The organism is Hyphomicrobium sp. LHD-15 (assembly GCF_031157355.1).
Taxonomy (GTDB): domain Bacteria; phylum Pseudomonadota; class Alphaproteobacteria; order Rhizobiales; family Hyphomicrobiaceae; genus Hyphomicrobium_C.
This window is the reverse complement of sequence record NZ_JAVIFT010000007.1, coordinates 113,345-171,015: the sequence shown is the minus strand read 5'-3', so window position 1 is coordinate 171,015 and position 57,671 is coordinate 113,345. Positions and strand designations below refer to the sequence as shown.

Here is a 57,671-nt window from a genome sequence, read left to right as displayed (position 1 = left end):
GGGTCGGGCGGTTGGCCAACAACACGTCGCCGTTGGCATTCCGCCACTTGGCGCGCGACATGCTGCATGTTTTCCCAGATCTCGCCGACGTACAGATCTCCCACGCCTGGGATGGTATGATCGGATACACCTACGACGAAGTTCCGCATCTCGGCCGAACGGCGGCCGGCCTCTACTATGCGCTCGGTTACTGCGGGACGGGCGTCTCGCGGGCAACCTATTTCGGCAACAGAATCGCGCTGCAGCTCCTCGGCCGGAGCGAAGGGCGCACGTCGTTCGACGACCTCGTCTTTCCGAGCTTTCCGGTTCATCCCATCGCAAAACGCGCTGTGCCAGTCGTCGAGACTTGGTACCGCTTCCGCGATGCGACGAAGCTTTAGATCCAACAACAAACTTGAGGGAGACCGCCGCATGGCGAAAACATCCAAAACTGCCCGCACGAACATTTCCTCGGGCGGCGCTTACGAATCCGTTTTTGGCTATTCGCGGGCTGTACGCGCCGGGGAAGATATCCATGTATCTGGAACCTGCGCCCCAGCCTCGCACGATAAAAGCGATGCCTTCACGCAAGCTCGCGCGGCACTCGACATAATCGAAAAGGCTCTTGGCGAAGCGGGAGGGGGGCTCGATCACGTTGTCCGGACCGTCGTCTATCTGCGAGATATCAATGATGCCGAGGACGTCGCTCGTGCGCACCTCGAGCGTTTCGACAAGGTCCGCCCAGCGAGCACCCTGGTTCAGGTCACGTCCATGCTGCGTCCGTGGCAAAAGGTCGAGATCGAAGCCTATGCCAAGCTGGATCCGCCTTCGTGATTAGCGACCGGCTGCCAAGCGCTTTTCTTTATCCACATTGCGGAGAGAGCCTGGGACACTGCAGCAATCCGCCCAAGTCCACAATTATCGCAGTAGCAGACGCAGCTCCAGTATAGGACTGACCACGATCCTACGGCTAAGCAATGACCGCTTTCTCGGCCAAGCCGAAGACGATTCTTCCCCTATGAATCGAGACTTCGCGTCGATCGAGGCTCACCGGGTCCACCACCCGATAGCCTGCTCGGTTGAGCGGACTCTCGCGGAGCAGTAGGCTTATCGCCGTGCTCAGACACCCGCAGATTTTTTTTCGATACCAATTCGCGCGGCGGGACTGCAGCCGATTACTTGCTCAATCGCCCTCCGCTCGCGCATCGGCGCGCAGGTTACCGGTGCGGCGATAGAACAGCACGGCCTTCGTGCGCCGTAGCGAGTGGGTACCGAACTTGGCCGGGTCGAGGCCGATGCTGGCGATCCACTCAAAAACCAGGCGAGCATACTGCCGCGTTGTCAGCCCACCTTTGTCGCCACGACCACTGAATAGGAATTGGTCCGGTTTGCGTCCAGTCAAGCGGAGATACTCGTCGATGGCCTGGCGTGTCTGATCGGTCAGCTCAAACCGTACAGGTCCGCCAGTCTTCTTCTGTCGGATTGTTGCGCGATCCATCGAGTATCCGCTCGGCGCAACATCATCTACGCGGACGGCAACTACGTCACAGCCACGAAGCTTGCTGTCGATCGCCAGGTTGAAGAGAGCAAGGTCTCTTTTCTTGCCCTCGATTTGGAGCTTGGTCCGGATCGACCAGACGTGGCTCGGGCGCAAGGGCGGCTTCGCGCCCACCAGCTTGCCCTTGTTCCAGGGGACGCGAGCGGTCTTGACAGACGGTTCGGTAGCATTAGGTGCACTAAGATGGTCTTCCATGGTCTGTCTCCTTTGCTGAGAGACAAACAGCTGCTCCGAGCTTCATTAGATCATGAGATTGACCGTTCCAGCCATCGCGACGAGCTCCGCTTGGCGAGAGCAGCCCGTTTTTTCGAATACGCGGCCCAGATGGGTTTTGACCGTAGCGACGGACACCCCGAGGGACTCGGAAATTTCGGCGGGCGCCTTGCCCTCTACGACCATCTCGAAGACGCGAGTTTCCGCCGGCGTTAGCCCGTGGAGAAGCGCCAATACGTTTGCCAACCTGGGCGGATCTGCAGCGCTTGCTACAAATATCGCTGCGACGGTGCTTTGCTCCATCCCGCCTCGAATGGCTCGTCGACGTAGCGGCAGGACTTGCAGGACCGTAGGCGCGCCATTTGTGAAGCGTGCCGGGATATCGATGCTTCGTTGTTCGAGAGCAATTTCCTGTCTTGCGGCCTGGCCAACTGCATCTTTAAGGACGGCGCTCGTCAGCGCATGAGCTGTTGTTACTCGACCATCCAGAATGTGAATTGGATCACCCTTAGCGAGCATAGAGTGTCCCGCGGCGTTCGCGTGAACGATGCGACAGTCCTCATCCACGAGTACGATGCCAGCCTGCACGTTCTCGAGAATGTCCGAGAACTTGGATGCTGCTGTGGCCTCCTGCTCGAGCAGTCCACCTATGATGACCGCACGTCGAAGGTGAGGCGCCAATAAACGTAGAACATCCAGTTCGTCGTCGCGAATATCACCTCTTTCGGTGAGCCGACCAAAGGCGACGACGCCTATCGTGCGGCTATCGCGCACCAACGTTATCATTACGACGTCGTGAAACCCGCGGGGCGCACCGATGTCTCGGTAATATGCATTCTGAGGCCACTGTGAACGGGACGTGACCTGAGACTGAACGATCGGCTCTTCAAGAGGGAAGTCCGGTATTCTTTGAGGTCCGCCCCAGAGCTGCATGGCCTCGGCACCATAAGACGGCATCGCGTCCAACCACGCTTGGTCTATTCCGAAGTGGGCATGAAGTGTCATAGCCGCGGTCGCTGCACTGTGAACCGAAATCAAGCTCGTGGCATAGCCCAACTCTCCTCCGATCGCAGACAAGGTTGCCGGCCATTTTTCGACGGCCAGTACACAGTCGTAGATCGATCCGATAAGCTCGGAGAGACGATCGTGGGTCAGATGTACCATTGCGCCTTACATTTCAGACATTGCCACGGCCACGATCAGTACTTGTAGCTGATGGTCCCATACACCATGCGAGGCTCAGCCGGAGCAACCCGGCCTCGGAAATAGTCGTACGGCACGAAATACTCTTCGTCTGTGAGGTTCTTGATCGAAAGCCCCGCCGAAATCGTCTCGTTGTCGTAGCCGAGCCTTGCATCGATTTTGAAGTATCCGTCGGCAAAATACGAGTTGCCGTATTCGATGGCTTGATCGGAGACAGCATAGACCCCGGCTCCCATGCTCCACCCTCTAAGAGCCGGAGGCTCGAATGCGTGATGCACCCACAGGCGCCCTGAATGCTCAGGCACAGCGGCGAGGCGGTTTCCCGCGGCAGCGCCGGTTGTTGGCTCGAGCAGTACGGCGTCCGTGAAGGAGTAGCTAGCAAGCACCCGCCAATTGCGGCTTGGCTGCCAGATGAGGTCTGTCTCGAAGCCCCGCGATCGCTCCTCGCTGGTGTCCACAGTCACGAATCCGTCGAGAACAGGAACGTTCGAACGCACGATTTCAAAAATGGCAGCTGTCCCGGAGAAATCGCCCCAAGCGAATTTCAACCCAACCTCCTTTTGCTCCGAATGCTCCGGCGCGGGCGCACCCGAATGGCTTATCAGAGGCTGGCCCTTTAGGCCCTGGCTGTAGCTGGCATAGACGGAGACGTGCCGATCCAAATCGAACAAGGCGCCGACCCTCGGCAAAAGCCGTGTCTCGCTGACCGCATCCAACACGCCGGTCACCCGATCGTTCGCGGAGATATCAACGTGAGCGAGCCGCAATCCCCCAAGCAGATGCACCCGGTCGGCAACCGAGATTTGCGCCTGCAGATAGAGCCCTTCATTGACGAACGTCTTCTCGGAGCTTCCGAACGTCGTCGCGGGTGTATCGCCAGGATTTACGTATGGGGTCGGAAACGAAGGGGATTGCAGATCGACAATCCCAGCCCCGCCGAAGGGGGCATCCCACGCGATAAATCCTTCATCGGTAATATGGCTGTAGTCGGCACCAAGCAGGAAGGTCGACTTGGTCAACTCCGTCGCAGTTTTCACTTGGACGTTGGCGGTCGCTACAAATTCCGTTTCATTCTGATCGAGGATCGTGTTCGTCAGAAGCCAACTGGACGGCGGCAAGAGCGGCTCGTTGGCTCGGAAGCCGTCGCTTCCAACGAGCAATTGCCCCAGCTGGCGGAATCCAGCTTCGCTCCAACGGGCCTTAGCATGAACCGAAATGGCGTCATTCGCCTTGTGATCGAAAGACGTCGTGATGCCGCGAATGTCGGTGGAGCTGGCCGGAGCATCCTGTGGACCAACGAACAGCGTCCGCCTGATGTCGAAGTCCCCTGCGACCGTACCGACTGCGGGAAGCCCCTGATATTCCTGCTGCTGCCAATGCGTCGCCCGCCCCTGGATCGTGAGGGTCGTATCGACCTTGTTGGTGAGTGTCAGCGTCGGATTGATCGAATAGCGCTCGGACTCGATCACCTCGATAAAACTGTCTTTTGCTGCGTAGTCTCCCGTCAGGCGAAAGAGCACGGAGCCATCGGCGGAAATCGGTTGGTCGATATCGAAATAAGGCCGCGCGTAGGACTCGCTGCCAACAGTCACGCCGAATTCGCCGCCGGCCCGATTAGTCGGCATTTTGGAGATGACGTTGACCGCGCCGCCGATTGGGGCCCCGTTGCCGCCTCCATAAAGAATAGCATTTGGTCCCTTGAGGATTTCAATTCGCTCAATGTTGGCGAGAGCGTCGCGGTGACCCAGGTTGTAAAACACACCCAGCCCATCGACCCACTGCTCGGCTTCAAATCCTCGAACAGTAATAAAGTCATATCCAGGCGTTCTCACGTCATTTGTCGCGATGACGCCGCTGACGTTCTGTATAACCTCGCCGACACCCAAGCTTCCCTGGTCCTTGATCACAGACTTCGGAATGACCTGGATCGATTGCGGAATATCGCTGAGGGGCGTGGCGGTCTTGGTTGCCGAAACGGCCGAAAGCGCGCGATATCCGTCAACGGGGCCGGCGGTCGTGAGGGTGGTGCCAGGCGGGAGCTCGAGATTTTTTAGATCGAGCGCAGGATTGTAAGCGCCAAAAACAGCCTCTGGCGCTGGTTCCTTAGGAATGGCCGCGACCTTGGCCCCCTTGGGCCGGAACTTTTTAGCGGCGGATACCTTTTTTGCTGTTGTCTGAACTTCGATGGCCGGTAATTGCGTTGCCGAAGGCGCAGTTTGGGCTATCGCGCTAAAACCAACGGCTTGCAAAGCCGTTGCCGCAGTCAGGCTGGACGACAAAACCCTGATACCCGTCGTCCTGACAAACCCGTTTCGAACAATCATTGCGCCGTCTCACGCCGCCGCTACAAACATACATAAACAACTGCACTAAGTTTTGAAGGATTAGACAAAATTTGTTAGTTTGCAAACATTCGCTGAACGCCATATTGCAACGCCGAGTATAAGTCGCCGCACCACACGTTGTCCGATGTTTAAACCGTTTGCTTCGTAGAGATCGATGGTATCCCTAAGCCCCGAACGCCCCTCCGACATCATCGGATCAATATATGATTGCGTCGTTGCACCGGAGAAATGGCCAAGCACTTTAGCCGCCATCATGAACGAATTTGGCTACGCCATGACAGCCATTTCGGTGCATGACGCCAACAATGGCGATGTGAAGCTCCATATTACCGTAGGCGCAGACCAAGATTGGCTCGATGCGGTTCCCCACTACGGCGCCGATGTGCTCCAGCTCTGGGGCGGACCACAGAAAATTCCGGACTTTCCCCTCGAAGAGCCCATCATTCAATCTCAAGTCACACCGCGATCGCAGTGGCATAACAATGCATATTTTCGCGATATTCTCGAGCCGCGCCAACTCCACGATTGCGTGATGATCGGCCTCGTGCGTGATGCGAACACGGCAGGTGCCGTTGCCTTCGGCCGGCACGCCGACCAAGGAGAAGTTGGCGAGGACGACTTAAACGTCTTGCGACTTCTGGCGCCGCATATCAGGCGGGCCGTAACCATCGGGCGCTTGCTCGAACAGCAAGCGGCCGCGACGGCAACGTTCTCGGAAATTCTGGAAAAGGTTTCGGCAGGCATCCTCCTTGTCGATGAAGATTGTACCATCGTGCACGCCAATGCTGCCGGGAGACGGATGCTCGACACGGGCGACGCGGTCCAGTTGCGGAACGGCCGGCTATCCACGACCAGTCCACTCACCAGCGCAGTGCTGATCGATGCCGTGAGACAAGCCGCCAACCTCGAAATCGATATCGAGCGGAGAAGTATCGATATTCCGGCGCGTCTCGCTGATGGGTCGCCGACCGTTATGCAGGTATTGCCCCTGAGTCGACGGACCGTCCGCAATGGCATCGAGCAGAGGACAGCGGCCGCGATATTCATCGCGAACTCGGCCGCCCCCCCGCGCTTGGCCGATGTGATGGGATTGCTTTACCGTCTCACACCTGCGGAAACCCGCATCTTCGAACTCATCGTGGAAGGAAAGGCGCCCGCCGAGATTTCAAAGGTTCTTGGGGTCTCAGTGTCGACCGTCAAGACGCATCTCGGTCGCGTCTTCGACAAGACCGGCTGTTCGAGGCAAGCAGACCTTGTAGCGATGGCCGCGAAAGTGACCCTCGTGATCTAACTACAGGTGCAAAATGACCGCCGACCGTGAGCGACTGTCGGACATCATCGGTTCCATCTACGATTGCGTGATCTTGCCGGATAAATGGCCAGAAACGCTACAGCTCGTGATTTCGGAGTTCCGGCTCGCCAACGCTGCACTGACCGTCCATGACACCACATCCCTGTCATTGAAATCTCATATTATCATCGGCTTCGATTCCGAGATGTTCGCGGCTCAGGCGCGCTACGCTCAGGAGATGGTTTATCTATGGGGCGGCCCGCGGATTCTCCACGAAGCCGTTCTGGAAGAGCCACTTGTGCAATCGAATGCAACGCCACGCGAAGGTTGGCACTCGAATGGCTGGTGTCGCGACATTTGCGAACCGCGCGGGCTTCACGATGCCGTTTGCATTCCTCTTGTCCGCAACTCCCAAACACTCGGCGTGATCACGTTCGGCCGATACCTGCATGACGGTGAGTTCGAAGATGACGAAATAAGGGGGCTACGGCTGATCGCTCCCCACTTGAGGAGAGCCGTCACCATTAGCCAACTGCTCAAACAAGATGCGATTACGTCTTTAACGTTCTCGGACGTGCTGGATAAAATTGCGTCCGGCGCGGTTCTTGTCGATGAGGCGATGTCGATCGTTCACGCAAATGCGGCGGCACAAGTCATGTTGAAAGCCGGTGAACCCATCTCTGCGCGCGATGGGAAGCTGGATTTGCGCAACGCAGTCACGAACACCGTCTTGAGAGACGCAGTTGCCCAGGCCGCCCGTCGCGACCCCGACCTCGAAAGGCGCAGCATCGATATTCCTGCAAGATTTCCCGACGGCCTGTCCGCAGTTATCCAGGTTCTGCCGCTGCGTCACCGCAGCAGCGCATACGGCATAGAGCGGCGCGCTGCAGCGGCCATATTCATCGCCAGCGCCGCCGATCCGCCGAGATTGCCGGCGGACGCCGTGGCCTTGCTCTACGATTTGACGCCGGCCGAACTGAGGGTCTTCGAATTGATCGTCGCGGGAAAGACCCTCGACGAAATTTCCAAACAGCTCACCATCGCGTTGCCGACGGCGAAGTCACACCTGGGTCGCGTGTTCGACAAGACGGGCTGCTCGAGGCAGAGCGAGCTCATTGCGCTAGCCGCGAGAGTACGGCCTCTCGTGTGAGAGCGCATCACCTCACCGTTCGTGACGCATTATTGGCCCTTGAGCGCAAGTCGCACATAAGCGTTCCGGTGCGAAGGAAGATATCGGCGAGCGGCATCCAGCATTTCGTCGCGCGTTACCGTTTCAACGGCCAAGTCGTCGACGGACGCACCGTAGAGCGTCCTGTCCATAAGTCGTGCGAGTAAAGCCTGGTTGTCGCGGCTCTCCGTGCGTCGCTTGAGCTCGACCCGATCCCGGATGCGCGCTAGCTCTCGATCATCTATGTCGCTCTTGAGCCTGTCGACCACCTCAAAAACCCGCTTTTCTAGTTTTTTTGGATCTTTGCTGCTCGCGATACCAATGCGGAAGATGCCGCTGCACGAATCCGGATCGAAGCTGACCTCCGGCGTGTAGCTGTCGCCATCCTTCTCGCGCAAATCGTCGAACAGCGCTGTGTAGAGATACTCGCTCAGGGCCAGCAAAACGCGGGCCTCGTTGCTCGCGACGCAAGCGCCGGTGTTCCACGCGATTTTGACGTCCGTCATCGGGCCAGCCAGTTCGAAGGATTTTTCCGTCAAACCTTTATAGGATTTGGTGACCGCCACTTGCGGAAGTTGAAGCAACGGTCCTTGCGCGAACGCGTACTTGCCGAAATGCGTCTGAACGAGGCGTTCGACGTCTCCAAGCTCGACTGAGCCAACGAGAAACAGATCCATGTTGGCTGGGAGGCGGAGAGCGGCGGCGAACGTCCGTAGTTCTTCGACAAGCTTTGGAATGGGCGTTTTGCTTTTCGCGATTTCGGCATCGACGGTATCTCTCGCGTAGGGATGCGATTTGCCGAAAAGTTCGCGATCAAATTTTCCCTGCGCGACGGTTACCGGATCGTACTTCTCCAGATACAGCTCCTGAAGCACGACGCGGGATTGCGCTGTGACAGTTTCGGTGTCGAACGTTTGGCCGAGCGAGACGGCCGCAAGAAGTTCGATCACTTGCGGGAGATACTTCGGAAGGAACGAGGCGTGCCACTTGAGGGCACCTTGCTCCGTCGACGCGTTGCTGACCTGGACGTAGTCTTTGAACATTCTCACAACGTCCGCGGACGACATCCCCCCGGCCGCGCCCGAGCATGATGTGTGCTCGCACAGGTGAGCCAGCCCATCATGAACAATCGATTCACTGCGAAGAACCAACGTCGCGAGCACGTAACCGGTATCATTGGAGAGGCAGTGAACGCGGAAGCCGTTGGAAAGGCGAATGGCTCCCGGGCTGGGAAGTGTGCCGTGGGCCAAACAGTACCTTGGTGCAACGGCGCTCATGCCCAGGCTCGCCACAGCCCCTCGCAGGGCAGTTCTGCGGGTGATTTCCATGGGATTCCCTCATTCAACTCGCGAACAGCAAGGCAACCACCGAGTGACTCCCTCATCCATGCTGGATGCGATGGCGATCGACTGAGAAAGTCGGGCCCTTGTTACTTGGCTCGCTTCTGTTGCTCGTCTGCGCGAGCGTAGAGCCGTTGCAGTTGTTCGACGGTGAGCCCGCCAGTTGCCTGCGCGCCGATCGAATCCTGAAATTTCATGATCGCGATCTTCGTATTGAGATCGAGTACACCGGTCGTTGTCGGCACATCGTAGCCGAGATAGCGCAGGTGCTCCTGGGCGGACGTGACCTCCTCCTTCGTCGAGATCAAATTGGGCGCCGGGCCAGCAACCGTTGGTACGGCGCCCGTCACGGTGGGGGCCGCAACGGCTGCAGCAGCGGCGGCCGCGCTCGCGGCGGCAGGCGGACTTGGCTGCTTTTCCGCAGCTGCCTCGACTTGCGTCTGTTCCGAAGCGTCCTTGTCTTTGGATGTGATTTTCTCTTCGCCGCCGTTATCGCGCGGCTGCTTGGCTTTCTTAGTCGTCTTCTTGCTTGTTCCGGTGGCGGTCCGTTTTTTTGCCGTGCCCTTACTCGCCGTCGTGCCCTTGGAAAGTTGATTCAGGATTTGCAGACCCGCGCCGACGCCGATCCCGACACCGACACCTCGGCTTCCTGCTTTCGCGGGTCCGATCGGCGGGACCAACATACAGAACACGGCGACCGCAACGCAGATCGCATGAAACCTTGACTTTCCGGTCAATGAGTGAGGGGCCATGAGCAGGCCTCTCCATTCATCGCACGCCTTGGCTGTTGTAGTAACATTTTCCATCGCCGCCTCTTATCTCGTAGGATTTGCACGCTGGAGCCGCACCGCCGTAGTGTTGGCGCGTGTTGGAATTGCCCTTCGGGGGTGGACGGCACGCGCCGTTCGAGTAGCTCGTGCCGGAAGGGCAGCAATTGGGGGGACGTCCGATCGGACGGCTCGCCGGGCATGGACCAACTCCGCGCCTGCCCCCAGCCGTTCCCGTTGGTACTCCGACAGTTCTCCGACACGCGCCCATTGTGTAGCGAGTGTTGACAGGACAGCAGTAGGGTGGACGCCCAACCGGCCGCGATGCGGGGCACGGCGTCACGCTCGTGGAGCGGCCGCTCCCCTCCGATTGGGCGCCCGATGGTGGGAGCTTGGTATCGACGACAATGCGCCGGCAAACTCCGCTTCTATAGACCGTGCCTGCAGGACAGCATGCGTTACCGACGCACGGCGTTTTCTGCCCAAACTGAGTTGCGGAGGGGCCGACGTCCTTTCCATTGGCGACATTGCCGTAGCGGCACATACCATTCGAATAATACGTCCGCGGCGGACAGCAATTGGGCCAGACCCCATTAGGCCGGCGCCCCCCGCACTTTCGAATGATCTCCGTGCCGGTGTTGGTCGAGGAGCCTCCGGGGTTGAAAACGAATTTGTCCTTTGCGCTCCCTGGTACCGAAACGGACGCCGGCCGGCATTGGCCGCCCGAAAAATACGTTGCGGGTGGGCACTCACACTGACCAGCAGCGTTCATCCTCATACCGCCGGAACACGGAGGTATCCCTGGAAGTTTGGGCCCACCTCCCGTCGCAAACGGCGTGTTGACGAGTTTGCATTTCGTGCCGTCCCAAAGCTGCTTGTCGGGGCACTTGCATTTACCCGTCTCCAGATCCTGCTTCATTCCCCCCGAACACGCACCGCCTACGATCAACGTGGTCTGGTTGACACACTGCTTTGCTCTCTCATCCCACAGGAATCCATCCCGGCAGACACAGCCTCTACCGACCCTGAAGTCGCGACCCCCGTCACAATCGGGAATGGCGATGGAATCCCGGCATCTTCTTTGTTTCTCCCTGCCCACGAAAAGAACCGCCTGATCGCACACCGGTTCGTACAATCCGTAAGCCTTGCCAAATAGGGATGGCGTGGTGTTTGGCTGGCTTTCGCTACAGTTTGTCCCCACCCCATCGATCAGGCCGGTTACCGGGAACGTTTTATTGAGATGCTGTCTGCAGGCACTTGCGAGGCGTTGCTGCTCAAGCTCGTCGAACTTGCAGTCTCGTAGCCCGCTGGAGGACCACACAGCTCGTTCGGCCTCGGATTCGATCGAATTTGTGAGGATCGCGGTATCGACGATGTATTGTTCTGTTAAGGACCGGCACGTCCTCTCAAGCACTTTGTCATTCGCGAAGCTGCAATTGAGATAGTGCGCCCGGCATTTGAAATAGAGATCGTTCGGAAACGATTGGCTGTTCGGTGCGGCCGCGAGATTCAGATATGCCTGCTTCGAATAGCATTTTGCATAGATATCGCGGTACGCCTCCTTGATCGGCAAGCACTTGCCCGACTTCTCGCCGGTAAGGATCATCACGCCGAGGCGGGAATCGTGCAGAATGCTCTCGATCTCACGCACGATCCCATCGAAGTTGATGAGGTCGGCAATCTTTGTGACCAGGCTGCCCGCCACGTCGGAAGCCAACATAATGATCCCGCCGAGCGTTTCGCAGACACCCTCCACGATGATGGTGCCGGTAATCGGCACGTCGCTGCGCATGACAGCGCACGTGACAAAGACGGCATAGCCCAAGTTCGACGCCACCAGCACCTCGGCGACGGCGCCGGGGTCACGGGCTTTTGCGGCATTGATGATGCCGCTGACCATACCGATCCTGTTGTCCACTGCCGCATCCACGGCCGGTCCAAACAGGATGTCGCCCACCCCTCCCAGAAAGACTTTCAGCACAATTCGCCCTGCGATCTTGGTCGCGGTTGCGCCGGCCGCAGTGACAACCTTCGCCCAATCATTCTCTCGGATGCCGATGGCCACATCGACGAAGTTCTTGATCGGTCCCTCAACGTCCGCACCGATGGTACCGACGTCGCTCTTCACCTTGCCCCATGCCTTCTGGAAGGTCTCATCATCCTTTGAGAGCGCGTAGTGCAATCCGCAGGAGGCCGGATCCCTTGTTCGCTGAAGACAGCGTAGTGCTTCCTGCTCGTCCGCGGGCAATCGGTTCAAGACCTCGTTCGTCACGCATTGATTGAGCGGAGTGCCGCTCAGCGCACACCGTGCCGGCTGCTTCACTTCATCGCCAAGCTGCTCGAGCGCGGCATTCTTGACGCAGTTGATTGCATCTGCGGTGTCGATCATGCATGTCGCAAAAGATCGCGCTTCCTCCGAAGGAATCTGCTCTGCGAGCATTCGCTTGCCGCAGTCCGCAATCGTCACGCTGGCGCCGCTGTCGGCAAGGCATTTCACGAGCGGCTTGAGGAAGTTCTTTTCATCCTCCGAGATTGTCACGCCGAGTGGGGCGAGGGCGATCTGCATCGTGTCGATTGAAATCGCGACATAGTCGACGTCGTCTGCACGAGCGGGTGCAACGAATGCCAGGCCGCCAAGCACAATAAGCGAGCTGAGTGCTGCGCCGATCGATGACAGAGCTCTGGTCATCTCGGCCCCTGATCCTTCGGAGGTTTCCCTTCGTTGGACATCGCGCCGTAATTGACTCGCTTATCGGGAGTGACCTTCTTCTTGCCAATCGCCCTGATCGTCGTTCGCGTTTGGTCCGGGGTTACCTTTTTTTTGCCGATGGCTCTGATGGGCTTCTTCACATCGAATCCGGGCAAAGACTGATTGATGCCGCCGGTGAGCTTGGGTGGTTTTGTCGCCGTGGGTCCCTTCACCTCCCGCCCACTTGAGCAAACGCCGTTGACGTAACGCGTGCCCGCCGGGCAGCAGTACGGCGGCCTGCCAACCGGTCGTGACGCTGGACAAGGGGTGACGTTGTTGCCCGCGGTCGAGGAAACGGGAATGCAAAGCGTACGTCCGTTCTTCTTGATCTTGCGCGTGCTCGCTGGGCAGGCCTTGGGTTCGCTCGGGTTGAGCGTCGGATTTGATCCGCCTGTAAGCTTCGGCCCGTCGTTGGGACGTCGGCAGAGGCCGTTGGAGAAGAACGTTCCGATCGGACAGCAATTGGGATAATTGCCGATCGGGCGCGAGCCCGAGCATCTCGGCGGATCGGCGACAACGGTCCTCTTGCCCTTGGGGCTGTCGCCTATCGTGCCGTTCGTGCCGCCGCGCAAGGGTTCGGATTTCCGCGGAGGATCGGGGGAAACGGCGGAATTGCTGCCGCCCGTCGGCGCGTCTTCGACGCTAGCCGTGCGCTGGTAGCACGAACCGCGTTGCGCGTCATATTCCTTGCCATCCGGGCACGCGCACTTGCCTGATGTGGACACCAGCGTCATGCCGCCGTAGCACGTCACCTCAGGCATAACGCAGGCCTTCACGGCCGCGTCGTAACGTAGGGGCGGCTTGCAGCAATCCGGATATTCGCCGACGTACCCCGGAAGGCACACACGCTTCGGCGCCTCCGCGGTTTTCGATTTGCATTCCGGGCTGTCGATCGTGGCCGTCGCAGAGGCACTGTATTGTGCGCGGCTGCTGGTATTGGCGCGACCGATTTGGACGATTTGCGCTTCGTTCTTGACGTCGCATTGTCCGGAGCCAAGCGAGCTCTTTGGCACCTGGACAGAAACATCGAGCGTGAGTTGCTCGTTCACCGCCAGCGTTACGGCCCCGTGATGGCAGTGGAACATTCCGCCTGTCGGAGTGCACGACCAGCCTTGCGATGTCGTCGTCAGTATCGCGCCGTTCGGAACGGCTTCCACAATATCGATCACGCCATTCTGGAACGGATCGGGGCCGGTAGAGGTGACGACTAGCGAGAAGCCGCAGTCAAAGCCGTCGCCGCTCGCTGCGCACGCCTTGGCCGCTTTCGACAGCGAAAGACTAGGCGGATCGCAAGGGATCTTGCCGCCCTTGTTTTCGCCGGGTTCGAGCGTTGCAGTTGCCTCCGCCGAGGGCACCGCTCCTGTACCGATCGGCGAGATGATCCGCACGGTGTTCGTGATCTTGCACTCACCCGGCGGCGTATCGACCGGTACGGCGGAGAACGGAATTGAGGTGTCGAGTGTCAGCTCGATGCTTTCGTTGGGCTGAAGCCCAGCGTCGTTTTTTACTTCGCAACTTCTCGAGGGCGAAGCGGCACCGCCATTGAGCTCGCAAACATGTCCTCCGGCGCTGACGATGTTGGTCAATGTAGGCAGCGAGGTATCTTCCGAGAGAACGATTGGGCCGGTAACCGGAGACGTGCCGGTGTTCTTGATGTTGACCGTCCAACCGCATCTCCATTCCGATCGGGCTTCACCCTTTCCGCACGTTGGCACTGTAGGCGCCTTGGTGATTTCGAGCGTTGGGGGTGGCTCGGACGGCGCATTGGTGGGGGTGCCCTGGTCGTCGGGAGTATTGGTGTTGAAGGCGATGCAGGAGGTGTCGTCGGCGGGATTTGAATCCTGGCTCGGCGCTGGTGAAGCGCCCGCTTGTGCAGAGCCGGGCGTCGTCGCACCAGACGGAACCTGATCCAGCTTATCAGCTGCCGCTGTCGATTCATCGGCAACCCTCACATCGAACGATTTGTCCGTGCCTTCCGGCAACACGACCGTGGCCACGAGATCTTCATTCGACCCTGCGGGAAACGAGGTGTCGAACGTCGTAATCGTTGCGTCGACGTTCCTCGACCCTGTCGGTACTATGTTTTGATCGCCCTTGCTGATCGTGGCCCTCTTGGGCGCCGTATTCGAAAGGATCTCAATCTTGGGGTTATCGAGCTGACTGGGGTTCTGAAATTTGAGCGGAACGGAGCAGACCTGCTCTCCGTTCTGGGGCGGCTGGCATGTCGTCTGACCATTGCGCAAAACTCTCGGGGCTCGATCCACCGATGGTTGTGCGATGGGCTCTTGGTCAATCGGGTAATCGGCTGAAAACACGACGGGGGTCCCGGTCTCTCCGGCCGCAAGCTCGCTGGACCCGCGAAAGAACGTGCCGTCTCCGCGTATCCCACTACCAGAACTGGGGGTTACGTTTGTGAACCCGGCTTGGGGTGGCGGCTCGGTTCTGAACTTGATGAACTGGGGAGCAGACGCCGCGGAGTTGTTCGTAAAGGCGACAGGAAACGTGCACTTCTTGGTTTTGCCATCCGGATTGTTTGTGCACGTCGGTGTGTTGACGTTGGCCACAGATAGGCCGTCGGCCGGGGGGGCAGTACCCGCATCTGCTCCAACAGCGGGAAACGTCAAGCTCGCGCAGTTCTCGATGGTCGTACCACCCGCTGGCACGTCGAAGGTCGCCTTGAGCACCGGCGGCCTGGGGGCACCATCTGCTCCAGTTCTTGGCGGCACAATGGTCCCGGTAGGAAACGTGTTTGTAGCCCCTGTCGGCGTTTTCGTGATGCCGTTTGGCGTTTCGATCTCCGGCGTGCCTTTCACGAAGTCGTCGTTCAGGACGACGCCGCTGGCGTCGAACGGTGTCGCGCCCGTGTTGCGCACGGCGATCGTGTAGATGCAGGTGCCCTTGTTTCCTGTAACCGTGCACTGCTGCGTCTTCTCGACCGCTAAGTTGGGCGCGTTCGGATCGACGGCGGCATCCTCGACCGGCGGAGCATCTTCCACTGGCGGGCCTTCTTCTCCCTCCGCCACGGGCGGCCCGCCGCCTCCTCCACCACCAGCAATAGGTGGACCACCTCCGGCAACAGGCGGGCCACCGCCCTCTACCGGCGGCCCGCCCTCTGCGACAGGAGGAGCTTCGATCGGCGGGCCGCCGGCGTCCCCGCTGCAATCCTGTACGCCGAGTACCGCGCCGACATGGCCGCGCTCGTTCACATTGCCGAGCCGGCCGTCGAAATCGACGAATACGCTCTGGGACGGCGGCGTGTTGGCAGGCCTTGCAAGGGTCGCAGCGTTGAGCTGGACGCCGTGTGATACGGCGTCATCCGAGGTCGCATCGGACAGCGTGTCGCCACTGGCGATCAACGTTCCGATACATTGAGCAAGATCGATCGAACCGTCGGCGGCAAACGCATGACCGAGTGCGACGCCGCCGCTTGCGGAGGTATGGCCGTCTGCGCCGCCGACGGAGAACTCTTCGACCTTTTCAGCCCAATGCGCGCCCGGTGTCGCCGCACCCTGCGCCAACGGCGTGAAGCGGAAGATGCGGCCGCTCTCGGGTTCCACAAACCTGCTGAAATCGAATTGGCTTATTGGCGCGCCGCGCAACGCGAGGATCAGGCGCCCATCCTTGTCGAAAGCCATCGACGTTACGGACGAAGGCTTCTCTGTCTTGACCTGCGTTTCGATGCGAGCGTCCGCACCGAACGAGCCAGCGCCATCGATGGCGACCGACCAGACCTCCGGCCCCTCCGCGACGGCGTAATAGAGGCGGCTTTCGCGAACCGCGAGCGCGGTTACCCGGCGTTCCGGCGGAGTAAAGCCCCAGGTTTTCGGATCGTCGGGATGAAAGGCGGGGCTCGCGAGATCGAGCCGCTTGCCGTCATCCGTGACTGCGGCTTTACCCGCCGCCTTCCGACCCTTGTCACCATGATCGAACGTAGCGGTGCTCGCCCCGCCGCTGTCGAGCGAGAAACGATGGATAAGACCCGTGTCGAGATCGGCAGCAAAAAGACTGCGGCTCTTCGCGTCGACCGCAGGACCGGCAAGGCCGGCGCCGCTATTTGAAACACCGCCTGCGTCGGTATTGGCGAAGACAGTCGCCGTACCCTTGGCAACGTCGATCTTGTAGATCGTGCCCGGACCCGCGTCTGGCAGCCCGCCGAACTGCCCGATCATGAACCTCGCACCCGGCGTACCGGCCTTGAGGCGGATCGGCGTACCGTCCCCGTCCGGCGCGCCCGCTACGACCTGCAGCCCGAAGGCTGATGTCGCGGCCGTAAACAAGCTTGGCGTCGCCGAGCCGTCATCGAACGCCAAACCGAACACTTGGCCAATATCCTTGGCCTTGATCTCTAATTTGACCTGAGGGCTGAGCAGCTGCCCCGCGGGCACGCCGCCGATGGACCCAATTCCGAAAGCCCGTAACGAAGCCGCGTCGCTGTTTATGACGGTCTTTTCGACCGGGTTGACGCCTGGCGCGATGCCCCCGTTGCCGGCAAGCTTCGTACCCGAAAAGCCGGTGACGATGACATCACCCGGAGCGAGCGGTTGAGCCGTTGGAGAATTGGGATTTTGAGTTGTTGAAGCGGCGGATGTCGCGCCGTTTGTTTGGGCCGTCGCGACAGAACAGTCACATACCAACTGGACGGAAATCAGAGATAGCACGCAGGCATCGAAACGCTTGATCCGATTTGCAAACCACATGCGCCGACCTCAACATGTCCGAGGTCCGCAGGATGGCAAATAGTAAACGTGTTGGCGTCATCCGTTCGGATGATATGGCCGCGATTTGATGACGGACAGAAGTTGTCGCAATCTCAGAAGGCGCCACAGCGCGAGTGAGCTAAAACCTATCGCACGCACCTTGGTGAGTTTGACGCAGAGCGTTGCGCCGCGTTCTGGACGCTGCGCCCGGCATTGGTGAAACCGCATGCGTTCGCTGCCGGTTGAAAACCGGATAACATTTGGCTCATGGAGCGCACCGAGGACTTCCCTTCTGCGACGTCCGCTAACTCGGCCTTTCGGACATCTAACGGCTTCGCAGGCCGAATTCCGCGGAGTTCTGCGGCTCAACCGAATTTGCCGGCCGTACCCTCGATGATGAACCGCGCGAAGGGCAGGGCGTCGCCGCCGACGCTCGCCTGTTCGAGGCTCTCCAAATATTCGGCACGGTTTTCGAAACGGACGATGAGCCAAGGGACGCCGCCAGATGCGAGCATGGCGTTCATGAGAAAACGGGCTGTTCGGCCGTTTCCGTCCGGAAAGGGATGGATATAGCCCATCAACCAGTGACCGAGAACGGCCCGTACTAAGGGCGATGTCTCGTGCTGAAGCAGATCGAACATCATGTCGAGGGCATCTGGAATTGCTTCCCAACGCGGTGGACGTGAAAGAGCAGTCGGCCGCTGGCGGTTGTCGTATCGATGGCTTCGGAGAGCGACCGGAACCCGACGCCTTCGACTTCGAGGCGGGTCGTGATCTGAATGAGATGGGCTAAGCTACGCCCTAGCCGATCCAGCTTCCAGACAACCAGTACGTCGCCGGCGGTTAGGGAAGTCAGCGCCTCGCTGAGCGCTCGGCGTTCCGTTGCCGCGCCGCTGATCCCTTCGTCGCAAAATACTTGATGGCAACCAGCCAACCTTAGCGCGTCGAGCTGCATTGCTAAGTTCTGTTCGTCCGTCGATATGCGCGCGTAGCCGATCAACATGCCTTTCAAATCGCAAGCCGCTCTCGTGCGCGGAAAACCGCGTGTGGCTCACATTATCAAATGGGGTCCCTTTCGACGGTGCGCGCACCTCAAACAATTGGGTGGCGAAACTCATCACTTTTTAAAGTTTACTATACCACATCCGATCGCGAAATCCCACAAGACAGCCAGCGGTCGGTTTCCGAAGCGTGTTCACATCGGGCCGGGGCGTGTCGTTTGGCTTCAGGACGATGTCATCCGCTGGATGCAGTCCAAAGCCAGCGCGCGAAGGGGCCACTCCATGGCTTCGAAGGTGGTCATTGGCCCTCGGGATCGCTCCATCTGCAAAAAGGAGATCCGTGGCCTCGTGCCTTACTCAGTAAAGCACCTGCGTGTCCTAGAACTAGCTGGCAAGTTTCCAGAACGTATTCGCATCGGGGACAATCGTTCTGCTTGGCTAGAACGAGAAGTTCGCGATTGGATGAGCGCTCGATGTGCCCCTCGCAAGACGAAGAAGGGCAGCGCGTGAACTCCTTGTTTGTCCAACATCACAATGAGAAAGAGATGACCACGGAGAGCTGCAGAACAGAAGCTGACAACTGCTAAAAATCACGCGTGGACAATTCCAGTGATCATGCTGACGCATGCAATTTCAAGCAAGCAAACGCCGAATTTGTCCCAATCTCGTCCTAGCTCTATTCGTACTCGCAATTTTTCACGTCAACCCATTGAAGGTCTTGGGAACCTTCGAACCCTCGACCCCATGATCAACAACACTCAAATCATGATCGAAAATATCGCCAATCTCAAAACTCAACCAATTGATAATGTTTGTAAAATTGGTGAGCCGGGAGGGGCTCGAATAACACTTTGACTTCAATCAGTTAGTCTGCAGTGGGAAGCTCAAAGCGACCGCGGAATACCGCACATTTTCGCACAGTAGTTTCCCACTCTCCTCCTCTAAAAATATGGCAGTCAGCCCTCTGGTGACGTCGAGCCTTATCTGTTGAGTGGAGTGCAAGATGGAATACGAAGATGATGCTGTGCCTTTGAATGCCAGTGAGCTCGAAGGCGTTATCTGGACTGAAGCGCAAGACTTGGCTTACGGTTTTGGCGGCCGATGGGACATCCCGGCGGCTGGCGTTCACAAGGCGTTTGACGACATCCATACCGCTACCGGTGAAGTCCAATCGCTGGTGAAGTCCAAGCTCTACGACGAAGAATTCCGACTTCTGGCCGCGCTCGCAGGACACATCTCCGACAAATGCGAAGACCTTGAATCAACCATACGCGAGCACTTCAGCAGGAAGGCTCATCGGATTGCTGGCGCGCCTTACCCGCATGAGCAGGTCTATCCGTACGGCGAAATCATTGAGCCCGGTCGGCGAGTACTTCGCACGGCTGGTAAAGCCTTGAACGAAGTCCGCGTTCACGACGGGCTCGAGGACCTTTTCGATGCCCATACTCTTCTGAACCAGTGCGAAGAAAGTTGCCTATCAAAATTAGCGCAAGCAGCGAAACAAGAGGAACTGGCCCGTCGGATCGATGCAATCACCAATGCCTGTGAAGCGCTTGAGGAATCCCTTCGGGGAGCGCTCAGCCGCCGTGCAAGACGCCAACGTCGGCAAAACATCCTTTAAAAATCAGCACAACAAGTCCGGTGGGAACTGCTCCCGCCGGACTCTCAAGCTCAGCAAAAGCCCGACAGACCTAGATCGCGTTCCACGTTAGCGACAGCCTGTCACTTCCGTCCCTTCATCCGCTGCTCGAGCACCTCGATGCCCAGCGCCACCAGCTCGCGGATGAAGGTCGAACGGTCTGGCTCATCAAGGCGCTCGGCCCGCAAGGCATCTACGCGATCCAACAGCGAAGGCGGAAACCGCACTGCCACCTGCCCGGCGCGCTCACCAGCCTTCATCGATGGCCTTCCAACGCGGCGTGTTGCCTTTGCCATTTTGGTCAGCCCCGCTAGTTGTTGCATCGACACAACATTACGTCAGACAAATATTTACGTCAATTATCTTGTGTGGCAGTTGTTTTTGTCATACATTTATTGACGTTACTGGATGACGAAAAGGCCGGCAGCTGCGCTAACAGCTCCGGCCCGTGTCTCAAAACCCCTCCCCCTTCTCAAAGGAAAGGACTTTCGACATGAAACACATACCATCTCCCGCCGCGCTTGTCATCGCAGGCATCGCGGCCGTTCTCGGCGCCCTCGGGCTCCTGGCGCTTCAAATCGTGCTCGGCCTCGAATACACCGACGGCGGCACGCCTGGCACGCGCTGGTCGATGATCGGCGCCATGGTCACGCTCGCGCTGCTGCCGGTGTTCTGCGCCATCGCCTGGCGTACTGGTGCCCGCCTCATCGCGGGCGCGATCGGCATCTCGTTCGCCGCGTTCCTGTTCTACTCGCTGCCGGCCACATCCGGCCGCACGGGCGAGATCAAGGAGGCGAACGCGGCGCTCGAAACCAAGCACATCGAAGACAAGGCCCGCGTTCAGGCCGACTACGACGCCACGAAAACACTGGTCGAGGAATCCAACAAGTGGCAGCCGAAAGCGTGCAAAGGCGGCCCCGGCAAGGATTGCAAGTCGGCGACCTTCATCCTCAACCAGCGGCAGGCGTCGCTCGAGAAGCTGACAAAGCAGCTCGAGGCCTTCGTGGCCCCACCGACGGGCGACCTCGGCTCCACGCTATGGGCCTGGGCGCTTTCGTGGGCGGGCTTGACGGCCGGCGCCATCCGCAAGGGCACCGTGATCGCCTTCGCAGTCGGCCTCGATTTCGCGATCTGGTCGCTGGTGGCGCTCGGCGAGTATTTGATCGCGTTGGCACTGCAGGTGCGGCGCGAGCGCAAGGCAGCAAAGGCCATTACACTCCGTAACGACCTTCCGGTCGACGTCACCGGACAGTCCGACTATGCGGCCATGTCGGACCATCCGGCGCTACTCAAGAACGCTCCGGCGAGCCCGGAGCGTCCGGCCGGCGGCACCAAGCCGGAGCGTCCGGCGCCGAAAGGCCACGGCCCGGATGCGAAGTGGGCATCCGGAGGGCCGAAAAAAGGTCCGCCGGACGGACGGACGGACGGATTGAAGGGCGAGGTGCGCAGTTACGTGCTCGACCAGATCTCGGACGGACGGAGCGTACCGAGCAACATTTCGTTGCAGGTGATGTTCGGAGTACCGCGGTCGACGGTGTCGGACTGGCTCGGAGAATGGGAACGCTCCGGCGTTATCCCAGCGCGCCGGACGGTCGGACGGTGCAAGGCTATCATACCGGCGTAAAAGGTAGGATAATCCTGCCTTTTTCGAACCATTCGAAAATATCGAATAGTTGCCCAGCGCCCCGGAGGCTCACCCCTCCGGGGTTTTCATTACGGATACCTCCGTACTCACAGCAAAACGCTCCAGCTTTCTGATCTGCGTCAGGTACATTACGAATCCGCTAGTCACTTCGACCTGTCCCCTTACGATACTCCGTGGGGGGACAATCGATGATCCGCAACATCCAGATGCTCCGCGGCATTGCCGCCATGCTCGTTGTGCTTTGCCACGCCACCCTGCAATGGGGTTCATGGCTTCCATGGCTGAAAAGCTATGCCTTCGCCGCCGGATTCACAGGCGTTGATCTGTTCTTCGTGATCTCCGGATACGTCATTTCGAGATCCGCCGTTGCAGCATCCGAGAACAAGGGCCGACTGGCGGGCGCCGCTGATTTCGGCTTCAACCGCGCGGCCAGGATCTACCCGCTGTATTGGGTCGTCCTCGCCGCTTCGATGGTGGCAGCATTCGCGATCACCGGCTCGGTATCGTGGGGCAAGCCCGCGTCTCTCTGGCATGCCATTGCCCTTACAGGCGGAAACCCGATCGTCTCGGTTGCATGGACGCTGCGGTTCGAGATCTGGTTTTACAGCCTCGTCACTGTCCTAATTCTGATCACGCCCGCGCAGTTCATCCGCTGGGCTCTCGGAACGTTCGCGCTGGCCTACGGGGGGTTGCTGATATGGGCGCAAGTAACCGGCTTCAGCTACGGCATCCTGCTGTTTCCAGTGGTGCTCGATTTCCTGTTCGGCATCCTCGTTTTTCTTTACTTGGACAAGGGCTGGAAAGTCCCACCGGCTGCAACCGTGGCGATAGGCATCGTCGGTTTGTGCATCGGCACCTACCTGATGATGGGCAATTCCTGGTCCAAGGCGGACCTGCGACCCTACTATCTCGGCATTCCAGCCGCCATTCTCGTTGCCGGCATGGTTGCACTCGAACCGAAGAGGAGCGCGCCACGGTTGTTCGTCTCAATGGGCGATGCGTCCTACTCCACCTATCTGTGGCACTGGCCAATCCTCTACGGTGCCACGATGGCAAAGGTGAGTTACCCGGGTCCGCTGACGGTTGCGGCGATCCTCATCGTCATTCCGACGCTCGGCTGGCTGTCGTTTCGGTTCATCGAGCGGCCGATTGCGGGCTGGATCGCAAAGAGGCGTCGCGGGATTTCACTGGCTCTCACGAGGAAAGCTCCCGTTCCGGCTTGATACCAGCGCGCCGGACGGTCGGACGGTGCAAGGCGATCGTTCCGGAGCATCGCCGGACGGTTGCGGCGAAGTAGTTACAGAGAGAAACTACAAGGAAATCCCGTATAGTGGCGCAGTTCCCCGGAGGCGTAAGCCTCCGGGTGGTTTCGTTTCTGGGTCGCGGCCAGCATGGCGTCGGCCTCTACCGGCGTAGCGAGACGCTTTGCCGAGAAAGCGGACGTCAACGAGGTTTCCAAAAGATGGCTCGATGGACCTCATCCGGTTGTCAGCAGTGCTCTTTAAAGCAGACAATGGCTCAAAGCGCCAAGCCAGCCAAACCACCCGTTCGGAGAAGCCGAAAAGAGATCATCGTCAAGCGCGCTGAACTAGGCGAACGGCTGTGGGTAATGCAGACCGACCCGCTAGCCACTAATCACTAAACGCACGCATGTCGGAAAGGCAACGGCCGATGGAACGGCGCGTGTTGCTATAGAGGCGCCGCTTTGACAATTCCTACGGTTGATCGGGCGCCGACAACAGCTACCTGCTTCGCCGAGGGTGAGCCAGTCGGCCAACCAATACCGGCAAACCTGACATTGTCGATTTTCGAACGCAGAAATCGAACGCCAAACGTCTCTTCGAGGTGCGACGTCTCAAAAAGTTCCGCCGCAGATCCGTCGGCAACGACCTGTCCGTTCTTCATCATGACGATACGATCGAAGAAGCGGAACGCGAGATCGATATCGTGCATTACCGCGATGCAAATCCCCGTTCGCCCACGCTTCGCGATACGTTCGATCATGTCCAGCCGATAAAGCGGGTCGAGAGCCGCGGCCGGCTCATCGGCGAGCAAGATGGGAGGATCGATGGCGGTTACCATCGCCAGAAGGATGCGCGCGCTCTCTCCCCCGGAAAGCGTCGACCACCAGCGGTTGGCGAAATCGCCAATCGCGTGTGTGGTCAGCACCTCATCCACGCGCACGGCAGCAGCAGCCGTTCCCACGCGCTCGACCGAAATGCGCAACAGGTCGCGCACACGGATATCCCAGTGTGGAGCGAAGTGCTGCGGCATGTATCCGATCGTTCGCGCGCGCTCGTCCGCAGGCACATGCTGCAAAGCCTGATCGCCTAAGGCAACGGCGCCTGCCGATGGGTAAAGCAACCCAGCGAAGGTTTTGAGCAGGGTCGATTTTCCCGCGCCATTGGGACCTATGATCGCGATTGATCCAGCCCCGCGAGCGGACAGGCTGATGTCGTCAAGCAGCAGCTTTCCCGCGCGAATGAGCGATAGATTGTGGGCGACAAGACTCACCATTGTCTGCTCCTTGCAAGGAGAAACAAGAAGAACGGGCCACCTGCAACGGCCGTCACGAGGCCAAGTGGAATCTCGGCTGGCGGCAACGCAGAGCGGGCAATGGCGTCAGCCAGTGTTACGATAGCGGCGCCGATCAAAGCCGACGCCGGAATCACAGAACGATGGAGTGGTCCTAACCTCCAGCGCGCGATGTGCGGCGCGGCGAGCCCGACAAAGCCGATCAGACCGCCCACCGTAACGGAAATCGCAACCGTCGCCGCTCCCACCAGAACCGCCACGCCAATGAAGCGATCGACATTCATCCCGAAGGTGGACGCCATCGCCTCTCCTAGGCCGAGCTTATCCAGTCCCGGCGCGAGCGCGAGGCAGCCAAGCAGTGCCGCCAACGAGACCGCAGCGAGACCGCCGACGCCGGCCCAGGTCGGCGTCTGCATGCCTCCCAGGACCCAGCTCAGCACCACTTGCAAGCTCACCGTTTCATCGGAGAGCGCCAGCATAAGAAACGATTTGAAGGCTGCAAGAACCGCGGACACCGCTACGCCCGACAGAAGAAGCGTCGACACATCCATCGTGCCTGCGGCACGCGCGACGCCGATCACCAGAAGCGTCGCCCCCCAAGCACCGGCGAATGCAAGTATTGGCAATGAGAAGGTTTGCGATAGGCTGAGTGGAACAAGCAGCGCTACGGTCGCCCCCAACGCAGCGCCGCCAGCCGAACCAAGCAGATAGGGTTCTGCGAGGGGATTGCGGAAGACGCCTTGGAAGATCGCTCCACCCAGTCCAAGCAGTGCGCCGACGAGTGCCGCGGCGAGAACGCGCGGCACGCGCCATTCAAGGAGCAACGCGCTCTCCATTGAAGTGTCACCCGCCAATGCCCTGAACACGGCATCAGGGCCCTCCCAGGTATGCCCCGCGCAGATTCCGACGGTGAGCGCGAGAAAAACGAAACCGCCAAGTGTTATCCAGACGCGCATTCTGTCAGTGCCCCGTATGCAATTGGCGAGCAAGACGCTCGATGCCGTCCACGGTGCGCGGACCCGGGATCAGCCACTCAGCACGCGGCACCGTCCATGCCCGCCCTTGCTTTACCGCGACGAGATCTCTCCAGCCGGGACGAACGAGAAGATCGTCTAGATCCTCCTGCCCTCCGGCAAACAGGATGACGTCCGGCGAAGCAGCCAGAATGGCCTCCGGCGAGACTTGCGCCAGCGTCGTGAGCGTGGGCAACGCAGGCACCGTGCCGGCAATTCTCATTGCGTCGCCTGTATAAGTGTTGGGGCGTGCGATCAAAAAGAGTCCGTTGCCAAGACGGCCAGTGATCATGACGGCCCGTAGCAGAGGACTGTTCTGGTTCCGCTCTGCGACGGCCGCAAGACGTTTCTTGAGCTCGTCCGCCGTCTTCTCTCCGCGTTCCATTTGCCCGGTTGCACGGCCGAGCAAACGCAGGTTGGCCATGACCTCCGCCATGGTGCGCGCGGTGAGAACGATGACGGGAACCCCAACCCGCTGCATCGGCTCGACGAGTTGATTGGCGGCTTGGCGCGCGGGAGTAACGATGACGAGATCGGGCCGTTGCGCGACGACCGCATCGACCGAAAACCCGAGGCGCCCGCCGATGTGAGGTTTACCGACGATCTCCGGTGGATAGGGCGTCATGGCGTCGATGCCGACAATGCGGTCGGCAAGGCCAAGGGCCGCAACCAATTCGGTGTTGGACGAGAACACCGTCACGATGCGTTGCGGCGGCGTAGCGATCTCGACCGTCCGTCCAAGCGCGTCGACGACCGACACCCTTTCCGCCTGCACTGCCGGTGACCAGAGGCCAGTGGTCGCCGCTAGTGCGGCGACCACTGTGCGCGTTACCATCGCCATTGCAGACCCGCCACAAACTCACGACCTGGCATGGAGGTGCCGCAACCGCCGTTCTGATAGGCGGGATCCGCAATGCACGGCTCTGTGTCGGTCGCGATAAGGATCGGGTGCTCATTGACATTGAAGAGGTTGTTCACGCCGGCGAAGAACTTCACGCCTTCGGCGAGCTCGATGTCACCGCGAACGTTCCAGGTCCAGAACGGATCCTTGCGGTGAATGTAGCTCGACGTAGGCTCGACGCCGGGGATGAAGCGCTCCTCGCTATCGTACCACATGGGACCGCGTAGCAGGGCGACAGCCTGCAGAGACCAGTCTCGGACGCTGGGACCCGACTGTCCAAACCGTGTTCCAATAGAGGCCTGATATTCGTAGATGCGCTGCGGCTTGTCCGTGTTAGCAGTCGCAGAAGCGCCCTTGTCGACCATGTCAAAATGATAGTAGCCGTTCGAGAACAGATTCCAACGCCAATTGCTCGGACCGGGCGCCACCAAGCGCAGGATATTCGCGTCGAACCCCACCTCGATGCCGCTCACCTCGATGTCGCCTGGATTATTAATGTAGTCGGATGTCTGCGGGGAGACACCTGAACGCGGAAGCGTTGTGATCCGGTCGGAAATGACGTTCTGAAACACGGCGACATCAAGTGTTCCAAGCCACCCATTTATGTTCGCTCCGACCTCGATCTGACGGTTGGTCTCCGGATCCAGGTTAGGGTTGCCGAATACGCGCGTGCCGTTCAGGTTTGTCGTCTCCGCCGCGAGCTCCGTGGCGGTCGGGGCGCGGAAGCCCGTTGAGGTGCCTGCGCGCAGGATCACGCCATCGGTAATCGCGAGGGTTCCGCCGAACGAATACGTCAGCGCGTCGTAATCCTGCGATGTATTGTTCTGATTAAGATAATGCGGCGTGTGGTCGAAGGTTGTAGTTCCGGTCGTGTAGCGAATGCCGCCCCGTAACCCCAACGTGTCATTGAAGAAAGACTGGGAATCCTCGAAGTAGAACCCGTTAACTTGGTCGGTTTGGTTGTTATCCTGAGGCGGTATCTGCGCGATCGACGCGCCGCCGAGCCCGAGGCGGAAGCGATCGGAGCGCACTGTACTCTGCTCGAAATCCCAACCAAGCAACAGCTCATGCCCTTCCCAGGGGCGCACTCGTGGTTGGAAACGTGTTCCGATGACGTCAAGCTCACGGCGATTGTGGTCGAGCGAGGTGCCGCCGCCGTTTGGCGAGGCCCATTTGAAATTGTCTACATCCTCGACGACGTAGCCCTGCAGGAACCAGTTGAACACCCCGTCCGACGTGCGGCCGAAGTAGCTCGCATCTGCGGACTTGTTTGAACGGTCTTCCTTGCTGAGAGTATTGGCGCCCGAACCGCGGAAACCGACATCGTAGATGCCGTCGGTGCGAACGTTGAACTCGAGCCGGTTGTTAGGATTGATCTGATAGCCGAGGGAGGCCGTCGCCCCGCGGCGCTCCCAGTCGGTGTTCTCCATCGTGCTGCCGCCCTTGCCGCTGTGATAGTCGCCGCGCTCACCGCCCGATACGCCGACGTAGTAATCGACGCCGTTGCTCACGCCGCCTTGCTGCACCTTGCCCTGGTGAAGATCCCAGGAGCCGATGCTGCCCTCCACCAGCGTGCCGGGCGCAGAGCGGCCGGTCTTCAAAATGATGTTGATGACACCGCCGAGATTCTGGCTTCCGTAAACCACCGACGCCGGTCCGCGGACGATTTCGATGCGATCCACGTCGGAGAGCGAGAGTTTCGAGAGGTTCGCGGTGCCGGCCCGATGGCCGTTCAGCAGCACCAATACCTGGCTGCGGAAATCCTTGCCCTGGCCGTCCGTCGCGGCGCCGCGGATATTGATCGAGGTCTGTCCCGGCGTCCATTCACTGAAGAAACCGACAGCGTTCTCTCGCAGGAGCTCGGTGACCGATTGTGATGACGAACGCTCGATCACCGCGCGATCAATGACCTGGACGGTACCGGCCACCTTGCCACGCGCCTCGGGGCGCCCGCCCGGCGTGACAACGAGTGCATCCGAGGCAACGGCCGATGCGGCTGGGCCGCTCTGCTTCTGCGGATTGCTCTTGCGTTGCTGCGTGGCCTTCTTGGCTGTTTGCGCCTCCGATGCCGTCGCCTCCACCTCGATGCCCGGCAGAACAACCGTGCCCTCAGAATCCTTGGCCACGGTTTCCTGTGCGGAAGCTCCCTGCGGAATTACCGCCATTGATACCGAGAGCGCTGCAATTAGCGCACTCGTCCTGCAAACTGTCATTTCAGTTACTCCCCAATTCGAACGTAGGATTCCCTGCGTCCGAGCCCCCCGGCACGCGTCGTCATCTGGTCTGTGTTGAAGCCGAACTTGAGTTCTTGACGGATCTCAAGATCTGTAGGCGCGCAAATCCAACGCTCTAGCTATGAGCTCATAGGATTTGAACTGGTCGGCCGCGTTGTAAGCTGAGGTCAGAAGCACGAGTTCGTCGATGGCATGCTCCTCCGCGATGCTTTGGAGGCGCTTCGCCACTTCGGAGGCAGAGCCGACAAGCGAATAACGACGCATGTCGTCGATACAGGCCTGCTCGTCTTCCGAGTAGATCGCCTCGTGCGTCTGCTCCGGATCGACAATCGGCACGCGTATTCCTCTGGCCAGCATCGCGCGCCAGTAGGCCCTCGGAGAAAAGAGGCGGTCCGCTTCCTCTGAGGTCTCTGCCGCGATCGTCCAAATCGACAACGACGCCAAGGGATGGGCAAGCTCACGACTTGGGCGAAACTCGGCCCGGTAAGTTTCTATCGCCTCTCGGGAGAGGCCGTAGCTGGCGCTGTTCGAGAAGTTGAAGCAAAACGGCAGCCCCAAACGGGCGGCGTGCTTGGCGCCCCGCAATGTACTTCCCAGCATCCATGGCACCGGCCCATCGACGTCGCGCGGATAGGCTTGAACATCGTCGTCGCTGGACGGCGCCGCACCATTGTACTCAAGCCATTGCAGCAACTCGTCGACGCTATCGTTGTGATTTCTTTCAGGAACACCGCGGTTCATAGCTGCCACGAAAGCGGGCGCTCCGCCGGGCGCGCGACCTATGCCAAGATCAATGCGTCCGGGCGCAATTGCACTCAGCACACGAAAGGTCTCAGCCACCTTCAAGGGTGCGTAATGCGTGAGCAGCGTCGCCGCGCTGCCAACGCGGATACGGTCGGTCACCGCCGCCACCGCGGCACATAGTATTTCCGGAGCAGGTCCAACATTGGTTGGATTGCTGTGATGCTCTCCTATCCAATAGCGATGGTATCCAAGGCGCTCGCAGTGTTGCGCAAGGGCGATTGCGTTCTGCAAGGTAGCCTGATGGCTTCGGCCGGCGGACGTGGCCGATTGATCTAGCACTGAGAGTCTAATCATGGGCGATCACCGGCCGGCCCTTCGGCGATCAAAGCCTCTCCAAAGCCAAGCGAGAGCAACCTCTCATCGCACAAGTCGCTTCGATCAGTCGATGCGGTAGTCAAACACGCCCCCAATTCGCAGAGTAGCGGGACGGCGGGCATCCGTGCCCGCCTGAGATCCGCACTCAATGCGCCCCGACATATACGTCGGCGAAAGTGCGGCAGGTCAACGAATGAATCCTGCATATGTTATCAGCAAAAATAGTATACCCCCCTATGCCATATTAAAGTATACCCCGTCAGGCTATCTCTTGCGGAGGTGCACGCTCCATGTCGCACACCATTCGGGACAAGAAAAAAACTCCTAGCCCGCGTGCGACGCATCAGCGGGCAACTCGAGGGCCTGGAGCGCGCCCTCGAGGCAGAAGTTTCTTGCTCCGAAGTGCTTCGCCAGCTCGCTTCGGTGCGGGGCGCCATCAGTGGGCTGACAACAGAAGTGATTGAGGACCACATCCGAGAGCACATCCTGGAAGCCAAATCGCCATCCGATCGGCGTCAAGGTGGCGAGGAGCTGATCAGCGTCCTGCAGACCTACATGAAATAATTCGCTCATTCTTGGGGGAAAACACAATCAATGACTCAGATAGACAGAACCAGCACCAGCCACGATCACGTCTTTCTTGGCGATCATCACAGCCGAAACGAGAGAAAAGTGTGGTTCGTGATCGCGCTGACGGCCAGCATGATGGTGATCGAGATCACGGCCGGAACGATCTATGGCTCAATGGCTCTCGTCGCGGACGGCTGGCACATGTCGACCCATGCGGGCGCAATGCTCATCGCCGCGTTCGCGTATTTTTACGCGCGGCGCTACGCTCACGATCCTCGTTTCACTTTTGGCACCGGCAAGCTCGGCGACCTCGCTGGTTTTGCCAGCGCAGTCCTATTGGCGCTGATTGCGCTCCTGATCGGATGGGAGAGCGTCGTACGCCTAGCTAACCCGGTACCCATCAGCTTCGAGCAGGCGATGGCGATTGCGGTCGTCGGACTGATCGTCAACCTCATCAGCGCTTGGCTTCTGAAGGATGATCACCATCATCATCACGGACATGGGCATGATCATGGACACGGGCACCATCATCATGGACGCCACGATCATGCTCATGACCACCGCCATGATGACGATCATGATCACAATGACCATACGAGACACGGTCACGACAACAACTTGCGGGCGGCATATCTGCATGTCCTCGCCGATCTGCTGACATCAATCCTAGCGATCGTGGCCTTGGCTGTTGGCAGTTTGTACGGCTGGAACTGGGCTGACCCGCTAATGGGCGTCGTTGGCGGTCTGGTCATCGCCCACTGGTCCTGGGCGCTGATCCGTGACGCCGGCAGCGTCCTCCTTGACGCCGTTCCACAGGGCAAAGAGCTGCAAGGCGAAATCCACGAGGTCATCGAGCAAAACGGGGACCGCATCACCGACCTGCACGTTTGGCAGCTCGGGCCAGGACACTTCGGAGCGATCGTCTCCCTCACCTCCAGCGAGCCCAAGGACCCATCGCATTACAAAGCACGGCTCACCAAGGTGCATGAGCTGTCACACGTGACGATTGAGGTTGAAGCTGCGACGACCTCACGGGCGGCCGCGATCGAAGATTTGGCTGACAATGGCTGGACAAACGCTGCAGAGCAAAACCAGATCGCAAGAATTGCAGGTTGATCGCCGACGCACAGGATCGGTCAGCGGCAACGCCCAACAATACCGACGAAAAAAAAGCGCCGCTTGCAGTCAAGGCTCAAGCGGCGCCTATGATCCATCCCATTGCGAACTGGTTACTTCATGTAGGTCTGCAAGACGCTGATCAGCTCCTCGCCGCCCTGGCGCCGATCGGACGGCGATTTGGCATCCAGAATGTGCTCCCGGATGTGGTCCTCCACAATTTCTGCGGTCAGACCGCTCGTCGCTCCGCGGATCGATGCGAGTTGGCGCAGAATCTCGGAGCACGGCACTTCTGCCTCGAGGGCGCGTTCCAAGCCTTCGAACTGACCTTGAATGCGACGCACCCGCGCGAGCAATTTCTTCTTGTCTCTGATGGTGTGGGACATAGAGCGCACGTCTCTCAGATTCGAACTTTCCGAACACACCATACCGGAAAAATTAATGAGGTGCGTACTGCAAAATTAACGAGCTGGCCCACTCGACTTATAGCATGCCCCACCATCCCTTCTAGTAATATAGGGGGCTATACTATTCTCGTATATAAGAAATGCGGAAATCCTTCGTTGACCTTGAGCTTGAGTGGCCCCGTATATGGATTAGGCACGATGAGTTGCGCTCCGCGATGGGGTAGGGACATCAGCCGTGGCGCCCCCTGATCGATTTCGCTTCCGGCGTGAACGTTCCATGCTGCCAGCCATCTAGGGTCCTACGAGCTGCTTGCGAACACACTCGAAAGCCGGCTCGGCACCTGCCAGGGATAGAAAATTCCTGTCCGGGTTCTCACTAAAGAACAGTCTAGCAAGACACAGGAGCGTACCATTTTCCTCGAACTGTCCGGAACACCATCAGGAAATCGCTTCGAAGCGAAGGCGTGGGACAACGCTCGTCGGTCCACGTGCAACTTCGTCCTCATTGTCCTCTTGATGATGCTTCCCACGCTGCAACTTGCACACGCACAGGATGCCGGCGATCTGAAAGAACCGGCTTCCTCTGCGCCGAGCTCGGTACCTGCAATTCTTGAGCAGAGCACTGAACCGAAAAACGCTCAGACCCCCAATACCGCCGCGACGAGTGAAGCATCTGCACTCCCTGCCGCGACGAACTCCGCTCCAGCAACCGAACCAGTGCCGGCGAAGCAGGCAACAGTGACGGACGAAAATTCAACCGCTCCGTCCGCAAGTAACTTTCCTTCCCATGACGTGACAGCCGCTGGGGTTTCCGCGTCATCGGAGGCACATTCAGCGCCTCAATTGACCGCCAAACCTTCCCCGACCAAACCTCACGATCTTTCGCCATGGGGAATGTTCCTGCAGGCGGACCTGGTCGTAAAGTCGGTGATGATCGGTCTGGTTCTCGCGTCGCTTGTCACCTGGACCGTTTGGCTTGCAAAGACATTCGAGCTTTGGGCCGCCAAACGTCGTCTCTCAAAACAGCTTCGCAACCTCAGCACGGCAAACTCGATTCATGAAGCCTCAAGCCTGGTCGAGGTGAATCGCGGCGCGGTTCCGGCGATGATCCGAGCGGCGATCGCCGAAACCCGGGCGTCATGGGACGTTGCCGACAAGCACGCCATCAAAGAGCGCATTCAAGCGCGACTCGACCGGGTCGAACTGGCCGCTGGGCGCGACATTAACCGCGGTACCGGTCTACTCGCGACCATCGGATCCACGGCGCCGTTCATCGGTCTCTTCGGCACCGTCTGGGGAATCATGAACAGCTTCATTGGCATCTCTGAATCGCAAACGACAAACCTCGCCATCGTCGCGCCGGGCATTGCCGAGGCCCTCCTCGCCACGGCCTTCGGACTCGTCGCAGCCATCCCCGCCGTTATTATTTATAACCATTTCGCCCGCGCGATCGGCGGCTACAAAGCGTTGATCGGCGATGCGTCTGTCACAGTGCTTGGCCTTGTGTCGCGCGACTTAGATCGCGGCATACGCGCCGAACTCATGGCCGCGGAGTAATTCATGGCCGGACGTCTTGAAGGTGATGACGCCACGGAAACGCATGAGATCAACGTCACGCCGTTCATCGACGTGATGCTGGTGTTGCTGATCATCTTTATGGTCGCAGCCCCGCTTTCGACCGTCGACATTCCGGTCGATCTGCCCGTTTCGGCCGCCCAACCCGCTCCCAAACCGGACAAGCCGCTGTTCGTGACGCTCAAGGCAGACCAATCCCTCGCCGTGGGAAACAACTCGGTGCTATGGGGCGCTCTCGGCTCGGCGCTCGATGTCGAGACTGGATCCGACCGCAACAAACGGCTGTTCTTGCGAGCTGACAAAACGGTTCAGTACGGCGAGTTGATCCGTCTGATGGATACCTTGCGATCGGCGGGTTACGTAAAAATCGCACTCGTCGGCCTGGAAGGTTTGCCAGCTCCATCTCAGGATGCGCCCCCCTCCTCTGGAACGACAGCGAGCCCTGCCACGCCATGATTGCGCACCTCGAACCATTCGAAGTTTCGCGTTCACGTCACAGCCGCTGGCTGGTCGCCTCGGTGATGATGATCTCGATGCACGCTGCCGCCGGCGCATTGGCATACGTTGAGTGGTCGGACGAGGTCACCAGCGACGAGACGGAAGGCGCATACATGGTCGAATACGCGCCGGAAACCGTTTCGCCGCCGATCGAGATGCTCAATCTGGCCATCGGTCCACGCGCCGACGAAGCTGCCGCGGCCGTCGCGGCAACCGAGGAGGAGGTCCAGAAGTCCGAGATAGAGACGCCGAAGGTTCCCGAGGCACCGCTGGCACCTCAGCCGGAAGTCGTCGTCAAAAATAGCGAGCCGGTGGAAGAGACCGAAGAAAAGAAGGCCGAAGAGAACCCGCTTCCGAAGCAGGTGGCGGCTCCCACCGCGTCATCCGCGGCGCAGGAGGCGAGCGCTCCGCCGCCAGTCGAGGCCCCCGAGGCTGAAAAGCCGGCCGCTGCCAAACAGGGCTTGTCGTCAAAGCCGTCGCAGGCCACCCTAACGTGGCAGAAGGCTGTCGCTCTCCACCTCAACAAGCACAAAAAATATCCAAGCGACGCGCGTTCGCGGGGCGAACAAGGTGTGGCGCTCGTCTCGTACTCCATCGATCGTTCAGGCAAGGTTGTCGCCGCTCGGCTCGACAGAAGTTCTGGCTCGGCACTTCTCGATCAGGCAGCGCTCGACGCGCTCAACAGCGCAAGTCCGTTCCCCGCACCGCCAACGGATGTTATCGACGTAACCTTCAAGTTCGCGCAGCCGATCCAGTTTCGGATCAAACGCTAGAGTGCTTGCTTGTCGCGGGACCACGATACATGCTCGTTGACCACACGCTGAAGCGCTTCGCTCCTCTCGGCGACCAACTGTTAATTCCGATATACGAGGACTATTCGTTCGCAAATCTGCCTGCCACTCTGCACTATTTGCTGACGGGGGAGCGTATTGGTCCACTGTTGCCGGTCGACTGCTTCGGGGGCGCTTACCCTCAACCCAAAAAGATCGTGCTGTTGCTGATCGACAGTTTCGGGTGGCAGTTACGGGCAAATCATCGATCTGTCAAACCTCGCAGGGATGACCGTGGTGTACGCCTACCCGATGACGGGTCGGCTGGGCATCGCGTTGCCCGACGGCTGGGACATGCTGCCAGGCGCTCGCGGTTGCACGCCGCAGTCCTGTTCGTTCAGAGATCACCATGCCGAGCTTAAGGCGCTCGGCGCGGACCACCTGTTCGGCCTTTCCACCCAAACAACCCATTACCAGCAGGCGGCTGCAGAACGCCTTCACCTGCCGTTTGCGCTGCTTTCGGACTGCGACTTCAAGTTCACCGACGCGATGCGATTGCCCACCTTCGAGACGAGCGGAATGCGGCTCCTGAAGCGTTTGACGATGATTATCGTCGACGGGCGGATCAAACACATCTTCTATCCCGTGTTTCCACCTGATCGCAGCGCCACAGACGTCGCCAACTGGTTGCGAGCGCGTCCAGCAGCGTGATTGAGAGTGCAATAACAACAACGGATGAAATCACTGAAACCGGACGCGGACCTGTGCATAAAACAGCGCCAGTAGTCCCTTCCACTTTGGGTCATAATCGTCGGCCGCAAACCAATCCAAGGAAGTTTTAGCCCGAATCCAGCCGTTGAGTAAGGCGTTGGCTCTGCTGCGGAGCACGTTCGTTCGTCTCTCTAGAAAGGAGACCAACCATGGAACAGGAACATGCTCCAAAGACAGTGACCCGAGTACCTTGGAACAAGGGCAAGCTAGTAGGCGCGAAGCCGCCCTTGCGCCCGAGCCACGTCTGGTCGATCCGGACCAAGCTCGAAATCGAGGGCAAGAAGAGAGACCTGGCTCTCTTCAACCTGGCGATCGACAGCAAGCTTCGAGGCTGTGACGTAGTTGCCGTTCGCGTCGATGACGTTGCGCCGAGCGGATACTCGATGGACCGCGCAACCGTCCGGCAGAAGAAGACCGGCAGGCCGGTACGGTTTGAGCTAACCGATCAGACACGCCAGGCCATCGACGAGTATCTGCGCTTGACTGGACGCAAGCCGCGTCAGTTCCTCTTCGCCGGTCGTGGCGACAGAGGTGGGCTGACAACGCGGCAGTACGCGCGTCTCGTTCTTGAGTGGATCGCCAGTATCGGTCGCGACACGGCGAAGTTCGGCACACACTCGCTGCGTCGGACAAAGGCGGTGCTCATCTACCGGAGAACCGGAAACCTTCGGGCTGTCCAGCTATTGCTTGGGCATTCGAAGATCGAAAGCACCGTAAGGTACCCCGGCATAGAGGTAGACGACGCGATTGAGATCGCCGAGAAGATCGACATCTGAGCAACTGACGCGCTAGATACCGGACGTGGTCGGCGGTGCCGGTTGCCTCGCCGATCACCATTATGCCGATGGCAGCTATTGGGACTGACCGCCGAACTTGGCCGTTGGCATTTCCACATGATGGACGTAACCGCAGCATAAACTTGTACAACCGTCTGGTTTGCAACGTTATTCTGAACGTGATGGCGGATTTGAATTCACGAGCCGGAGCGAATACACCCTCCCGCGGAGCGCACCTTGGCTGCGGCGGGAGATGCGGATGAATCCACCCTACAATCGACGACGCACCGAGACGCTCCACAGTCGATCTACAGAACCGGAGGAATAAACTTCTCTCGAATTTCCTGATCGAGCACGTCATCAGTGCAATGCGCGTAGGTCTGCATGACGGTCCGAACGTGCCGATGTCCAAGCTGACGAGCAACCGCTATGGGTGAGATGCCTTCCTGAAGCCGCAGCGACGCGTATGTGTGCCGCATTGTATGGAAGACGTAGCGGTTCGGCAGACCTGCTTTTTTCAGAGCTGTTCTAAATCGACTCTGCATGGCGTAGCGCGTCCAACTGCTACCGTCGGCCCGGGTAAAGATGAGATCCGTTGAGCCACGTTTCGTCGCGAGTGAAAGAAGGTAATCATAGCCGGTGCGCGGAAGCGCGATGTAGTGTGCCTCTACCTTCTTTACGGCACGAATGTAGACGGCTAGCCGATCAGCAAGAAGGTCTCCAGCCTGGATGCTGAGCAGCTCGGTAATGCGGCAGCCGGTATAAAAGAGCCCGATCAGAAGGGTTTTTATTTCTGCATCGGCCACAGCCAACAAGCTCTCAAACTGCTGGCGCGTCAGAATGTCTGTACGGGGGCGGACACCGTCCTTGAAGCGAAAGGTTCGTCGCCACCCTCTATCATCTAAGATTTTGCCGGCTTCCCACGCCAACAACAACGCCGCGCGAAGAATGGAGACGGCATTGTTGGCGGAGACGCGGCGCTTCCGGCGCGCATCTGGGTCCAAGGTTTTGGGATCGATCAGGAAGCGCGTCGCAGACTTTGCTGAATTTGATGGCGTCGCTTCAATACGCTCCATCATCCGACGTATGTGAATGTGGTTGAGTTCGTCTGCTCGAACCGTCCCTAGTTCGGGATAGATGTAGTAGTTGATGTTGCTCAGCGCGGTCTGAAACGAGCTCTCAGTCCCAAAGGTGCGCTTCCACTCGACATACTCGGCGAGTGCGTGACCAACGGTGTAAACGTCTCCGAAGGGGCAGAAGCGGAGTCCACGCTCCTTTCCAAAGCACACCTGAGCAGAAAAGTTCTTGGTTAAATGCGGTCGCGAACAAAGGTTCTGAGCGCGTGCCTTCGCCTCTGCAAACGTCAGAATCGTCGCACCATTAGATCGGTCGTAGTCGTCAGCAATTGCGAATGTCTCTTCGCGATACAGCTTGCAATGTTGGGTCACCCTTGCAACCCACCGCCCAGGGCCCGATTGCCTCGGGATGTAGCCTACGGCCTTGCCAACATCAAAACAGTGGTAGTATCCGGCACGTCGGTATCTCATGGATCGGCGAACCTGGGGATCACCCAGGATGGTGTCGTGCTTATTCATTGGGTCACTCCTCACTCATGTGCCGATATCTCGGCATGCAGTTCGATTATGCATCGAGATTGCTGCGGAGATAGCCACATGATGCAAACCCAAATGGGCATAGTCGAAGGTCCGTACAGCGTTGCGGATCAATGCGGCGGCTAATGTTTGCTTCTGTAGAACCGCGGTTGGCCTCCGATGACGCAGACCCATGGTGAGCAGACATTGCCAAAAGTGCGAGCGGCACGGCTGTCCCGTCGTCACGCTATGACCGCTTGAGGGACAGACCTACCGAACAGGTCCGGCGATGGCAGCCTTTTGATTGGCGGTTGAATACTGCTGGTAGTCGGTTGACATGCGCACATATTGCGCAGCCTTCTTTTCGCTGGCCGAAGCAGGCATGCTCTCCTCCATCAAAGCCTTTTCAAATATATTGCGGGCTCGTCGGAGAACTACGACGGGATCTTCTCGATGGGCGCGGATGTTTTCAGATGTTTGGCTTCATTCAACAGTGGTTGGATCGACGGCGGCAGTTGCGGGCCCTTTGGAAGGCCGACGCGCGGATCCTACTCCGCGCAAACGAACGCACAGCATACTATGAGGCGCAGCGCCTCGTTGCCCGCTCGCGAGCGCGAGGTGACAACCACGGTTTCTGGCATTGGGCAAAGGTCGCGGCCGAAATTGCGCGACTGTCCGACAACGTCGAGATGGATTTGGCAACGCTCAAGGCCATCGCGGCGGAAGAGCTAAATGGCGCACGGAAGACAGAATTCGAGCGACCGAACTGAACCGTTTCAGTTGGGCAGATTTGATCGACGATCTCTTTGAAGAGCGACCGGGTAGCAGGAAACGGGCAGAGGCGAACCTCGAATCCATCGACTTCGATCCGCGGAGATTTCTTTGGGCGTGCGGGTCACACTGCCGCGTACGGCCGGCAGCACGCCAAGTCCAGTGCCGCCTCACTCGACCCGAGGTTTCGAGACGTCCGAGATTCAAAGATCAAGAGCACGGTAAGTTATCTCGAAGATCGACGTCTGATGGCTGCATTGTACCTGTCAGTGGACCTGGTCGGCGTGCGCTTGGGGGCGCCGACTTCTAATGCGGCAATGGCCGCTTCTGGGACACATCACCTAGCCCGAGTTGCGACGCAGAAATTCCGGACATCGCGGAAAAACACGGCTAGCATCGATTGTGCTAATACTCACTTGACTGCTTTGCACCGCATTGCCAACGAAGGTTCACCACCAGCGCCCAATTTCACCCTAGCGAAAGCGAAGAAAAGCTTTCGATGATAGACGCTCTTCAGTATCGCCCGGAGTGCTCACCTCAACCGTCACGACCCGTTGTAAATCAGCAGCCCATTTATTTCAACTCGACCGGAACACACGCGGAAATCAACGGCACATCACGCCTACTCACTGTTCAACATCGATCGATAGCAGAGATACCCACTCAGCATTTTCGGCGAAGTTGCTGTGCGGCGTTTCTATCCGCGAGAGACACTATGCCATCGTGCCGCTATGCCGGCCGTCAACGATCGAGCCAAGCTGCGGGAGCCCTTGCCGAGGGGCGGACTTGTTGTCGATTCGAGACTAAGTTACTCTTTTGAGGGAATGTGGTTGAGCGGGGTGGGGCATGCGTACACCACGGGTCGAAATCGAAACCTTTGATTTTATAGATCAGCTTAGTGGGACTTTGAAAGCGAGCGAGGTTTACCCGCTATTGGCAAAGGAAATTTCAAAATTCGGCTTTACGAATTTCCTGATCACTGAGATGCCTCCTCCGAACTCTGGTCTTGAGAATTTCATGATTTTGAATGGGTGGTCGCAAGTCTGGTTCGATCGCTACATCGAGAAAGGTTTCTATCGCCACGATCCCATGGCACGACATACTCGCGAAACGACGAGGCCGTTCTTTTGGAGTGAGGTGGCCGCTACTAAGTTCACGGCACAAGCCAGACAGGTCATGAACGAGGCGGGTGAATGCGGGCTGAACCAAGGCTTCAGCATTCCGCTGATTGGCAGCGCCGGTGAACAATCTTGTGTGACCATGGGTGGTCGTCAACTCGACATCCCGCCGCGTGGGCGAGAAGCGCTGCATCTGATGTCGATCTATGCCCACGATCTCGCGCGCTGCCACAGGGCGCGGCTGAGGACCCGAGCGGCGGAAGACGATGCCGACCGCCTTACGCCACGGGAGCGTGAGGTTTTAAAATGGGTCTCGCGCGGCAAAACCGACTGGGAGATCGGTGAAATACTGAAAATATCCGCGGCGACCTCAACCGCGCATATGCAGAATATCTGTCGAAAGCTACGTGCCGTGACGCGCGCCCAGGCTGTCGCCAGTGGCATTCGCCGCAGAGAAATATTGCTTTAGAAATCAATAAACTATCCTCCCTCATATGCCAATCCAAGCCGTAGTAGGAATCCCCATTTCTTAGGATTCCCGCGAACGACCTTACGTGGCGTGCTTGCCCCGAACTCCTTTCGGAGGCAGGGACATGTTGCACATCATTACGGGCGAGAACCGACACCTCTATCAGAGCCAAGTCGACGATAGCTTTCGCATCCGGCATCGCATCTACGTACATGAGCGAGGCTGGAAAGATCTCGCTCGCGCAGACGGCCGAGAAGTCGATCAGTTCGACAATAGCGACGCAATCTACCTTCTGATGCTCGATGAGACCGACGGGCGTGTGATCGGAGGCTCCCGTCTTATACCCTCCCTCAAGCCGCATCTGCTCGCCGACGTGTTCCCGCAGTTGGCGAGCACACATCCGGTTCCCCGTTCGCCCAATATCTACGAGTGGACAAGATTTTACGTAGTACCAGAGCGTCGCGAACCGCACGCGACTAGCGATGTCGCCTGTACGATCATGTGCGGTGTCCAGGAATTTGGGCTCGAGCACAACCTATCGCAATTCTCCATCGTAACCGAGCCCTATTGGATCCCCCGCTTCTTGCGGCTCGGTTGGTCACCGCGCCCGCTTGGACTTCCCATTCAATGGCAGGGCATGGATGTCGTCGGGATAACTGTTGATGTTTCTGAATTTGCCCTCCGCGAAACGCGCCGACTGCGCGGCATTCGCACCCCGGTCTTATCCCACAACTTCAACCGCAAACTTGCGGGGTGACGGCGATGTCAAAACGGTTTGACAGCTTTGTTCGCGATCGTATGCCAGAAGCGCACTCACAACCCGATCTCCTCAAAGTTCCGGGACGCGCGTATTCGCCCCGCTTAAACGTCGTCGAGGAATTGCTCGATTATTGGATTGCGCGCGGCTACGGCGCACGCCCAGCGCTCATGAGTCCATCCACAAAATGGACATACGACGAGCTTTTCGTGCGCGTGTCCCGGTATGCTGCGGTCTTACGACATCGACTTGGGGTGATACCTGGAAATCGCGTCCTCCTTCGGGGGCGCAACAGTCCGATGCTAGCGGCCCTGCACCTTGCAGTCATTCGAGCTGGAGGCGTCGTAGTCTCGACGATGCCATTGCTGCGAAAAAACGAACTTGTGACGATCATCAACAAAGCAGAGATTTCGCACGCAATTTGCGAAGGCGACCTCCTTGGTGAGCTGGAGACATGTCGCTCCAAGTGTCGGTCGCTTCGCTCGATCACAAGTTATCGTGTTTATTCTGGACCGGTTGAGCTGGGATCGGCAGATATCGACGCCTTTGCGGCAACCGAAACTCGCTTTGCGGATGCCTATCGCTCGCGCTCCGATACACCGTGTCTGATTGCGTTTACGTCAGGCACCACCGGCAAACCCAAGGGGGCGATCCACACCCATCGGGACTTGCTCGCTATCTGCGACACCTTCTCAGAACACATTCTCCAACCCACATCAGACGATCTATTCTGCGGCTCGCCCTCTCTCGCCTTCACCTATGGGCTTGGCGGTCTCCTCCTGTTTCCGCTGCGCGCAGGAGCTTGCAGTCTCCTACTCGAAGATGGCCGTCCTGCCTCTCTCCTACAGGCCATCGAGACTTATCGGCCGAGCATATGTTTCACTGCGCCTACAGCTTATCGGGCAATGCTCAAATCGATCAACGACTTCGACATCCGATCGTTGCGAAAATGCGTCTCCGCCGGAGAAGCACTCCCTCGAGCGACGTTCGAAGAATTTCTCTTAGTGACCGGGTTGAAACTCATTGATGGCATTGGTTCGACCGAAATGCTGCATGTTTTCATTTCGGCTGCGGGGGACGCGATCAGACCTGGTTCAACCGGCAAGGTCGTTCCGGGCTATCTCGCGACAATCCTTGACGATCAAGGAAACGAAGTCCCGTCTGGCGATGTAGGGTGGCTCGCGGTCAAAGGTCCCACCGGGTGCCGTTACCTCAGCGATGACCGACAAAACGTTTATGTCAAAAACGGCTGGAACATCACCGGCGATGCCTATTCTCGCGATGACGATGGCTATTTCTGGTTTCAGTCCCGGATGGACGACCTGATCGTCACTTCAGGATACAAAGTTGCAGCTCCAGAGGTGGAGAGTGCGCTGCTCGAGCATCCGGCGGTCGCGGAGTGCGCGGTGGTGGGCGTTCCCTGCCTGGACAGAGGACATAGCGTCAAAGCGTATATAATACTGCGGACCGGCATGAAGAAAACTAATAGACTTTCGGAAACACTGATCGATCACGTCAAGACCGTGATCGCGCCTTACAAGGCGCCTCGGGAGGTCGTGTTCGTCAAAGGTCTACCCAAGACATTGACGGGTAAGCTCAAACGTTTCGCACTTAGGGCGCAACATGCAGCATAAACAATCGCAGCTGCACGCTGTTATTCTAAACATCGACGACCAGGACGCACTCAAAACTCGCGCAAAAGGACTCGCTCGCTTGCTGATCTACGCAACACACGATGCGCTGGAACTCGGCGGAGATGATATTGCGGCTACGTTGGTGGGCGCCATAGAGTCGTTAAAAACGCAATACAAGCTCGAGGACAAGGACATTCTTCCGCCCGCCAGAGGCGGCATGAACTAGTCGGCCGCTTTACCGTCCAGCTCTTCTCCGCATGCGGCGATATTTCGGATATGGTCGCGGACGGCCCGTCTCAAGTTGCGATCTCTGATCTGAGAAAACGCACGCAACACTGAAACGGTATCTCGATCCCTAAGAAGGGCTAATACGCCCTCTTCCTCAACAACCCGATACTCGTCTTCGGTTTGAAAGAAGATATGAACGGGGGCGTTCAACGCCTCCGCTATCTGATGGAGCTTGCTAGCGCTAATCCGATTGAGGCCATTTTCATACTTCTGGACCTGCTGGAAGGAGATGCCAACCTTTTCGGCTAGTCCCTGCTGACTTAGGCCATTCATGATGCGCCGCACTCGCACGCGTTGCCCCACAAGAACATCAATCTCATTGGGAGCCCGCTTGAGCAGTTCGGTCGCCTCAGGCTGGATCTGGGTGGCATCGTTTTTTTTCTTGCGCATTCACTTAGTCCCCCCTTGTCTAACCTCGGCATTCTATCCTCCATCGAGGTTTGGAAAACATACCATGAAGAACGCACGACCTTGGATGTCGATCTAAGCTGAACTTTCGGTATCGAATTTCACAACCTTAACTTGGGACGAGCCCGATGGGTCTCGAGCGTTTGTCGCAAATTCCAACGCGACGCGAGCGTATCCAAATTGACACTTGGTTGCAATCGAGGCCGGCCGTCCGCTTGACACTCCTCGACAACGGATTGATCCTTCATCGGCAAGTCGATCACTAGGCATTGCTATGGGACATTGGGAACAGATTGGAGCAGAAAACAGGCGGCGGTGCCGATCAGGCAGCCGATGGTCACGGTGGTTTTCGACCATGTTCTTCATTGCAATGGCAGCCGTGCTTTGGGGGCTTGTCATTGGCGCGGTGGTACGTGCCTAACTTGGGGGGCTTCTTGGAAGAAGCCCCCTCAAGACTCACCTCGGTAACCCGGGATAGCAGCGCGCATTGCTCGGCACTGCCGCGAAACCACGCCGAATGTGTGAATCCTCGATCCGCGCCATTCGTTCGCCGGCTTCGCCGTTATGAGCGGCGGCACGCGCCCCGTGAATGGTACGCTGCTTAGCCACAATACGCCGATCGCGACGGCTAAGATGCTCACCTCACGAATGATCCGGTGAACTATCTCGCAGAGACCACAGGAACGGCTTTTGGCTCACGCAATGTCTTTGGGTAGGCCACCTGGAACGAGCTGCCGACGGCTCCCTCACCGATTGATCGACGAGCTAATCCTGTTGACCCGCAGCGATTAGTTAGCTTTGATATTATCGTCGAAGCCCACAATGAACCTCGATGTCCGCGTTTTATTTTAATATAGATTGCTAAAACGTTGAGCGGTGGGCAGCAAAATTCCCAACGCCAATTGCAAATCCGAACAAGCGTCTGAATCGTCTTGGCGCTCTACCGCTTCCTTCTACTTTATTGCCGGGGGCACACATGTGGAAGACTGCCATCCGCTTAATAGCTTTGATTGCGGCAAGCGTCGCATCGACCGCCGCGAACGCCCAACCCGCCTGCTCCACGCCGAACGATAACTCCTGCGCGGCCTATACGGGATGTATTGAGAAAAACTGCAGATGCGATTCCACGGCGTCAAAATATGTCGTTCAGTTCGGGTTCAAATATTGCCAACGTTTCGCCGCCGAAATGCGTTTCTCTGGCGCCGGTCAATCTTGGCGTGACAAGACGCTGCGCTGTCTGCGTGACGAGATCGCGAAGTCTTACGTTCAAAATTCTCAACCGTGCAACTGCGCCAAAATACAGGCGGATGCGATCGCGTCCCATAACAAATGTTATACAATCGCCCCATCCTTCTGTTCGCTGAACGATAGCGATATCAAGGTCGTCGCCCGAATTGTTGATATCGGGGATGCCCTAGCTCTCGGACGTCCCGGCTTTATCGAAACCGCCAAAACACTCGTCGTTTGCCACACTCAGGTCGGCGTAACGCGCGGCGCTCAAATAGCCGGAGTGTTTCTCCTCGAGACATTGGACGAAGGCAGGGAGATGGCGCGAAATTACGTTATCCAGGTTGCCGAAGAGGGGCGAATTTACGCCATCGCGAAGGGGCTCCCACAAGTCGCAAAGAAATTTGAAGAGTTGCGGGACTCCCTTAAGCCGGTGCTGCCTTGAGTTAGACGACTGCCAGGTGTTCCACTCAGTCTGTGTGAAGTGCCCAATATCACGATTTGAAATTAAGTACGCACTGGCCGGCGGACTGGCCATTTTGTGTTAAGGCGAGGCCGGGATATGCTTCTCTCCAGGCGAGACATCCTGCATGGCGCGGCGTCACTTACTTGTGCCTCGCTGACGTCACCAGCTTTCATTTCGTCCAGCGCCACAGCGCACGTCGGCGAGGTGGCATCTAAGCTCGGCCCTTTCAAATGGATTTCCGGCCAGTTGAATGCGGGGCATGATCAGATAACCGCACGATTGGCACGGCGACTTTTCGAGCAAGAGTGGACGGGCGTCCCTGTAGAAGAGGCCGGTTCGGCAAAGGCCGCATTGCGGCTGATCTCAGAGGGAGGAAACGGATTGGTTTGCTGCTCGGCTCGCGCTCTGCTTTGCGCGGTCCGGGATGGTTTGCCGGTCGTCTCGATTGCAGAGCTCGCGCGAGGCTGTGAGTATCTCATTCTGGTGCGCACGGCCGATGATGGCGCGCAATGGTTGCCGGATTTCCGCAGCGGAAAGCTTTTGGCAACTAATTTGCAGCAGGTCCAGCTTTGGCGCGAGTTAAAACTCGCCTATCACTGGGACGCCGCGACGATCGTGGAGCGCCAGGTTGAGCCGGACATCGCGCTGGCGGTGGGAGCGGCCGACGCCATTCTCGCGACACCGCTGGAAGTTGCGCAGAACAAGATATGTGGACATCGCTTCGCCACTATGCGTTTGGCGGATGAGGACTCGCTTCCGGCGCAGGTGCTCGCAATGCCGTGCGGCGCCATCAGCGACAGGGACACAGTCGCGCGCACCCGGCAGATTCTGCTTACTCTCAATGCTGCCGCTGCGTACGCGGTCGAGCGTTCGGCCGAGGCCGCTGCGCTCGTGCGCTCTGAACCACAACTTGCGCATTATTCCCAATCCCTGCTCGCAATGCAATTTGAGGCTCTGTCACGAATGCAAAGGGCTTCGTTTGGGTTCCACAGCGCATTCGGTCGGCATCATAGAGCGGGCTGGCGTCAGCTCACGGCGAGACTTGCAACGAGTGACCACCGCTTAAATCGAACCTTCGTTCCTTATACGAACAGCCTCCTGCCCTGGGGATCCGGCGGCTATCTGGCACAAGCGCTACGTAATGCCGACGGAATCACCCCTGCCCGCGCGTGATCTCCGACCGTTCTTTAATACCTAGAGGTGGCGAGACGCGCCTGATCCTGGCGATGGCGTCGTGATGCTCCCCGTCGTCTGACGGGAAAAGCAGCATCCAAAGCTCATGGTCTCTCGCGCTTGGCTTCTGACCGACTTTCTCGTCGTAGCGCTTCGCCATATCCCTATAGAGAGACCTCCAGCTCTTGTGAATTTCGATCTCCAACAGGCGTCCAACGAAGCGCGCGGTTTCTTCGTCGACCTTGATTGCCGACGGATGAGCAGCCTCAACCTCCTCGAAACCATTCTTGGTGATGCGCTTCAGGTTGTAAAAGACCTCGCCTTCGGTTCCGTCCGCCTCCTTTATCTTCACGGTGATCACCAGGTAGACGTCCCGGACCATCTTGCTGTCCGGCTCCGGGTCGTCAGCCAGAATGGCGATGGGTTGCGCGTTCAAGAGGACTTCTGATCCGCGAATATTCAGCTCTTGCGCATCGCGCCACTGGATCGGTTCGCCGCCTTTCTTGACGCGCCAATACCGGGCGTCGCGATTGAAGATCACCCATTCCGGCTGGGTCCATTCTGATTCGTAGGTGCTGACTTGATTAGCAGCATCTACCATGCTCGCTACCAGTCCGCGCTGAAAGCGAACTTGCGCCATAACATCCGTGCCTTTGGTCATCGGAGTCGGGATACGCAGCTCGAAACATGAGGCGGCAATCTGAGGCCGTTTCACGTTGGCGTCGAATGTCAATCCGAACGGCCAGCGCGTCGACACCTCGATGCTGGGATCGGCTGTCTTCGCGCTGACGATGGGATCGAAACCGAACTGATGGGCGCTGCTGCCGGGCATTTCTTCCCACGCGACAACCTGCACGTTCAGCTTTTCCGCCAGCCCCGCATGGCTGCCCCAAGCCTCGTCGAGCATCACGAGGAGAGAATTGCGGGGATCTTCCGGAGTTGCTGGCGAGCCATCGGGCCTCTCCGCTGGCCCGATAGACTGGGTTAGCGGCAAGATGAACCTGACGCTAGGCTTCGGCATGCGATCACGAGGGCGTGCCTTGAGGAGCAGTCGCCGCCAGGGTGAGTTGATCCGAGCTTTGGGGCGCAGTTCCTCCGCTAGCAGGCCCGCGTAGCGAGACTCGATGCGGGCCGAGAACCGCCAATACTGCGCGCGGCGATCGAGATCCATATCGATGCGGTGCGTTGGTCCGACTCTCACGAGACCAGCGTCCATCGCAGCCTCCTCCCGCATCGCCAAAGCCGCCGCAGCCACGTCGGCCTTTGGCGGCATCAGAAGCCCTGTGCTGATCAGCGCTTCTGTGTCCGTGCGGTCGCCAAAGAGCTGTCCGTCCGCGCTTACGATATCTTTCCACGCATCGGACTGATCGCCTTTGTCCTGCCAAATCCACGCCCCCTGCCTTCTGCTTCCAGGCGGCATTTTTCTTTCATCATCAACGAACGCCTTTTCGAGACGGCCTGTTACGTCCCCTCCGAACGAGCGTCCGCTCCAACTCCAGAGCTGACAACGCAGGAGACTGCGCTTTGCGTAAGGGGAAATACGATCGTCCTTCGGCCAATTATTGCGCAAGCCAATCTCGAGAGGCGAACGCTGTGTCTCGAGAGGAGCGATCTGCTCGTACAGCACACGACGGCGCTTCAATTGCGCCTCCTTGTCGACCTTGTCGACCTCAAACCCGCCGAGCGTTGCCACCTCAACCGTCAAGTACGTCGCAGACACGGCGTAGCGATCGCCGTATTTCAGCTTATCCGTATCCTTACGCAACTGCCGCCCCGCGCCCTCTGCCTGCTTTACGAACCACAACGGAGGGAGAGTGCGGAAGCGTGCCGCGTTCCCGTTTTTTTCTGGTTCGTCAAAAAATTTTCGATCGACCATAGAGGTGATGGCTATGCGGTAGAGGCCCCCCTCGGAAACGAAGATCGTCGAGCCTCCTGCGGGTGTTCCGTCAATCATCTTGACGTCCTGGTTCTTCCCCACCTTGACGGCAATGGGATACGTCCGGGACTGCCAATCCTTGATCTCGTTCTTGACGGGCGGTTTCAGTGGGAACTTAATTTCCTTGTCGACAACGAGGGCGCTTTGACCCACCACCTGGTTGTTTACCTTCCAGACCTGAAGCCGAAAAAATTCGACCGCCGGGTCATCTGGCGATTCGTCCTGGACCTTTGACGGTTCGATCGATTCCCTAAGCAGGGATGCAATCTCATTCCTTGCGGCTTTAGAGGCTGAGCTTTCCGACTCTCCCTCAGAAAGAACCTGCAGGTCGGCCGATCTCCAAACGACGAAGTCATTGGTGGACACTGCCGGCGGAACGACACCGAACTCGAACTCGGACTGACCTTCCTTCCAAGCCTTATTTTCCGCCGGCCTAAGGAGAATGATAGGGCCGAACGTGTCGTCATATCGGTCAGCCTCACTATCGAGGATGGGATCATCCACCACCATCTCAGGGCGGCCGATCAGGTCTTCAGCCAAAGGAAAAACCGGCCATGGTTCGGCGCGCGGGATCGGCGGGATTGCCAGCACACTGCCTTTACGTCCGAAGCGATCATCATCGTTCTTGATCGGAACAAGGCGCGGGGCACCAACAGGCGTTCGTCGAAGATAACGAAGCTTGATCCGCGTGGCACGTCCTTCGATGGCGCTTGGGACCGTATCGGGGAGCCGAAAACGTCCGCAATCGACCCCGTCCGTCAGCTCAGCGGGAAGAGCGCCAGCGTTTGTTTGACCGAAGAAGGCAAACTCATAGGTTCGGCCATAGCCGAGAGCGGGAATCTTCCACCACCGGCTGGACGCACCGCTGTCGGCCTTCCTGATCTGAAAGACAGCATGTGTCGGCTTCGCCAGCTTTTGACTGTTGGACTGCAGGCTATGCTTGGCGTTCAGATCTGCGACTACGGGAATTGCTGTTATCGGAAGCCCGGAATAGGTCACGACCCATCCCTCGAGCCCGTTCTGAGACACAACGCGCCAAGGTGCATGCCCAGTCGTGATGAGGTCTCCTGGCTTATCGCTCTCGCCTATAGCCCGAAATGCGCCGAGCGTCGGGCAGTACCACGGACTATTGACCGCGCCGGCCGACGTCATGATGCGCACGAGTACGCCAATCCCTACGAAGCGCGACAGCGCATTCTCCGGCTTGAACGGCTCAGGGCTCGTGGCTGCTGCACTTCCCGTGTCGGCCAGGTTGCCTACAACGAAGGTCAGCGGCTGGGGAACCGTCACAGGATCTATGGCGCCGAGGTCGATATCCGCTAAGGAAGCCTTGGATTCTGTGCCGATGCTCGCGACACGCGCCGCGAGGCTGTCGGAGAAGCCGCCCAGGATCTCGTTCTCGGCCGCTGCCCCAGCGTCAGTTCCAGACATTGCGCCGGCAAATCGTTTGAGAACGAACACCATCGCCCGCTCCTGAAGTACTGCCACGGAGGAAAGCGGCAGATCAAAATTTTTCCGCACTTCCTTCAATGCATTCTTGGCAACTTTCTTCACCGCCTCGGTCGCTTCAGCGTCGTTGCGTTCGAGTAGAGGCCTGATCCGGTCGATCGTCAGGCGCTGCCGCAGAGCTATCCTGGCGACTGCCGCTGAGATTCTGTCCTTGAGCTCAGTTTCGCGCTTTGCGAACTCCTCAGGCTGGTCGGCGCCATCATGTACAGCGGCAGCAATCTCCGTGCCCCACGCCTGCAACAGGAGCCCTGCGGCGCCACGCTGGCTGCGCAAGAGTACCCCCATCGTGCGTAAAACGTCGGCGAGGCTTTGCCGCGTCGGACCGTTTCCCTCGCCATTTGGGATATCGAGAATTTTTTCGGCCTGCCGCCATTGAATTTCGCTGCCCTCGGCGGCCGCGACGCTGGCGGCAATTTTTCTGAGCGTGGCAAACTCCGCATCGAAATCCGTTGCCTCCAACCTAGCATCGTAGGAGTCGTCCGCAGCAGCATCCTTCAGATTCCCCGCCAGGAGTTTCAAGACCTTGTCGAGGTTGACATCGTGTTTCGCCCGCGCATCTTCCGCGATTGCCCTCAATATAAGGTCCGCGGTCCACTCCGGCTCGCGCTCTTGCCCACGTCCGGTGCCGGCACCGAAGCCCACGCAGAACGCGAACAAACGCTTCACCAGCTTCGCTTCCTCGCGCTGGACTTCGGCATCTCTTGAGGCCCCGGCGGACCATACGCCGAGCGCGACGTCCAGGTGATCCACGAGGTCCATCGCTTCAACCAGCCGGATCGGTAATGCGGCGAACCAATCGTCGCCCGTCCACGATCGTCCTGAACTCGGGAACGACACCCAAAGTGTTTTAGGATCGATTTCAGGATCGTCTTCGTCTGCCGATAAGCTGCCCTGAAATCGGTCGAAGCAGATCGTGGCGGAGAATGTCACGCCTTCGGCCAACTCTGGGAAATCCTCCGAGGCGACGTGCTCGTAGTCGTAGGACACGCTGTTCTTGTCCAATACCTTGAAGCGTTTGGGAGTGAGGCCGAGGGTGCCTTTAGTCGTTTTGACCTGAAACGCCGGCGGCTTTATAAGCCTCAAGCTCCCCCCATACTTCAAGAAATGAGTGACGCGCAGAATACGACCCACTTGGCCCGGTTGCCGCGCCAGGCTCTCCAACGCGTGCGCCCAGACGACGGGTGCGCTTTGTCCCGGTTCGGGACCAGTCTCTGGCACTTTCGCCAGAAAGATCGGCCGTTCGATCGGCTGCGCGTCAAGGTCTGAGAAGTACAGCGCGTCGTAAATTTTGTCGATCTTCTCTCGTATGGCCTCCTGATCGCTCTCGGGCATGGCAAGGTCGAGCGGCTTGAGCGTGCGACCGATGAGTGTCCGAAACTCAAGTCCTGCGGTTCCGTCGAGCTTCTCCCAAAACCATGGCTTTGCGAGCGGCTTAATCGCTGTCTCGTCGATGCCTTTGATGTCATCGAGAAAAAGAGGTGAAAGCATAATTGCCGTCAACGGCTGACCATAAAGGTCAGGGAGGCGCGTGACCGCCATATTGATATGAAATTTCATGATCCTATTACTCAAAACTAAGCAAGGGAATTTGCGTGTTCTTGCGCGGCACCGTTGTCTGCCTGACGTCCGCTACCGACTAACTGATAGGTGACGCTCTGGGCGATACGCCACGTGTAGAACGGCCCCATGCGGATCGAGAACAAAGCTGTCCCGTGTCCGGTTACCGACGACTCCGTCATCCTGACCTCGAGCATGAGCATCAGTGCCGCGCTTATGAGGCCCGCGACATCCACCTGCCCGCGCGCGATCATGATGACGGATACGGCGAGCACGCTCGGACCACCCGATGCCGTCTCCATCGTTCCCTTGATACCGACGAAGAGCTGAACGATGCCGTTTATCGGCCCGAAGCTGAACCCGAGCGTGGCGGACGCACCAATGGCGATCGAAGCGCTCGCGGTAAGAGCACCCGTTGAGGGCAAATAGCGGCCCCACACTTGAACCCAACCGGACCCACCGAGAATGAAGATCGTGATCGTGAACGGGTTCGAAGATGCGCCGAGCGCGGCATGAGTCGTGATGGAGAATTCGGGATAGGCGCGCAACTGCATTCCAGTGATGAGACGGAGCCCGGTGACACCGAATGTCCCTGCCTGGAGCGGCGGAACCGGCAAGTCCATCACGCACTCGACACCTACGGGTAGTGCGCCCTCCTGCATCACGCCCACGGTGATGCCGCCCTGTGCGCCCAGCCCCTTAGCATTGCTCATGAACTGATCGAGGAACGAGAGCTCTGGCGAGAGCACTATATTTTCGGGGCGCAACCCGAAATCCATACGGCCAGCCTTATCGAAAGAAAGCGGCGTATTCCTGAAGGTGACGATCTCCTTGCCGCCGAACGCAAGCTGCCAGGAGCCATCCACTCTGCCGCTGGAGTCGCGCTCGACTTTGCCTGCTTCATCAGTCTCGATACGCGCCTTGCCGGAGAACTTTCCGTCTTTCAGTGTCACGGCCAGACCGGCTAACGAGAACAATGCCGCGCTGCCGTCGATGGTGATCGGCCGCACTTCCGCATCTAGCCACGCACGTCGCGTCTCCTTGTCGAGACCGTGTTTGACGATCACCTGGTCGGCTGCCGACGCCGGAACGCCGAGGGATGGGAAGAGATTTGATAGTTTCAGACCCGCTATGTCGGGGAACAGGTCTGCGAGCTTGAAGTTCTCAAACTGCGGCAGCAATCGTCCTGTTATTGCGCCCATCGGGACCCGGAGTCCGATGCCCTTGAGTTCGCCCCCGACCCGATCGACGAGCGCTGCGACCGGCGTGGTCCCAACCTGCTTTTCAAACTCCTTGAAGTAATAGCCGATCTGCTTGCGGTTGAAGTCCATTTGCGGGACGATCGGCGCGTCGCCAAAGGCACGCACAAGCCTGATGGCCGCGTCGCTCGTGAGGAATTGTGGAGCATTATCAAGTTTCGTTTTCACAGTTTCTACGACGTCTGCCTCCAATCTGCGGAGCCCCGTCTCGAACTCCGCAATCCTAGCCGCAAGTCCCTCTTCACCCTCCTTCCCGAACAGCAATTTAAAAAGATCCACATCCGCCGCCGAATTCGCCAGCTTTGAGGCAAGCGTTTTGGCCGCTGCGGCGTCTACGGTTTCGATGAAGGACTTGAAAGCGTCCCCTTCAATTGCCAACTTGAGTTGGTCACGGATCTCGGCTGTGGCGCCATTGATGCCGTCCCTCACCCGTTTCGGAAGCTCCAACTTGACGAGACGCTCAAGTTGCGACGCAAATGCAGCCACGTTCGCATCCGCTTCCTCATAGGCCTTCTGAAGATCAACCTCCAGAGATAGCCCGATCGATGTTCTGCCCGGAATCTTGCCCCTGCCTTCTTTCAGAAGGGCCGCGATCCTCTTGACAGCCGGCAACTCTGTCGACGTCAGGGTGCCCAGCTTCCCGATACTCTTGACGAGTGTGTCCCGCTCGTTGGCAATCTCCTTCAAAAATAGCGCGTAATCGGCTTTTGTTTTTTTTGAAAGCTCCTGCCACGCGGAGCGATAGGCGACGCGTGCAGCGCGGAGCGGCAATGCGAGCTCAGCAATAAATCTGCCGCGTAGCGCCGCAACGTCTTGCTCGACAAGCTTCCCGACGGCCGGAACCACCTGAGAGACACGATCCAGGAACGGCGCGATGTGGCGGTCCAGCGCCGCGAGCAGTTCGGCCTGCTTGCGGTCCACTGCAGCGTCGATTGCGTCCGGATCCGTGAGAGCCTCAACCTCGGTCCTTAGACGCGACAGCTCGGCGGTGAGGACGTCCGTAAGCGCGTCAAAACTCGGCAGCTTCTCCAACACATCATCCAGACGGCCGATCGGCGTCGACACGTCATCGATGGCCGTTGAGATTTGTTTCTCCAAGGCATGCAAAGAGTTCAGCGTTTTTTCACGGATCTCTTCAAACGGCCGCTTAGCTTCGAAGGCAGCGAGGATTGTAGACTTTATTCTATCGGCAGCTTCAGACGTAGAGGCTTCGATCTGGCGCTCGATTCGGACGCGCGCGCCTTCGAGCTCGTTGAGGCATACCTCCTTGAGCTTGTTCGCCCATTCATCCGAAAGCGGCTTGTTCAGCCGCTCCGTCAGCTGCCTGGTATCCAGCTTTGCGAATTCTTTCTTGACCGCTTCGTACGACGTGGTCAGCTTGTCGTCCGGTGGCCTCATCTTGAAAAGAAAATCGCGGGAGGTATCGCTCAAGGCGCGCAGACGTTGAATCTCGGCGAGTTCCGCTGCCGGCGCGAACTCGTTTCGCGGCACGCGCCGCATGAGAGTCACCGAGTCGAGGATAGCCGACACCGCGTTCTTCTCGTCACGCTCCGCGCTCAGATTGGCCATCTTTCCAGGTTGCCGGTCGAGAATAAATGTAACCGGCTCGAAACCAGGCGTAACCCGCTGGTCAGAGGCAAGCGTGCCATCGGCGTTGTCGGGATCGTGAGTATTGATGGCGGGTGGCTCGGGCAGCGGACAAGCAACATAATCGACATTCGCAACTGTCGCCCAGCTGTCAGTATCGGCGCCGTCGGCGTCGATCGTCGATGTGAAGAAGACAAGTGTTTGCGGCTGTTGGATTGCGATGTAGTGCGGATTCTGCACTACCGGATCCGTCGAGACTCTCAACTCGACCTGTGGCTTCGGGTAGACATTCTGATCGTCCGCGGGACTCCACAGAGGAACTTTCCAACCCTTATCCGGAATGTCCTCGCCCCATCGGGAGTTCACAGGGATGAGGGTACTGCGGAATACGATGCCCTCGATGCAGCCTCGCCGCACGGATTCCGCACCATCTTCCGGAAACCGGCGCTCGGGTTGTAGGATCTCAACGTACTCCTTTACCTTTCTGAGAAACGGGCGCCCCTCGTGCCTGGGTTGCTCTTTGTCAAACTGCTGCGATGGAAGCGTGGCGCGCTCGTAGACGATGACGTGCTTGGCGCGGTTCCAGAACACCCCTATTCGTCCGATTCGCTCGATCGAATAGAAGTGCGTTCGCCCGTGCGTGGCCCGGTTAATTATCGCCGACTTGTCATTGGCGAAGCGGGCGCGCTGGTCGCCCCAACCGCCAAGTGCGGACAGATGCAACCGCCCCGCTTCGCCCGATGACGACCTGGGATTGCGCCAGACTTCCTCATAAATCTCGGTCGACTCGAAACCCCAGTCCGCTCCGCCGTCGAGCAGCAGTTCCGGCTCAACCCCGCCGCGACCGTCCTTATCGTCGTAAGGTGCCGCCGTCGGCTTCTTCAGCTTGACCGGCGCCAAGATCTGCGCGTTGCGGCGAAGCGTGAAGTCCACGCCCTGCGTAAACGGTTTAGTGACCCCGGTGATCTTGTCGTTGATTGCCAATATAGCAAGACGTCGACGCAGCGCCCGGTTCACATCCTCCGACACCGCGCGAAAAGAGCCGAACTCGCTCGCTTGCGCTTCTGTCGACACATCATCAGTCGTCTCCGTCGGATCGAGGGCCCGCGCGGAGAGCTCTTTGGACCACTCCGGCTTGTCCTCGATGAGCAAAGGTGGGAGAAAACCGAGGTCCGCGGTCAGCTCGGTGATCAGGCGGTCCGAGTTCGCCGTCACCGCGGTCGTCATACCGTAAAGCAGCTCGAATATCGCTTGCTTCAGGGGAGCACCGGGCGACCGCTGCCCGGCATGACCGAAGAGGCGACGGGTATTGAAGGGCGGCTCCACGATGCCGTTCAAATCCTCGCGCAGGCTCGTAAACAGCGTCAGCTCGGCATTCGGAGAGAAGCGGAAATCGGCATAGACATCCTTGCCGTCCGGCTCGTTCTGAGCGGGGTGGTGCTTGTCGGCGGGGTTGAAGCGCTTAAGCGCCGTCTCGCCGATGGCCTGCGGCGGCATCAGCAGCTTGTAGCCGCCGCGCTCGGCCATGATCCGCCAGTAAGGGCCATCGCTGCCGTCACTATCCCACCGGGCAAGCTCGCGCCCCTCAGCGGTAGGGATCAGCGCCGGCGTCACGATCTTGGCGACAAAGAATGGTGCCGGATCGATGACTATCAATTTTCGAGCCGGCAGCGGTTTGCTGGCGGACTTGAGCGAAAGGGAGACCTTCTGTTTACGATCCGCGCGCGCCTGCAGGCCTTCTCGAAGATCGCGGCCCGCCGACTCCTCGACCCGCAAGGTGGGCTTTATGTCGAAACCGCCGCCTCCGATATCCGAGGCTGCCTCGGCTCCGAGATCGATCACCAACGGCGCATTCAAGCCCTCGACGTCGTGCGGATGCGGGTCCTGCGTTGCGGGCGAAAAACTGTCAACCGACAGGTCGTATTTCATGTCGACCTTTACGATCTCGCAGAGGCGGCGAACCTCTTCGACCTTGTCGCTCTGTGCGCAAAGCTCGTCCGCAAATCGCAAGCGAAGATACGATACGTCGTCGTTGCCGTGCGCGTCTCTCTTTGACGCAAGCGTGACCTCATGACTGCCCAACCGGAACGATCGTACCCGCGGCTCATCGCCAACGACAGATTGATCGAACTTGACGTCTATAAACGCGTCCGTATCGCTGGAACAATTCTCCCCGACGCAGTCCAAATCCACGAACTTCCTAAGCTTATCAGGCCCGCACTCGGATTTGATCTCAAACGCAAATTCCATTGGCTCGCTGCCTCGCGAGCCAACGAAGAACGGCAGCTTTGCTTTGCCCTCTAATTTCTTGTCTCCGCCTAGAACAGCGTCATGCAGAGTTCCCAACTGAAGTCGCCGCAGGGTCAGCCTGTAGACGAGAGGTTCACCCTTCTGTCTGTGTTCCCCAAGGCTGAATATGAGCGAGGCGGGGGCCGCGGTTTTTGCTGCCAGCACCGGGAACATTGAAAGGGGACGATCCCGCCTGGCCGTCGCAATGGAGTCGTAGTAGGGATACGCTTGATGGTTCCAGATGAGAGCGAAATTTTCGGTATTCGAGAATTCAAGGGCGAAAATATACCTTAAAGGATTTCCCGCGATGCGCCGCTCGCAGCACCAGAACGGAGGCTGCCGCACCAAACCTATGATCTTCTGGCCGGGCAACACCACATCGAGGGGCGCGTCGGCAGAGAGTTTGCTATCCTGCGCGTGCCAAAATTCGAACTTGAACTGAAGCTCGTAAGTGGCGACTGCGTCCACCTTCCAGCCCAAATGGGCCGTCGCCAGCGGCCCCTTTTGAAGACTAGGAATTATCTTTATATTTTCAGCTCTTACAATCTTGCGAATAGCCGGCGGAAAGCTGCTAGCCGATACCGTTGAGACATATGAAAGTGCTAACCCAACAGATTCTGACAGTGTCTTTTCTTTGTTCGCATATCCCGCGTGTGTCTCAAAATTCTTATACGTGATCTCATCTTCGTCGTCAGGCTCTGAGTTCTTCTCGAACTCATCGTCGTAATCGTCAGCCTCTCTTATCTTTTTAAATAGATCGGCCCATACGATTCTGGCCGTATTGTCCGCCTTACGCTGCAACCGCGCCGCCAGAAACCCATTTACATGGATCACCCGACGCCTCGGCAACATTCGCTCGGGTGCGACGGGGCAGATGCATCCAAGCTTCAACCCCACTGCCCTGAGTGTTGCGTCTAGCTGAGGATCCTCGTCATGATGGACCCTGGCAGCTTCTCCATTTTCACGTCTGTTCAGCGGGGAAACCTCAATAGTTGAGGATCCCTCGTCGCAGTCTAGACGCAGCACGGGCAACTTCGATGATCTCTTGTCGTAGAAATAGACGCGACTGACGCGCCTCGCGAGCAATTCTCTCCGGGTGTTCGGCGGCGCTTTTGGTGGCTCGTATCCTTTCGGTGAATCGATGGGGTGGGGCCCGTTGAGCGTGAATTCAGAGCTACGATAAATTTTCACGTCGAACTGCGACTTGCGGTTCAGTTTCTGATTGCGGTCGAAGCACACAACCAGCATTGCCGTTTCGCCAGGCTTGGTCCCCTTTGGTGCACTATCCTTGTCGAGTTTGAACTCTGCTGCGAGGAGGACATCCATCTGATAAATCCTCTAATCAATCATAAAAACAACGCCACATCGCAATGACGGCTTTGCGCAATCTATTTAATCATCGTACGGTATATCATCCATGCCCAAGAGCAAGAGTGCAGAATGCATTCGCTTGACGTCGGCGTGATTATCTTTTTTTATGCCTCGGGAAGCGTCACCTTAAGCATCTGAGTTTCTCAATTTCGAAGTCCGTTCTACGGATGTGCGATAGCTCGGCCCGCTTGTGTTTGCGCTCAACTCCGCAACCGAGTCCGTGCATACACGTCGGCCTCAGATGGTCGTCCTATCAATCCTCGTGAGAGATGTTCAGCGCCGCGGCATTGGCATACTGTCATTGCACGATGCGTCGTGCTCGGTTCTGAGGAGAGCATGCGTGACGACATCCATTATCGTGTTCGAACAACTGCCCTTGC

At 58.5% G+C, this 57,671-nt stretch carries 41 protein-coding genes and 1 pseudogene (1 of these 42 cut by a window edge); 22 read left to right on the top strand and 20 right to left on the bottom strand.

Translation table 11 applies throughout. The annotated features are described in order from the left end of the window. On the top strand, positions 1-380 hold the end of the coding sequence (locus tag RCO24_RS17995) for an FAD-binding oxidoreductase (RefSeq protein WP_308964059.1). Its footprint begins 1,006 nt before the window's first position; only the last 380 of its 1,386 coding nucleotides appear in the window; its start codon lies off the left edge, out of view; its stop codon occupies positions 378-380. Between the two features lie 31 nt (positions 381-411). Further along, positions 412-813: a RidA family protein gene (locus RCO24_RS17990; protein ID WP_308964058.1), complete on the top strand. Its 402-nt coding sequence runs from the start codon at positions 412-414 to the stop codon at positions 811-813. Between the two features lie 349 nt (positions 814-1,162). Here RCO24_RS17990 and RCO24_RS17985 read toward each other — a convergent pair whose 3' ends face one another. From RCO24_RS17985 to RCO24_RS17975, 3 genes are read right to left on the bottom strand one after another with little or no spacing between them, the layout of a single operon-like run. Further along, positions 1,163-1,732 carry a tyrosine-type recombinase/integrase gene (locus RCO24_RS17985; protein ID WP_308964057.1) on the bottom strand — a complete coding sequence of 190 codons (570 nt, stop codon included), beginning with the start codon at positions 1,730-1,732 and terminating at the stop codon, positions 1,163-1,165. 45 nt (positions 1,733-1,777) lie between these two features. Further along, positions 1,778-2,914: a LuxR C-terminal-related transcriptional regulator gene (locus RCO24_RS17980; protein WP_308964056.1), complete on the bottom strand. Its 1,137-nt coding sequence runs from the start codon at positions 2,912-2,914 to the stop codon at positions 1,778-1,780. Between the two features lie 35 nt (positions 2,915-2,949). Then, positions 2,950-5,202, bottom strand: coding sequence for a TonB-dependent siderophore receptor (locus tag RCO24_RS17975; RefSeq protein ID WP_308964055.1), 2,253 nt, complete (start codon positions 5,200-5,202; stop codon positions 2,950-2,952). 250 nt (positions 5,203-5,452) lie between these two features. Between RCO24_RS17975 and RCO24_RS17970 the strand changes: the two genes are divergently transcribed. Together RCO24_RS17970 and RCO24_RS17965 are read left to right on the top strand one after the other, a co-directional pair. Further along, entirely contained in the window at positions 5,453-6,589 is a 1,137-nt protein-coding gene (locus tag RCO24_RS17970) for a helix-turn-helix transcriptional regulator (protein ID WP_308964054.1), read from the top strand. 13 nt (positions 6,590-6,602) lie between these two features. Beyond that, positions 6,603-7,739 carry a LuxR C-terminal-related transcriptional regulator gene (locus tag RCO24_RS17965; protein ID WP_308964053.1) on the top strand — a complete coding sequence of 379 codons (1,137 nt, stop codon included), beginning with the start codon at positions 6,603-6,605 and terminating at the stop codon, positions 7,737-7,739. 29 nt (positions 7,740-7,768) lie between these two features. On the opposite strand, the gene RCO24_RS17960 is transcribed toward RCO24_RS17965, so the two are convergent. From RCO24_RS17960 to RCO24_RS17935, 6 genes are all read right to left on the bottom strand, one after another. After that, positions 7,769-9,034 carry an insulinase family protein gene (locus RCO24_RS17960; protein ID WP_308964052.1) on the bottom strand — a complete coding sequence of 422 codons (1,266 nt, stop codon included), beginning with the start codon at positions 9,032-9,034 and terminating at the stop codon, positions 7,769-7,771. Positions 9,035-9,186: 152 nt separating this feature from the next. After that, positions 9,187-9,849, bottom strand: coding sequence for a peptidoglycan-binding domain-containing protein (locus RCO24_RS17955; protein WP_308964051.1), 663 nt, complete (start codon positions 9,847-9,849; stop codon positions 9,187-9,189). 16 nt (positions 9,850-9,865) lie between these two features. Beyond that, a complete protein-coding gene (locus tag RCO24_RS17950; protein WP_308964050.1) occupies positions 9,866-12,430 on the bottom strand; it encodes a hypothetical protein in 2,565 nt (854 codons plus the stop codon). 119 nt (positions 12,431-12,549) lie between these two features. Continuing rightward, entirely contained in the window at positions 12,550-17,310 is a 4,761-nt protein-coding gene (locus RCO24_RS17945) for a hypothetical protein (RefSeq protein WP_308964049.1), read from the bottom strand. Positions 17,311-17,675: 365 nt separating this feature from the next. Then, positions 17,676-17,972 carry a Fic family protein gene (locus tag RCO24_RS17940; protein ID WP_308964082.1) on the bottom strand — a complete coding sequence of 99 codons (297 nt, stop codon included), beginning with the start codon at positions 17,970-17,972 and terminating at the stop codon, positions 17,676-17,678. Continuing rightward, positions 17,951-18,313, bottom strand: coding sequence for a recombinase family protein (locus RCO24_RS17935; RefSeq protein WP_374990978.1), 363 nt, complete (start codon positions 18,311-18,313; stop codon positions 17,951-17,953). Before RCO24_RS17935 ends, RCO24_RS17940 begins: the two co-directional genes overlap by 22 nt. Positions 18,314-18,920: 607 nt before the next feature. On the opposite strand from RCO24_RS17935, the gene RCO24_RS17930 reads away from it, so the two are divergent. Both RCO24_RS17930 and RCO24_RS17925 read left to right on the top strand, forming a co-directional pair. After that, positions 18,921-19,166 carry a hypothetical protein gene (locus tag RCO24_RS17930; protein WP_308964048.1) on the top strand — a complete coding sequence of 82 codons (246 nt, stop codon included), beginning with the start codon at positions 18,921-18,923 and terminating at the stop codon, positions 19,164-19,166. A 148-nt stretch (positions 19,167-19,314) separates the two neighbouring features. Beyond that, the gene (locus tag RCO24_RS17925; protein ID WP_308964047.1) at positions 19,315-19,932 is read left to right on the top strand and encodes a hypothetical protein; all 618 of its coding nucleotides are present in this window, start codon (positions 19,315-19,317) and stop codon (positions 19,930-19,932) included. 101 nt (positions 19,933-20,033) lie between these two features. Here RCO24_RS17925 and RCO24_RS17920 read toward each other — a convergent pair whose 3' ends face one another. Then, entirely contained in the window at positions 20,034-20,210 is a 177-nt protein-coding gene (locus tag RCO24_RS17920; RefSeq protein ID WP_308964046.1) for a hypothetical protein, read from the bottom strand. A gap of 233 nt (positions 20,211-20,443) precedes the next feature. Between RCO24_RS17920 and RCO24_RS17915 the strand changes: the two genes are divergently transcribed. Together RCO24_RS17915 and RCO24_RS17910 are read left to right on the top strand one after the other, a co-directional pair. Continuing rightward, a complete protein-coding gene (locus RCO24_RS17915; protein ID WP_308964045.1) occupies positions 20,444-21,574 on the top strand; it encodes a hypothetical protein in 1,131 nt (376 codons plus the stop codon). 209 nt (positions 21,575-21,783) lie between these two features. Continuing rightward, complete coding sequence (locus RCO24_RS17910) at positions 21,784-22,818, top strand: acyltransferase (RefSeq protein WP_308964044.1); 1,035 nt, start codon at positions 21,784-21,786, stop codon at positions 22,816-22,818. A 466-nt stretch (positions 22,819-23,284) separates the two neighbouring features. On the opposite strand, the gene RCO24_RS17905 is transcribed toward RCO24_RS17910, so the two are convergent. The 5 genes from RCO24_RS17905 to RCO24_RS17885 form a co-directional block, all read right to left on the bottom strand. Continuing rightward, positions 23,285-24,112 carry an ABC transporter ATP-binding protein gene (locus tag RCO24_RS17905; protein WP_308964042.1) on the bottom strand — a complete coding sequence of 276 codons (828 nt, stop codon included), beginning with the start codon at positions 24,110-24,112 and terminating at the stop codon, positions 23,285-23,287. Further along, on the bottom strand, positions 24,106-25,086 hold the full coding sequence (locus RCO24_RS17900; RefSeq protein WP_308964041.1) for an iron ABC transporter permease: 981 nt from the start codon (positions 25,084-25,086) through the stop codon (positions 24,106-24,108). Before RCO24_RS17900 ends, RCO24_RS17905 begins: the two co-directional genes overlap by 7 nt. A gap of 4 nt (positions 25,087-25,090) precedes the next feature. Next, positions 25,091-25,984 (bottom strand): ABC transporter substrate-binding protein, encoded by an 894-nt coding sequence (locus RCO24_RS17895; RefSeq protein ID WP_308964040.1) that lies wholly within the window; start codon positions 25,982-25,984, stop codon positions 25,091-25,093. Further along, positions 25,972-28,257: a TonB-dependent receptor gene (locus RCO24_RS17890; RefSeq protein ID WP_308964039.1), complete on the bottom strand. Its 2,286-nt coding sequence runs from the start codon at positions 28,255-28,257 to the stop codon at positions 25,972-25,974. The genes RCO24_RS17895 and RCO24_RS17890 overlap by 13 nt, the downstream gene beginning before the upstream one ends. A gap of 105 nt (positions 28,258-28,362) precedes the next feature. Then, positions 28,363-29,376 (bottom strand): LLM class flavin-dependent oxidoreductase, encoded by a 1,014-nt coding sequence (locus RCO24_RS17885; protein WP_308964038.1) that lies wholly within the window; start codon positions 29,374-29,376, stop codon positions 28,363-28,365. A gap of 311 nt (positions 29,377-29,687) precedes the next feature. On the opposite strand from RCO24_RS17885, the pseudogene RCO24_RS17880 reads away from it, so the two are divergent. Then, a pseudogene (locus tag RCO24_RS17880) lies at positions 29,688-29,961 on the top strand (metal/formaldehyde-sensitive transcriptional repressor). Positions 29,962-29,991: 30 nt separating this feature from the next. Beyond that, complete coding sequence (gene dmeF / locus RCO24_RS17875) at positions 29,992-31,083, top strand: CDF family Co(II)/Ni(II) efflux transporter DmeF (RefSeq protein ID WP_308964037.1); 1,092 nt, start codon at positions 29,992-29,994, stop codon at positions 31,081-31,083. 113 nt (positions 31,084-31,196) lie between these two features. Here dmeF and RCO24_RS17870 read toward each other — a convergent pair whose 3' ends face one another. After that, positions 31,197-31,469, bottom strand: a complete 273-nt coding sequence (locus RCO24_RS17870) for a metal/formaldehyde-sensitive transcriptional repressor (RefSeq protein WP_308964036.1) — start codon at positions 31,467-31,469, stop codon at positions 31,197-31,199. Positions 31,470-32,006: 537 nt separating this feature from the next. On the opposite strand from RCO24_RS17870, the gene exbB reads away from it, so the two are divergent. From exbB to RCO24_RS17845, 5 genes are all read left to right on the top strand, one after another. Next, the gene (gene exbB, locus RCO24_RS17865) at positions 32,007-33,047 is read left to right on the top strand and encodes a tonB-system energizer ExbB (RefSeq protein ID WP_308964035.1); all 1,041 of its coding nucleotides are present in this window, start codon (positions 32,007-32,009) and stop codon (positions 33,045-33,047) included. Between the two features lie 3 nt (positions 33,048-33,050). Further along, positions 33,051-33,521, top strand: coding sequence for a TonB system transport protein ExbD (gene exbD / locus RCO24_RS17860; protein ID WP_308964034.1), 471 nt, complete (start codon positions 33,051-33,053; stop codon positions 33,519-33,521). Continuing rightward, positions 33,518-34,336 (top strand): energy transducer TonB, encoded by an 819-nt coding sequence (locus RCO24_RS17855; RefSeq protein WP_308964033.1) that lies wholly within the window; start codon positions 33,518-33,520, stop codon positions 34,334-34,336. Before exbD ends, RCO24_RS17855 begins: the two co-directional genes overlap by 4 nt. A gap of 258 nt (positions 34,337-34,594) precedes the next feature. Further along, positions 34,595-35,044: a peroxiredoxin gene (locus RCO24_RS17850; RefSeq protein ID WP_308964081.1), complete on the top strand. Its 450-nt coding sequence runs from the start codon at positions 34,595-34,597 to the stop codon at positions 35,042-35,044. Positions 35,045-35,253: 209 nt separating this feature from the next. Continuing rightward, on the top strand, positions 35,254-35,880 hold the full coding sequence (locus RCO24_RS17845; RefSeq protein ID WP_308964032.1) for a tyrosine-type recombinase/integrase: 627 nt from the start codon (positions 35,254-35,256) through the stop codon (positions 35,878-35,880). 308 nt (positions 35,881-36,188) lie between these two features. Here the strand turns inward: RCO24_RS17845 and RCO24_RS17840 are convergent, their stop codons facing one another. Then, positions 36,189-37,475, bottom strand: coding sequence for a tyrosine-type recombinase/integrase (locus RCO24_RS17840; protein ID WP_308964031.1), 1,287 nt, complete (start codon positions 37,473-37,475; stop codon positions 36,189-36,191). A 470-nt stretch (positions 37,476-37,945) separates the two neighbouring features. Between RCO24_RS17840 and RCO24_RS17835 the strand changes: the two genes are divergently transcribed. The 5 genes from RCO24_RS17835 to RCO24_RS17815 all read left to right on the top strand — a co-directional run bounded on the left by RCO24_RS17835 (position 37,946) and on the right by RCO24_RS17815 (position 42,447). Then, positions 37,946-38,242: a hypothetical protein gene (locus RCO24_RS17835; protein ID WP_308964030.1), complete on the top strand. Its 297-nt coding sequence runs from the start codon at positions 37,946-37,948 to the stop codon at positions 38,240-38,242. Between the two features lie 847 nt (positions 38,243-39,089). Next, positions 39,090-39,830: a LuxR family transcriptional regulator gene (locus RCO24_RS17830; RefSeq protein ID WP_308964029.1), complete on the top strand. Its 741-nt coding sequence runs from the start codon at positions 39,090-39,092 to the stop codon at positions 39,828-39,830. A gap of 124 nt (positions 39,831-39,954) precedes the next feature. Continuing rightward, positions 39,955-40,587, top strand: coding sequence for an acyl-homoserine-lactone synthase (locus RCO24_RS17825; protein WP_308964027.1), 633 nt, complete (start codon positions 39,955-39,957; stop codon positions 40,585-40,587). A 5-nt stretch (positions 40,588-40,592) separates the two neighbouring features. Then, the gene (locus RCO24_RS17820) at positions 40,593-42,221 is read left to right on the top strand and encodes an AMP-binding protein (protein WP_308964025.1); all 1,629 of its coding nucleotides are present in this window, start codon (positions 40,593-40,595) and stop codon (positions 42,219-42,221) included. Next, positions 42,211-42,447, top strand: a complete 237-nt coding sequence (locus tag RCO24_RS17815) for a hypothetical protein (protein ID WP_308964024.1) — start codon at positions 42,211-42,213, stop codon at positions 42,445-42,447. The genes RCO24_RS17820 and RCO24_RS17815 overlap by 11 nt, the downstream gene beginning before the upstream one ends. Here the strand turns inward: RCO24_RS17815 and RCO24_RS17810 are convergent. Then, positions 42,444-42,899: a helix-turn-helix transcriptional regulator gene (locus RCO24_RS17810; protein ID WP_308964023.1), complete on the bottom strand. Its 456-nt coding sequence runs from the start codon at positions 42,897-42,899 to the stop codon at positions 42,444-42,446. The genes RCO24_RS17815 and RCO24_RS17810 overlap by 4 nt on opposite strands. A 994-nt stretch (positions 42,900-43,893) precedes the next feature. On the opposite strand from RCO24_RS17810, the gene RCO24_RS17805 reads away from it, so the two are divergent. Together RCO24_RS17805 and RCO24_RS17800 are read left to right on the top strand one after the other, a co-directional pair. Further along, entirely contained in the window at positions 43,894-44,589 is a 696-nt protein-coding gene (locus RCO24_RS17805) for a hypothetical protein (RefSeq protein ID WP_308964022.1), read from the top strand. Positions 44,590-44,706: 117 nt separating this feature from the next. Next, positions 44,707-45,783, top strand: a complete 1,077-nt coding sequence (locus tag RCO24_RS17800) for a hypothetical protein (RefSeq protein ID WP_308964020.1) — start codon at positions 44,707-44,709, stop codon at positions 45,781-45,783. Here RCO24_RS17800 and RCO24_RS17795 read toward each other — a convergent pair. Both RCO24_RS17795 and RCO24_RS17790 read right to left on the bottom strand, forming a co-directional pair. After that, a complete protein-coding gene (locus tag RCO24_RS17795) occupies positions 45,764-50,785 on the bottom strand; it encodes a hypothetical protein (RefSeq protein WP_308964019.1) in 5,022 nt (1,673 codons plus the stop codon). The genes RCO24_RS17800 and RCO24_RS17795 overlap by 20 nt on opposite strands. A gap of 17 nt (positions 50,786-50,802) precedes the next feature. Then, complete coding sequence (locus RCO24_RS17790; protein WP_308964018.1) at positions 50,803-57,246, bottom strand: hypothetical protein; 6,444 nt, start codon at positions 57,244-57,246, stop codon at positions 50,803-50,805. Positions 57,247-57,671: the final 425 nt, after the last annotated feature.

Excerpts from the sequence above, each read along its gene's own strand:
- RCO24_RS17810 (WP_308964023.1), bottom strand. The coding sequence starts at position 42,899 with ATGCGCAAGAAAAAAAACGATGCCACCCAGATCCAGCCTGAGGCGACC.
- RCO24_RS17920 (WP_308964046.1), bottom strand. The coding sequence starts at position 20,210 with ATGAAGGCTGGTGAGCGCGCCGGGCAGGTGGCAGTGCGGTTTCCGCCT.
- RCO24_RS17935 (WP_374990978.1), bottom strand. The coding sequence starts at position 18,313 with ATGTTGATCGGCTACGCGCGCATATCGACGGACGAACAGAACTTAGCA.
- RCO24_RS17945 (WP_308964049.1), bottom strand. The coding sequence starts at position 17,310 with ATGTGGTTTGCAAATCGGATCAAGCGTTTCGATGCCTGCGTGCTATCT.
- RCO24_RS17950 (WP_308964050.1), bottom strand. The coding sequence starts at position 12,430 with ATGCAGATCGCCCTCGCCCCACTCGGCGTGACAATCTCGGAGGATGAA.
- RCO24_RS17960 (WP_308964052.1), bottom strand. The coding sequence starts at position 9,034 with ATGAGCGCCGTTGCACCAAGGTACTGTTTGGCCCACGGCACACTTCCC.
- RCO24_RS17820 (WP_308964025.1), top strand. The coding sequence starts at position 40,593 with ATGTCAAAACGGTTTGACAGCTTTGTTCGCGATCGTATGCCAGAAGCG.
- RCO24_RS17800 (WP_308964020.1), top strand. The coding sequence starts at position 44,707 with ATGCTTCTCTCCAGGCGAGACATCCTGCATGGCGCGGCGTCACTTACT.
- RCO24_RS17910 (WP_308964044.1), top strand. The coding sequence starts at position 21,784 with ATGATCCGCAACATCCAGATGCTCCGCGGCATTGCCGCCATGCTCGTT.
- RCO24_RS17795 (WP_308964019.1), bottom strand. The coding sequence starts at position 50,785 with ATGAAATTTCATATCAATATGGCGGTCACGCGCCTCCCTGACCTTTAT.
- RCO24_RS17970 (WP_308964054.1), top strand. The coding sequence starts at position 5,453 with ATGGTATCCCTAAGCCCCGAACGCCCCTCCGACATCATCGGATCAATA.
- RCO24_RS17915 (WP_308964045.1), top strand. The coding sequence starts at position 20,444 with ATGAAACACATACCATCTCCCGCCGCGCTTGTCATCGCAGGCATCGCG.
- RCO24_RS17885 (WP_308964038.1), bottom strand. The coding sequence starts at position 29,376 with ATGATTAGACTCTCAGTGCTAGATCAATCGGCCACGTCCGCCGGCCGA.
- RCO24_RS17835 (WP_308964030.1), top strand. The coding sequence starts at position 37,946 with ATGTTTGGCTTCATTCAACAGTGGTTGGATCGACGGCGGCAGTTGCGG.
- exbB (WP_308964035.1), top strand. The coding sequence starts at position 32,007 with ATGATGCTTCCCACGCTGCAACTTGCACACGCACAGGATGCCGGCGAT.
- RCO24_RS17840 (WP_308964031.1), bottom strand. The coding sequence starts at position 37,475 with ATGAATAAGCACGACACCATCCTGGGTGATCCCCAGGTTCGCCGATCC.
- RCO24_RS17925 (WP_308964047.1), top strand. The coding sequence starts at position 19,315 with ATGGAATACGAAGATGATGCTGTGCCTTTGAATGCCAGTGAGCTCGAA.
- RCO24_RS17830 (WP_308964029.1), top strand. The coding sequence starts at position 39,090 with ATGCGTACACCACGGGTCGAAATCGAAACCTTTGATTTTATAGATCAG.
- RCO24_RS17890 (WP_308964039.1), bottom strand. The coding sequence starts at position 28,257 with ATGACAGTTTGCAGGACGAGTGCGCTAATTGCAGCGCTCTCGGTATCA.
- RCO24_RS17905 (WP_308964042.1), bottom strand. The coding sequence starts at position 24,112 with ATGGTGAGTCTTGTCGCCCACAATCTATCGCTCATTCGCGCGGGAAAG.
- RCO24_RS17955 (WP_308964051.1), bottom strand. The coding sequence starts at position 9,849 with ATGGCCCCTCACTCATTGACCGGAAAGTCAAGGTTTCATGCGATCTGC.
- RCO24_RS17980 (WP_308964056.1), bottom strand. The coding sequence starts at position 2,914 with ATGGTACATCTGACCCACGATCGTCTCTCCGAGCTTATCGGATCGATC.
- RCO24_RS17965 (WP_308964053.1), top strand. The coding sequence starts at position 6,603 with ATGACCGCCGACCGTGAGCGACTGTCGGACATCATCGGTTCCATCTAC.
- dmeF (WP_308964037.1), top strand. The coding sequence starts at position 29,992 with ATGACTCAGATAGACAGAACCAGCACCAGCCACGATCACGTCTTTCTT.
- RCO24_RS17985 (WP_308964057.1), bottom strand. The coding sequence starts at position 1,732 with ATGGAAGACCATCTTAGTGCACCTAATGCTACCGAACCGTCTGTCAAG.
- RCO24_RS17855 (WP_308964033.1), top strand. The coding sequence starts at position 33,518 with ATGATTGCGCACCTCGAACCATTCGAAGTTTCGCGTTCACGTCACAGC.
- exbD (WP_308964034.1), top strand. The coding sequence starts at position 33,051 with ATGGCCGGACGTCTTGAAGGTGATGACGCCACGGAAACGCATGAGATC.
- RCO24_RS17815 (WP_308964024.1), top strand. The coding sequence starts at position 42,211 with ATGCAGCATAAACAATCGCAGCTGCACGCTGTTATTCTAAACATCGAC.
- RCO24_RS17870 (WP_308964036.1), bottom strand. The coding sequence starts at position 31,469 with ATGTCCCACACCATCAGAGACAAGAAGAAATTGCTCGCGCGGGTGCGT.
- RCO24_RS17805 (WP_308964022.1), top strand. The coding sequence starts at position 43,894 with ATGTGGAAGACTGCCATCCGCTTAATAGCTTTGATTGCGGCAAGCGTC.
- RCO24_RS17825 (WP_308964027.1), top strand. The coding sequence starts at position 39,955 with ATGTTGCACATCATTACGGGCGAGAACCGACACCTCTATCAGAGCCAA.
- RCO24_RS17790 (WP_308964018.1), bottom strand. The coding sequence starts at position 57,246 with ATGGATGTCCTCCTCGCAGCAGAGTTCAAACTCGACAAGGATAGTGCA.
- RCO24_RS17990 (WP_308964058.1), top strand. The coding sequence starts at position 412 with ATGGCGAAAACATCCAAAACTGCCCGCACGAACATTTCCTCGGGCGGC.
- RCO24_RS17895 (WP_308964040.1), bottom strand. The coding sequence starts at position 25,984 with ATGGCGATGGTAACGCGCACAGTGGTCGCCGCACTAGCGGCGACCACT.
- RCO24_RS17900 (WP_308964041.1), bottom strand. The coding sequence starts at position 25,086 with ATGCGCGTCTGGATAACACTTGGCGGTTTCGTTTTTCTCGCGCTCACC.
- RCO24_RS17845 (WP_308964032.1), top strand. The coding sequence starts at position 35,254 with ATGGAACAGGAACATGCTCCAAAGACAGTGACCCGAGTACCTTGGAAC.